The organism is Bradyrhizobium sp. CIAT3101 (genome assembly GCF_029714945.1).
Lineage (GTDB): Bacteria > Pseudomonadota > Alphaproteobacteria > Rhizobiales > Xanthobacteraceae > Bradyrhizobium.
Genome location: NZ_CP121634.1, coordinates 6,406,149 through 6,463,819, shown reverse-complemented (window position 1 = coordinate 6,463,819; position 57,671 = coordinate 6,406,149). Strand labels below are relative to the sequence as shown.

Annotated in this window: 50 protein-coding genes (2 of these 50 cut by a window edge); 30 read left to right on the top strand and 20 right to left on the bottom strand. The window is 64.3% G+C overall.

Annotated features, from left to right (window positions below):
• Positions 1-364: the 3' portion of an ABC transporter ATP-binding protein gene (locus QA645_RS30440; RefSeq protein WP_254130021.1), read on the top strand. It extends 341 nt beyond the left edge of the window; 364 of the gene's 705 nt are visible here — the last part of the coding sequence; the start codon falls outside the window, past its left edge; the stop codon is at positions 362-364.
• Positions 365-541: 177 nt separating this feature from the next.
• On the opposite strand, the gene QA645_RS30435 is transcribed toward QA645_RS30440, so the two are convergent.
• A complete protein-coding gene (locus QA645_RS30435) occupies positions 542-1,228 on the bottom strand; it encodes an aldolase (protein WP_283045029.1) in 687 nt (228 codons plus the stop codon).
• 116 nt (positions 1,229-1,344) lie between these two features.
• On the opposite strand from QA645_RS30435, the gene ltnD reads away from it, so the two are divergent.
• The 6 genes from ltnD to QA645_RS30405 all read left to right on the top strand — a co-directional run bounded on the left by ltnD (position 1,345) and on the right by QA645_RS30405 (position 10,800).
• Entirely contained in the window at positions 1,345-2,262 is a 918-nt protein-coding gene (gene ltnD, locus QA645_RS30430) for an L-threonate dehydrogenase (protein WP_283045028.1), read from the top strand.
• A 12-nt stretch (positions 2,263-2,274) separates the two neighbouring features.
• The gene (gene otnI / locus QA645_RS30425) at positions 2,275-3,057 is read left to right on the top strand and encodes a 2-oxo-tetronate isomerase (RefSeq protein ID WP_283045027.1); all 783 of its coding nucleotides are present in this window, start codon (positions 2,275-2,277) and stop codon (positions 3,055-3,057) included.
• Entirely contained in the window at positions 3,054-4,343 is a 1,290-nt protein-coding gene (otnK, locus tag QA645_RS30420; protein ID WP_283045026.1) for a 3-oxo-tetronate kinase, read from the top strand. The genes otnI and otnK overlap by 4 nt, the downstream gene beginning before the upstream one ends.
• 161 nt (positions 4,344-4,504) lie before the next feature.
• A complete protein-coding gene (locus tag QA645_RS30415) occupies positions 4,505-6,196 on the top strand; it encodes a methyl-accepting chemotaxis protein (protein ID WP_283045025.1) in 1,692 nt (563 codons plus the stop codon).
• 241 nt (positions 6,197-6,437) lie between these two features.
• Positions 6,438-9,617, top strand: coding sequence for an efflux RND transporter permease subunit (locus QA645_RS30410; RefSeq protein ID WP_283045024.1), 3,180 nt, complete (start codon positions 6,438-6,440; stop codon positions 9,615-9,617).
• On the top strand, positions 9,604-10,800 hold the full coding sequence (locus QA645_RS30405; protein WP_254130028.1) for an efflux RND transporter periplasmic adaptor subunit: 1,197 nt from the start codon (positions 9,604-9,606) through the stop codon (positions 10,798-10,800). Before QA645_RS30410 ends, QA645_RS30405 begins: the two co-directional genes overlap by 14 nt.
• A gap of 150 nt (positions 10,801-10,950) precedes the next feature.
• Here QA645_RS30405 and QA645_RS30400 read toward each other — a convergent pair whose 3' ends face one another.
• Together QA645_RS30400 and QA645_RS30395 are read right to left on the bottom strand one after the other, a co-directional pair.
• On the bottom strand, positions 10,951-12,465 hold the full coding sequence (locus QA645_RS30400; RefSeq protein ID WP_283045023.1) for an acetyl-CoA acetyltransferase: 1,515 nt from the start codon (positions 12,463-12,465) through the stop codon (positions 10,951-10,953).
• A gap of 166 nt (positions 12,466-12,631) precedes the next feature.
• Positions 12,632-13,765 carry a nitronate monooxygenase gene (locus QA645_RS30395; protein ID WP_283045022.1) on the bottom strand — a complete coding sequence of 378 codons (1,134 nt, stop codon included), beginning with the start codon at positions 13,763-13,765 and terminating at the stop codon, positions 12,632-12,634.
• 221 nt (positions 13,766-13,986) lie between these two features.
• Here QA645_RS30395 and QA645_RS30390 point away from each other — a divergent pair, with 221 nt between their 5' ends.
• Together QA645_RS30390 and yghU are read left to right on the top strand one after the other, a co-directional pair.
• A complete protein-coding gene (locus tag QA645_RS30390; protein WP_283045021.1) occupies positions 13,987-15,645 on the top strand; it encodes an NAD(P)/FAD-dependent oxidoreductase in 1,659 nt (552 codons plus the stop codon).
• Positions 15,646-15,760: 115 nt separating this feature from the next.
• Positions 15,761-16,633: a glutathione-dependent disulfide-bond oxidoreductase gene (gene yghU / locus QA645_RS30385; protein WP_283045020.1), complete on the top strand. Its 873-nt coding sequence runs from the start codon at positions 15,761-15,763 to the stop codon at positions 16,631-16,633.
• Positions 16,634-16,740: 107 nt separating this feature from the next.
• Here yghU and QA645_RS30380 read toward each other — a convergent pair whose 3' ends face one another.
• From QA645_RS30380 to QA645_RS30365, 4 genes are all read right to left on the bottom strand, one after another.
• Positions 16,741-17,358: a flavin reductase family protein gene (locus QA645_RS30380; RefSeq protein WP_283045019.1), complete on the bottom strand. Its 618-nt coding sequence runs from the start codon at positions 17,356-17,358 to the stop codon at positions 16,741-16,743.
• A 182-nt stretch (positions 17,359-17,540) separates the two neighbouring features.
• Positions 17,541-18,818: an acyl-CoA dehydrogenase family protein gene (locus tag QA645_RS30375; RefSeq protein WP_212482965.1), complete on the bottom strand. Its 1,278-nt coding sequence runs from the start codon at positions 18,816-18,818 to the stop codon at positions 17,541-17,543.
• 312 nt (positions 18,819-19,130) lie between these two features.
• The gene (locus QA645_RS30370) at positions 19,131-19,511 is read right to left on the bottom strand and encodes a VOC family protein (protein ID WP_254130034.1); all 381 of its coding nucleotides are present in this window, start codon (positions 19,509-19,511) and stop codon (positions 19,131-19,133) included.
• A 109-nt stretch (positions 19,512-19,620) separates the two neighbouring features.
• The gene (locus tag QA645_RS30365) at positions 19,621-20,400 is read right to left on the bottom strand and encodes an SDR family oxidoreductase (protein WP_283045018.1); all 780 of its coding nucleotides are present in this window, start codon (positions 20,398-20,400) and stop codon (positions 19,621-19,623) included.
• A 192-nt stretch (positions 20,401-20,592) separates the two neighbouring features.
• On the opposite strand from QA645_RS30365, the gene QA645_RS30360 reads away from it, so the two are divergent.
• Genes QA645_RS30360 through QA645_RS30350 form a run of 3 tightly spaced genes read left to right on the top strand, consistent with a single transcriptional unit; the run spans position 20,593 to position 22,744 of the window.
• Positions 20,593-21,381 carry an enoyl-CoA hydratase/isomerase gene (locus tag QA645_RS30360; RefSeq protein WP_254130037.1) on the top strand — a complete coding sequence of 263 codons (789 nt, stop codon included), beginning with the start codon at positions 20,593-20,595 and terminating at the stop codon, positions 21,379-21,381.
• A complete protein-coding gene (locus QA645_RS30355) occupies positions 21,378-22,364 on the top strand; it encodes a phosphotransferase family protein (protein WP_283045017.1) in 987 nt (328 codons plus the stop codon). Before QA645_RS30360 ends, QA645_RS30355 begins: the two co-directional genes overlap by 4 nt.
• 2 nt (positions 22,365-22,366) lie before the next feature.
• Entirely contained in the window at positions 22,367-22,744 is a 378-nt protein-coding gene (locus QA645_RS30350) for a DUF6285 domain-containing protein (RefSeq protein ID WP_283045016.1), read from the top strand.
• Between the two features lie 195 nt (positions 22,745-22,939).
• Here the strand turns inward: QA645_RS30350 and QA645_RS30345 are convergent, their stop codons facing one another.
• On the bottom strand, positions 22,940-23,719 hold the full coding sequence (locus tag QA645_RS30345; protein WP_283045015.1) for an enoyl-CoA hydratase-related protein: 780 nt from the start codon (positions 23,717-23,719) through the stop codon (positions 22,940-22,942).
• 211 nt (positions 23,720-23,930) lie between these two features.
• On the opposite strand from QA645_RS30345, the gene QA645_RS30340 reads away from it, so the two are divergent.
• Positions 23,931-25,205, top strand: coding sequence for an acyl-CoA dehydrogenase family protein (locus QA645_RS30340; RefSeq protein ID WP_283045014.1), 1,275 nt, complete (start codon positions 23,931-23,933; stop codon positions 25,203-25,205).
• Between the two features lie 144 nt (positions 25,206-25,349).
• Here the strand turns inward: QA645_RS30340 and QA645_RS30335 are convergent, their stop codons facing one another.
• Positions 25,350-26,930 (bottom strand): fatty acid--CoA ligase, encoded by a 1,581-nt coding sequence (locus tag QA645_RS30335; RefSeq protein WP_283045013.1) that lies wholly within the window; start codon positions 26,928-26,930, stop codon positions 25,350-25,352.
• A gap of 260 nt (positions 26,931-27,190) precedes the next feature.
• Entirely contained in the window at positions 27,191-28,063 is an 873-nt protein-coding gene (locus QA645_RS30330; protein ID WP_254130043.1) for an SDR family oxidoreductase, read from the bottom strand.
• Positions 28,064-28,168: 105 nt separating this feature from the next.
• On the opposite strand from QA645_RS30330, the gene QA645_RS30325 reads away from it, so the two are divergent.
• The 6 genes from QA645_RS30325 to ppc all read left to right on the top strand — a co-directional run bounded on the left by QA645_RS30325 (position 28,169) and on the right by ppc (position 36,105).
• Positions 28,169-28,978 carry a crotonase/enoyl-CoA hydratase family protein gene (locus QA645_RS30325; protein ID WP_283045012.1) on the top strand — a complete coding sequence of 270 codons (810 nt, stop codon included), beginning with the start codon at positions 28,169-28,171 and terminating at the stop codon, positions 28,976-28,978.
• A 126-nt stretch (positions 28,979-29,104) separates the two neighbouring features.
• Positions 29,105-30,649 carry an acyl-CoA synthetase gene (locus QA645_RS30320; RefSeq protein ID WP_283045011.1) on the top strand — a complete coding sequence of 515 codons (1,545 nt, stop codon included), beginning with the start codon at positions 29,105-29,107 and terminating at the stop codon, positions 30,647-30,649.
• 122 nt (positions 30,650-30,771) lie between these two features.
• On the top strand, positions 30,772-31,566 hold the full coding sequence (locus QA645_RS30315; protein ID WP_283045010.1) for an enoyl-CoA hydratase-related protein: 795 nt from the start codon (positions 30,772-30,774) through the stop codon (positions 31,564-31,566).
• 87 nt (positions 31,567-31,653) lie between these two features.
• Positions 31,654-32,739, top strand: coding sequence for a rhomboid family intramembrane serine protease (locus QA645_RS30310; protein ID WP_283045009.1), 1,086 nt, complete (start codon positions 31,654-31,656; stop codon positions 32,737-32,739).
• 63 nt (positions 32,740-32,802) lie between these two features.
• Positions 32,803-33,207 (top strand): YccF domain-containing protein, encoded by a 405-nt coding sequence (locus QA645_RS30305; protein ID WP_254130048.1) that lies wholly within the window; start codon positions 32,803-32,805, stop codon positions 33,205-33,207.
• A 108-nt stretch (positions 33,208-33,315) separates the two neighbouring features.
• Entirely contained in the window at positions 33,316-36,105 is a 2,790-nt protein-coding gene (gene ppc, locus QA645_RS30300; RefSeq protein ID WP_283045008.1) for a phosphoenolpyruvate carboxylase, read from the top strand.
• Between the two features lie 59 nt (positions 36,106-36,164).
• Here ppc and QA645_RS30295 read toward each other — a convergent pair whose 3' ends face one another.
• The 4 genes from QA645_RS30295 to QA645_RS30280 form a co-directional block, all read right to left on the bottom strand.
• Complete coding sequence (locus QA645_RS30295; protein ID WP_283045007.1) at positions 36,165-37,283, bottom strand: SMP-30/gluconolactonase/LRE family protein; 1,119 nt, start codon at positions 37,281-37,283, stop codon at positions 36,165-36,167.
• Between the two features lie 116 nt (positions 37,284-37,399).
• On the bottom strand, positions 37,400-38,314 hold the full coding sequence (locus QA645_RS30290) for an SDR family oxidoreductase (RefSeq protein WP_063691128.1): 915 nt from the start codon (positions 38,312-38,314) through the stop codon (positions 37,400-37,402).
• A gap of 172 nt (positions 38,315-38,486) precedes the next feature.
• Positions 38,487-39,626, bottom strand: coding sequence for a thiolase (locus tag QA645_RS30285; RefSeq protein ID WP_283045006.1), 1,140 nt, complete (start codon positions 39,624-39,626; stop codon positions 38,487-38,489).
• 3 nt (positions 39,627-39,629) lie between these two features.
• The gene (locus QA645_RS30280) at positions 39,630-40,043 is read right to left on the bottom strand and encodes an OB-fold domain-containing protein (protein WP_254130052.1); all 414 of its coding nucleotides are present in this window, start codon (positions 40,041-40,043) and stop codon (positions 39,630-39,632) included.
• Positions 40,044-40,234: 191 nt separating this feature from the next.
• Between QA645_RS30280 and QA645_RS30275 the strand changes: the two genes are divergently transcribed.
• The 4 genes from QA645_RS30275 to alkB all read left to right on the top strand — a co-directional run bounded on the left by QA645_RS30275 (position 40,235) and on the right by alkB (position 43,899).
• Positions 40,235-41,584 carry an amidase gene (locus tag QA645_RS30275; RefSeq protein WP_283045005.1) on the top strand — a complete coding sequence of 450 codons (1,350 nt, stop codon included), beginning with the start codon at positions 40,235-40,237 and terminating at the stop codon, positions 41,582-41,584.
• Complete coding sequence (locus tag QA645_RS30270; protein WP_283045004.1) at positions 41,577-42,263, top strand: DUF2848 domain-containing protein; 687 nt, start codon at positions 41,577-41,579, stop codon at positions 42,261-42,263. Before QA645_RS30275 ends, QA645_RS30270 begins: the two co-directional genes overlap by 8 nt.
• A gap of 229 nt (positions 42,264-42,492) precedes the next feature.
• Positions 42,493-43,236, top strand: coding sequence for a 2OG-Fe(II) oxygenase (locus QA645_RS30265; protein ID WP_283045003.1), 744 nt, complete (start codon positions 42,493-42,495; stop codon positions 43,234-43,236).
• Between the two features lie 9 nt (positions 43,237-43,245).
• Positions 43,246-43,899 (top strand): DNA oxidative demethylase AlkB, encoded by a 654-nt coding sequence (gene alkB / locus QA645_RS30260; RefSeq protein WP_283053420.1) that lies wholly within the window; start codon positions 43,246-43,248, stop codon positions 43,897-43,899.
• Between the two features lie 3 nt (positions 43,900-43,902).
• Here alkB and QA645_RS30255 read toward each other — a convergent pair whose 3' ends face one another.
• The 6 genes from QA645_RS30255 to hpaH all read right to left on the bottom strand — a co-directional run bounded on the left by QA645_RS30255 (position 43,903) and on the right by hpaH (position 50,367).
• On the bottom strand, positions 43,903-45,528 hold the full coding sequence (locus QA645_RS30255) for a thiamine pyrophosphate-dependent enzyme (protein ID WP_283045002.1): 1,626 nt from the start codon (positions 45,526-45,528) through the stop codon (positions 43,903-43,905).
• A 25-nt stretch (positions 45,529-45,553) separates the two neighbouring features.
• The gene (locus QA645_RS30250) at positions 45,554-46,423 is read right to left on the bottom strand and encodes a fumarylacetoacetate hydrolase family protein (protein WP_283045001.1); all 870 of its coding nucleotides are present in this window, start codon (positions 46,421-46,423) and stop codon (positions 45,554-45,556) included.
• Between the two features lie 163 nt (positions 46,424-46,586).
• The gene (gene hpaD, locus QA645_RS30245; RefSeq protein ID WP_283045000.1) at positions 46,587-47,570 is read right to left on the bottom strand and encodes a 3,4-dihydroxyphenylacetate 2,3-dioxygenase; all 984 of its coding nucleotides are present in this window, start codon (positions 47,568-47,570) and stop codon (positions 46,587-46,589) included.
• 26 nt (positions 47,571-47,596) lie between these two features.
• Positions 47,597-49,135, bottom strand: a complete 1,539-nt coding sequence (gene hpaE / locus QA645_RS30240; RefSeq protein WP_283044999.1) for a 5-carboxymethyl-2-hydroxymuconate semialdehyde dehydrogenase — start codon at positions 49,133-49,135, stop codon at positions 47,597-47,599.
• Positions 49,128-49,526, bottom strand: coding sequence for a 5-carboxymethyl-2-hydroxymuconate Delta-isomerase (locus QA645_RS30235; protein WP_254130062.1), 399 nt, complete (start codon positions 49,524-49,526; stop codon positions 49,128-49,130). Before QA645_RS30235 ends, hpaE begins: the two co-directional genes overlap by 8 nt.
• A gap of 34 nt (positions 49,527-49,560) precedes the next feature.
• Positions 49,561-50,367, bottom strand: a complete 807-nt coding sequence (gene hpaH / locus QA645_RS30230) for a 2-oxo-hept-4-ene-1,7-dioate hydratase (protein WP_283044998.1) — start codon at positions 50,365-50,367, stop codon at positions 49,561-49,563.
• A gap of 140 nt (positions 50,368-50,507) precedes the next feature.
• On the opposite strand from hpaH, the gene hpaR reads away from it, so the two are divergent.
• The 7 genes from hpaR to QA645_RS30195 all read left to right on the top strand — a co-directional run.
• Positions 50,508-51,026: a homoprotocatechuate degradation operon regulator HpaR gene (hpaR, locus tag QA645_RS30225; protein WP_254196186.1), complete on the top strand. Its 519-nt coding sequence runs from the start codon at positions 50,508-50,510 to the stop codon at positions 51,024-51,026.
• Positions 51,027-51,315: 289 nt separating this feature from the next.
• Entirely contained in the window at positions 51,316-52,461 is a 1,146-nt protein-coding gene (locus tag QA645_RS30220) for an ABC transporter substrate-binding protein (protein WP_254130064.1), read from the top strand.
• Positions 52,462-52,544: 83 nt separating this feature from the next.
• Complete coding sequence (locus tag QA645_RS30215) at positions 52,545-53,417, top strand: branched-chain amino acid ABC transporter permease (protein WP_283044997.1); 873 nt, start codon at positions 52,545-52,547, stop codon at positions 53,415-53,417.
• A complete protein-coding gene (locus QA645_RS30210; protein WP_283044996.1) occupies positions 53,414-55,192 on the top strand; it encodes a branched-chain amino acid ABC transporter ATP-binding protein/permease in 1,779 nt (592 codons plus the stop codon). The genes QA645_RS30215 and QA645_RS30210 overlap by 4 nt, the downstream gene beginning before the upstream one ends.
• Positions 55,192-55,920, top strand: coding sequence for an ABC transporter ATP-binding protein (locus QA645_RS30205; protein ID WP_283044995.1), 729 nt, complete (start codon positions 55,192-55,194; stop codon positions 55,918-55,920). The genes QA645_RS30210 and QA645_RS30205 overlap by 1 nt, the downstream gene beginning before the upstream one ends.
• Before the next feature lie 268 nt (positions 55,921-56,188).
• Positions 56,189-56,965: an aldolase/citrate lyase family protein gene (locus tag QA645_RS30200; RefSeq protein ID WP_254192693.1), complete on the top strand. Its 777-nt coding sequence runs from the start codon at positions 56,189-56,191 to the stop codon at positions 56,963-56,965.
• A 187-nt stretch (positions 56,966-57,152) separates the two neighbouring features.
• On the top strand, positions 57,153-57,671 hold the 5' end (the start) of the coding sequence (locus QA645_RS30195; protein WP_254130069.1) for an altronate dehydratase family protein. Its footprint extends 1,005 nt past the window's final position; 519 of the gene's 1,524 nt are visible here — the first part of the coding sequence; it begins with the start codon at positions 57,153-57,155; its stop codon lies beyond the right edge, outside the window.

Here is a 57,671-nt window from a genome sequence, read left to right as displayed (position 1 = left end):
CGATCTCGTCTTCAAGCTATTCCCGCGCTTGTCCGAGCGCCTCGATCAACGCGCTGAAACGCTGTCCGGCGGCGAGCAGCAGATGCTCGCGATCGGCCGCGCGCTGATGACGCGCCCGCGGCTCTTGATGCTGGACGAGCCCTCGCAGGGCATCATGCCGAAACTGGTCGACGAGATTTTTCAGGCGGTGAAGCTGATCCGCGACTCCGGCATGACCGTGCTGATCGTCGAACAGCGTATGGCCGAATGTCTGGAAATTGCCGACCGCGCCTACATCCTGCAAACCGGTCGCGTGCTGATGCAGGGGCCGGCGGCGGAGATCAGGGGCAATCCGGACGTGCGGAAGGCGTATCTGGGGCTGTAGCGGCGGAGTGTGGGGCTCGCTCGCGCAACACACTCGATGTCATCGCCCGACTTGATCGGGCGATCCAGTACTCCGAGAGCGGTGGTCAATCGAGAGGCCGCGGCGTACTGGATTCCCAGCCTTCGCGGGGAATGACAGTGGTGTGTGGTGCGATACTATCGCCTCCGACGGCACGCACTAATGCTCGTGCCCGTGCTCCGGCAGCGTCACCCCGAACACCTTCACCAGATCCTTCACCTGCTCTGGCGAAAGATAGCGCGGGTTCATCCCGCGCAGCAGCAGATAGAGCTTCGCCGTCTCCTCCAGCTCCTCGGTCGCGAACACCGCCGCTTCGAGCGTGTCCCCGGCGACCACCGGGCCGTGATTGGCGAGCAGCACGGATGAATATTTCCCGGCCAGTCCCTTGATCGCATCCGCAACCGCCGGATCGCCGGGGCGGTAATAGGGCACGAGCGCGGTGGCGCCGCATTTCATCAGATAATAGGCGGTCATCGGCGGCAGCGCGGCGCGCGGGTCGATCTCGGGCAGCATCGAGAGCGCGACCGAATGGGTGGAGTGCAGATGCACGATCGCCCGCGCGCTCCCGCGCGTATCGTAGAGTGCGGTATGCAGCGGAACTTCCTTGGTCGGCGCATCGCCGGACGTGAGCCGGCCCTGCCCATCCAGCCGCGACAGCTTTGCCGGATCAAGGAAGCCGAGCGAGGCGTTGGTCGGCGTCACCAGCCAGCCGCCGCCGTCCAGCCTGACACTGATATTGCCGGAGGAGCCCGGTGTCAGGCCGCGCTCGAACAGGGACCGTCCGAAGCGGCAGATATCCTCACGCAGTCTTGTCTCGTTGCCGGTTTCAGTTCTCATGGCCGTCATGCCCGCTTGTCTCACGCTTTGGCAGCGCGGCCAAGCCGTGTTATTCGAGATCACGAGCCGCCGCAAAGGCGGCCCTCCGGGAAACGTTCGCAAGAATAAGTCGAAGGGTTAGTTGCATGTCCGCCTCCACCTCACAAAATCAGCGCATCGCCGTCATCGGGCTCGGCTCGATGGGGTACGGCATGGCGACCTCGCTGAAACGCGCCGGCCATACGGTGACCGGCTGCGACGTTTCGGCCGATGCGGTCGCGCGGTTTGTGAAGGACGGGGGCGCGGGCGCCACAACGCCGGCCCAGGCGGCTAGGGCTGCGGACATCGTCGTCAGCGTGGTCGTCAACGCCGCGCAGACCGAAGCGATCCTGTTCGGCAAGGACGGCGTCGCCGAGACCCTGCCGAAGGATGCCGTCTTCATCTCCTCCGCGACCATGGATCCCGACGTGGCGCGGCGCCTGGCAAAACAGCTGGAAGCGACCGGCCGGAATTACCTGGATGCGCCCATCTCCGGCGGTGCGCAGCGCGCCGCCGAGGGCGAACTGACGATCCTCGCTTCCGGCAGTCCGGCTGCCTTTGCAAAGGCGCGTCCCGCGCTCGATGCCATGGCGGCAAAGCTCTACGAACTCGGCGATGCCGCGGGGCAGGGCGCCGCGTTCAAGATGATCAACCAGCTGCTGGCCGGCGTGCATATCGCTGCCGCGAGCGAAGCGATGGCGTTCGCCGCCAAGCAGGGGCTCGACATCCGCAAGGTCTACGAGGTGATCACCGCGTCCGCCGGCAATTCCTGGATGTTCGAGAACCGCATGCCGCACGTGCTCGACGGCGACTACACGCCGCGTAGCGCGGTGGAGATCTTCGTCAAGGATCTCGGCATCATCCAGGACATGGCGCGCAGCGCCAGATTCCCGGTTCCGGTTTCCGCCGCAGCCCTCCAGATGTTCCTGATGACATCAGCCGCCGGCATGGGGCGTGACGACGATGCGTCGGTGGCGCGAATGTATGCGCAGGTCACCGGCGTCAAACTTCCCGGCGACAAGTAGAAGAGGATTCCAATGCCCCGTTTCGCCGCCAACCTCTCGATGATGTTCACCGAGGTGCCGTTCCTCGACCGCTTCGATGCCGCCGCCCAGGCCGGCTTCACTGCTGTCGAGTTTCTCTTTCCCTATGAGCATCCGGTCGAAGCGATCGGCGAGCGGCTCAAGCGCAACGGTTTGACACAGGCACTGTTCAACCTGCCGCCGGGCGACTGGAATGCCGGCGAGAAAGGTTTTGCCGCGCTGCCGGCGCGCTTTGCCGATCTCAAGGCGAGCCTGGAGACGGCGCTGCCTTACGCCAAGGCGACCGGCGTCAAGCGGCTGCATCTGATGGCGGGCATCGCCAACCGTGGCGAACGGGTCGCGATCGAGGCCTTCTACAAATCGGTGGCGTGGGCTGCGGAATTCTTCGCGCCGCATGGCATCGACATCGTGCTCGAGCCGATCAATTCCCGCAATGTGCCGGGCTATTTCCTCAATGATTTCGGCTTTGCGCGCGACCTGATCCAGGAGTTGCGGCTTCCCAACCTGAAACTGCAGTTCGACATCTATCATTGCGGGATCATCCATGGCGATGTCACCATGCGGCTGCGCGAGATGATGCCGATCATCGGCCACATCCAGATCGCCAGCATTCCCTCGCGCAATGAGCCCGACGGCGAGGAGCTCAATTATCCGTTCCTGTTCGAAGAGCTCGATCGGCTCGGTTATGCCGGCTTCGTCGGCTGCGAATACAATCCGCGGGGCCAGACCACCGATGGGCTCGCCTGGTTCAAGCCCTATGCGGGAGTGAAGCCGTGACACTTGCAGCGAAGATTTCCCTTGGCTGCATCGCCGACGACTATACCGGCGCCTCCGATCTCGCCAACACGCTGACGCGCGCCGGTTTGCGCACGGTGCAGACCATCGGCGTGCCCGCGGACGATCTGAAGCTACCCGACGTGGACGCGGTCGTGGTGTCGCTGAAGAGCCGCTCGATCGAGGCGGGGCTTGCAGTGTCGCGCTCGCGCGCGGCCGAGACATGGCTGCGTGGTCGCGGCGCGGGCCACGTGCTGTTCAAGATCTGCTCGACCTTCGATTCGACGGATGCAGGCAATATCGGCCCGGTGATGGATGCGCTGCGCGCCGATTGCGGTGCGGCCGTCGTGCTGGTGACGCCGGCTTTCCCCGAGACCGGCCGCACCGTCTACCAGGGCAATCTGTTCGTTGGCGCCGTGCCGCTGAACGAGAGCCCGCTCAAGGACCATCCGCTCAACCCGATGCATGATTCCAACCTGGTCCGCGTGTTGGCGCGCCAGAGCAAGACGCAGATCGGTCTCGTCGATCTCGCGACGCTGTCGCGGGGGGCGGAGGCCGTGCAGGCCAGGCTTGCCGAATCATCGGGCAAGGGCATCGGCGCCGCGATCGTCGACGCGGTGTTCGACCGCGATCTCGAGACCATCGGCCTTGTCGCCGCGGAGCACCGGCTGTCGGTCGGTGCCTCCGGGATCGGCCTCGGGCTCGCCCGTGCGCTGGTATCGACCGGCAAGGTCAAGTCGGCCGCTACCGGCAGCGAGCAGGGCGCCGCCGTTGGTGGGCAGGTGGCGTGCCTCGCGGGAAGCTGCTCGCAGGCCACCCTGCAGCAGATCGCCAACGCCGAACGCGTCATGCCGGTGCTTCGTCTCGACCCCGACCGTATTCTTACGGGCACAAACGAAACGCAGCGCGCGCTGGACTGGGCGAAGGAGCGATTGGCTCAGGGGCCCGTGCTGATTGCATCGAGCGCGACGCCGGCCGACGTCGCTGCGCTCCAGGCGCGGCACGGCCGCGATGCCGCAGGCCATGCGATCGAGCAGACGATGGCCGATATCGCCGAAAGCCTAGTGAAATCAGGCGTGCGGCGACTGATCGTCGCAGGTGGTGAGACATCAGGGGCGGTCGTCGATCGGCTGAAGATTCCCGGATTTCTCGTAGGGGCAGAGATCGCCGCGGGCGTCCCGGTGCTGCGCGCGGTGGGCGCTGCGGCCGGTGACATGCTGCTCGCGTTGAAGTCCGGTAATTTCGGCGGGCCGGAGTTTTTTGCGGACGCGATTAGGCTCATGCGCTGAGCGCAGAGCATTTTTAGTCGCTCATTCACTTCTTTAAGGTTCCGTACTCGTACGGAGTCGTAGTTAACAACTGCTCAGTCGCTTTGTTGTTGGATGTCGGCGCCGCCGCTTTTGGTTGATCCATTCGACGCGCCGCCGCGCCAACGCAAAGAGACCCGATTATGCTCGCCACCATCTCCATCCGCGCCAAGATCATCAGTGTCGTGGCGTTCCTGCTGGTTGCGATGACCGGCATGGGCCTGCTCGCCGTCATGAAGATGCGGTCGATGAATGCCAATACAACGGACATCACCACGAGCTGGCTGCCGAGCGTGCGGGTGCTCGGCGAGATCCGGGCGAGCGTCATCACCTATCGCAACGTGGTCCGCCAGCACATGCTGGCCGAGACCCTGGAAGACAAGCTCGCCAACGAGAAGACCGCCGGCACTGTAATGGAGGCGCTCGGCAAGTCCCGTAAGAGCTACGAGCCGATGATCACCTCCCCGGAGGAGCGGAGGCTGTACAACGAATGGGCCAAGCTCTGGGATGATTACAAGAAGGGTACCGAAGAGGTCTTCGCGCTGTCGCGCAAGGAGGCCGGCAAGATCCCGCATGAAGCCCAGGAGTTGAACACCAAGACGGTCAACAAGATCGGCCTTGCGTCAGATGAGGTGCTGACCAAGGACATCGAGCTCAATACTCAGGGCGGTGATCAGGCTGCAAAGGATGCCGCCGACAGCTACTATTACGCCTTCATGCTGGTCTCGATCATCCTCGGTGCTGCCGTCATCATCGGCATCGGCGTCAGCTTCTACCTGGTCCAGGACGTTTCCGCGGGCATCAATTCGATCATCCAGCCGATGCAGGCGCTGGGCCGCGGCGATCTCTCCGCTGAAGTCCCGCATCGCGGCGAGAAGACCGAGATCGGCTCGATGGCCGACGTGCTCCAGGTCTTCAAGGAGGCTCTGATCGCCAAGAAGGCTGCGGACGAAGCTGCCACGGCCGACGCCGAGGCCAAGATCGAGCGCGGCCGCCGCGTCGACGGCATCACCCGCGACTTCGAAACGATGATCGGCGAGATCGTGCAGACCGTCTCGTCGGCCTCGACCCAGCTCGAAGCTTCCGCCTCGACGCTGACCTCGAGCGCCGACCGCTCGCAGCGGATGGCGACCACCGTTGCCGCCGCCTCGGAAGAAGCATCCACCAATGTCCAGTCGGTGGCTTCCGCCACCGAAGAGATGGCCTCCTCGGTCGGCGAGATCAGCCGCCAGGTGCAGGAATCGGCGCGGATGGCGGGCGACGCCGTCGGCCAGGCCCGTGCCACCACCGACCGCGTCAGCGAGCTCTCCAAGGCTGCGTCCCGCATCGGCGACGTCGTCGAGCTGATCAACACCATCGCCGGCCAGACCAACCTGCTGGCGCTGAACGCGACGATCGAAGCGGCGCGCGCCGGTGAGGCCGGCCGCGGCTTCGCGGTGGTCGCCTCCGAAGTGAAGGCGCTCGCCGAGCAGACCGCCAAGGCGACCGGCGAGATCGGCCAGCAGATCTCCGGCATCCAGGCGGCCACCAACGACTCGGTCGGCGCGATCAAGGAGATCTCCTCGACCATCGAGCGTCTCTCGGAAATCTCCTCGGCGATCGCCGCCGCAGTGGAAGAGCAGGGCGCGGCGACCCAGGAAATCGCCCGCAACGTCCAGCAGGCGGCCCAGGGCACCCAGCAGGTCTCGTCCAACATCACCGACGTGCAGCGCGGAGCCACCGAGACCGGCACCGCCTCCTCGCAGGTGCTCTCTGCCGCACAGATGCTGTCCAACGACTCGGCCCGGTTGAAGACGGAAGTCAGCAAGTTTCTGACCAACGTCCGCGCGGCCTAAGCCTAAAGACGATGTCGTTCTGAAAGCGGCGCCTTTGGGCGCCGCTTTTTTGTGGGTGAGAGCCGTCTCTGTAATCTTCCGGGCGGGGGTTGCATATCTGGAATGCGATTTCGCTAGGCGATAGCAGGGAAGTGACCGCGCGTGACGCGCCGCCATTAGCCATTTCGGCGGTGTTCGGGTAAATCACCCGAGGAACCCGTGGGGCGTGTTCCCTGACCCCCGTTTTGGAATTACCTGACGAATGATTGCTCTGGTTCGTATTGCCCTGAGCCGGCCCTACACGTTTGTCGTGCTGGCGCTCCTGCTTCTGATCATCGGGCCGCTCGCAGCGCTGCGGACGCCGACCGATATCTTTCCGGATATCCGCATCCCCGTGATCGGCGTGGTCTGGCAGTATACCGGCCTGCCGCCCGACCAGATGTCCGGACGCATCACCACGCCATTCCAGCGGGCGCTGACGACGACGGTCAACGATATCGAGCACATCACCGCCAACTCCTATAACGGCTTTGGCATCATCAAGATCTTCTTCCAGCCCAATGTCGACATCCGCACCGCCAATGCGCAGGTCACCGCGATCTCGCAGACGCTGCTGAAGCAGATGCCACCGGGCGCGACGCCGCCCTTGATCCTGAACTACTCCGCCTCGACCGTGCCGATCATCCAGGTGGCGCTGTCGGGCGATGGCCTGACCGAGCAGAACCTCGCCGACATCGGCATCAACAATCTGCGTACCCCGCTGGTCACCGTGCCCGGCGCGGCGATTCCCTATCCCTTTGGCGGCAAGCAGCGCCAGGTCCAGATCGACCTCGACCCGACCGCGCTGCAGGCCCGTGGCCTGTCCGGCCAGGACGTCGCCAATGCGCTTGCGGCCCAGAACCTGATCACGCCGGTCGGCACCCAGAAGATCGGCAGCTTCGAGTACAGCATCCAGCTCAACAACTCGCCGCTCAAGATCGATGAGCTCGGCAATCTGCCGATCAAGACCGTCAACGGCGCCATGGTCTATGTGCGTGACGTCGCCACCGTGCGCGACGGCAATCCGCCGCAGACCAACATCGTCCACGTCGACGGCAACCGTTCGGTGCTGATGATGGTGCTGAAGGCGGGCGCGACCTCGACGCTCGATATCATCGCCGGCATCAAGCAGAAGGTCATTGACGTCAAGGATCAGCTGCCAGACGCGCTCAAGATCGGCTTCATCGGCGACCAGTCGGTGTTCGTGCGCGGCGCGATTCAAGGCGTCGCCTTCGAGGGCGTGATTGCGGCGCTGCTCACCAGCGTCATGATCCTGCTGTTCCTCGGTAGCTGGCGTTCGACCGTCATCATCGCGGTTTCGATCCCGCTGTCCGTGCTCGGCGCCATCGTCATGCTGTCGGCGATCGGCGAAACGCTCAACATCATGACGCTCGGCGGTCTCGCGCTCGCGGTCGGCATTCTCGTCGACGACGCCACGGTGACCATCGAGAACATCAATTACCATCTGGAGCAGGGCAAGCCGGTCGAGCAGTCGATTCTCGACGGCGCCAACCAGATCGTGACGCCGGCCTTCGTCTCGCTGCTCTGTATCTGCATCGTGTTCGTGCCGATGTTCTTCCTCACCGGCGTCGCGCGCTTCCTGTTCGTGCCGATGGCCGAGGCGGTGATGTTCGCGATGATCTGGTCGTTCATCCTGTCGCGCACGCTGGTGCCGACCATGGCGAACTATCTGCTGCAGGCACACGTCCATCACGAGGGCGAGCCGCCGAAGTCGCGCAATCCGCTGGTCTGGTTCCAGCGCGGCTTCGAGGCGCGGTTCGAACGTATTCGCGGTGGTTACCGCGGCCTGCTCGGCGTGGCGCTGGCGCATCGTGCAGTGTTCGTGATCGGATTCCTCTGCGTCGTCGGTGCGTCCTTCGCGCTGGTGCCGTTCCTGGGACGCAATTTCTTCCCTGCTGTCGATGCCGGCAACATCCTGATGCACGTGCGCACCCAGGTCGGCACGCGCGTCGAGGAAGCCGCCAACCAGCTCGCGGATGTGCAGAAGGCGGTGCGCAAGCTCGTTCCCGGCGAGATCGAGACCATGACCGACAACATCGGCATGCCGATCTCCGGCATCAACATGACCTACAACAACACCGGCGTGATCGGTCCGCAGGACGGAGACATCCAGATCAAGCTGAAGGAAGGTCACAAGCCGACCGAAGAGCATGTGAAGGTGCTGCGCGAGCAGCTGCCACGGCTGTTCCCGGGCGTCAGCTTCGCCTTCCTGCCGGCCGACATCGTCAGCCAGATCCTGAATTTCGGCGCGCCGGCGCCGATCGACCTGCAGATCCGCGGCGCCAATCTCGACGCCAACTTTGCCTACGCCAACAAATTGCTCGCCAGGGTCCGCCGGATTCCGGGCATTGCCGATGCACGCATCCAGCAATCGCCGAACCTGCCGACCTTCAACATCGATGTCGATCGCACCCGCGCGCAATATGTCGGCCTGACCGAACGCGACGTGACCAACAGTCTCGTGGTCAATCTCGCCGGCTCCTCACAGGTCGCGCCGACCTACTATCTCAACCCTGACAACGGCGTGTCCTATTCGATCGTGATGCAGACGCCGCAATATCAAATCGACTCGCTCAGCGCGTTGCAGACGCTGCCGATTACCGCCGCTGGCGCCTCGCAATCGCCGATCCTCGGCGGCATCGCCGACATCAAGCGTGCAACCTCGAGCGCGGTGGTGTCGCAGTACGACATTCAAAACCTCGTGCAGATCTTTGCCACGACGTCGGGCCGCGATCTCGGCGCGGTCGCGACCGACATCCGCCAGGCCATTGCCGACACCGCCAAGGAGGTGCCGAAGGGCTCCTCCGTGGCATTGCTTGGTCAGGTGCAGACCATGAACAGCGCCTTCACCGGTCTTCTGTTCGGCCTGCTCGGCGCCGTCGTGCTGATCTACTTCCTGATCGTCGTGAACTTCCAGTCCTGGTCCGATCCGTTCGTGATCATCACAGCGCTGCCGGCCGCGCTCGCCGGCATCGTCTGGATGCTGTTCACGACCCAGACCACGCTGTCCGTACCGGCCCTGACCGGCGCCATCATGTGCATGGGCGTGGCCACGGCGAACAGCGTGCTGGTCATCTCCTTCGCCCGCGAACGCTATGAGGAACTCGGCGACCCCATCGCGGCCGCGCTGGAAGCCGGCTTCGTCCGGTTCCGCCCGGTGCTGATGACCGCGCTCGCCATGATCATTGGCATGGCGCCGATGGCCTTGGGGCTGGGCGAGGGTGGCGAGCAGAATGCGCCACTTGGCCGCGCCGTGATCGGCGGGCTGATTTTCGCAACTTTCGCCACGCTGATGTTTGTTCCCGTGGTGTTCAGTATGGTACACAAGAAACAAGGCGCCAAAGCCGCCGCCCCATTGGAGACTCCGCATGTCGCCCACTGAACCCCGCTCCCCGGTGTCGCACCGGAAACTGGGCATTTTCAGCGTGGTGGCGCTGATTGCGGCTGGCCTCGTGGTCGGCACCGGCATTCGGGCCCGCGAGGACCAGAGCTCCAAGCTGAAGGAATGGACCGACGACCAGGCCGTTCCGAGCGTTGCGGTGACCTTGCCCAACGCCAAGGCGCTCAATTCCACCATCGACCTGCCGGGCCGGCTCGAGGCCTATTACCGCGCGCCGATCTTCGCGCGCGTGTCCGGCTATCTCAAAAGCTGGAGCGCCGACATCGGCGCCCGCGTCAAGGCCGGCCAGGTGATCGCCGAGATCGAGGCGCCCGACCTCGACCAGCAACTCTTGCAGGCCCGCGCCGACCTCGCCAGCCAGCAGGCCAGCGCAAGGCTGTCGGAAGCAACCCTGAACCGGCGCAAGACGCTGGTCGCCTCCAACTTCGTCTCGGCGCAGGAGATCGACGAGCGCACCGCCGATCTCTCCAACAAGAACGCCGCGGTCCATTCCGGCCAGGCCAATGTCGAGCGGCTCGAGGCGCTTGCCGGCTACAAGAAGATCACCGTGCCGTTCGACGGCGTGGTCACGGCACGCGACACCGACGTCGGTGCGCTGATCAACGCGGGCGGCGGTTCGGGACCGGCGATGTTCGTGGTCTCCGACATCACCAAGCTGCGTGTCTATGTCAGCGTTCCCCAGAACTACGTGCCGGCGATCAAGATCGGCGCCAAGGCCACCATCTCGCTGCCGGAATATCCGAACCGAACCTTCCAGGCCACGGTGGAGGCCTCCTCGCAGGCTGTCGACGTCGCCTCGGGCACCACGCGCATGCAGCTCGGCCTGGACAATTCGAGCGGAGAATTGATGCCCGGCGGCTATGCCAGCGTGAAGCTGAGCCTCCAGCGCGATTCCGCGCCGCTCAGCATTCCCGCCAGCGCGCTGATCTTCAACGGCAGCGGCCTGCGCGTCGCGACCGTCGGTGCGGACGACAAGGTGCAGTTCAAGACCGTGACCATCGCCCGCGATCTCGGCAAGGAGATCGAGCTTGCCTCGGGGATTGCGCCCGACGACCGCGTCATCACCGCTCCGCCGGATGGTTTGTCCGACGGGGACCAGGTGCGTGTGGTTGGCGCCGGCGGCAAGCCGGCAACCGCGTCGGAGAAGCAGGCACCGAAGAGCTAGGGCAGTCTCGTGCCCCGGACGCAGCGCAGCACGAAGTGGTGCGCTGCTGAGCCGGGGCCCATATCTCCTCACTGTACCGTGTGGCTTTCTGGGTCCCGGCTCTGCGGAGCGGCATTGCATGCCGCACCGCGTCCGGGACACGAGAGCGAGCTAGGCCACGCGCCACTCCGGCACGCCATCCACCGTCATCGCGATCTCGCCAAGCGATCCCACCGGCGTGCGATCCATGTTGAGCAGATGCGCCAGCGTCGCACCGTCGCTAGCCGGAATCCGCGCCAGCGTGCGCCGGTCATCTACCGTGCGCAACATCACCACGCCGTGCTCGGCATCGCCGCCACGGCCGTAGAGCACCGTAAAGCTCTCGACCTTCCCCCTGCCTGAAGCCTCGTTGACGAACTCCGGCACCGCGCGCTTGTTGCGGTCGGCCTCGCCCTGCACGCTGGTCTCCTGCGCCAGTGCATCCCGCGGCGGCGTCTTTGAGACGACCAGCGCGTGATGCTTGGTGACGAAGCCGCCCTGGCCGTAGAGCAGGCCGAGCCTGTGGCCGCCGCGCAGCCGCCGCGCCATCGCGCAGGCCGCGTGCGTCATGTAGGTGTTGAGCGGCGCGCCGAAGAAGGTGAGGCCACCGTTCACCGTGGGCTGCACATCGGCGGAAAGACCCAGCGTCCGCCGCGCCATCTTCGGCACGCAGGGGAAGCAGCTATAGAGCTCGATCGCGTCGAACTTCCGGCCGTCGCCGCCGGCGATGTCCATCACGGCCTTCAGCACCGCATTCTGTGGATGGCTCTCGTAGAACTGGTCGCGCACGAGATAGTCAGGCGGCTCCTCTGCCGAGGCGCCGCCGAGCGGATAGACCAGCTTGTCCTCGGCAATCCCGGCCGCGCGTGCCTTGGCAAGGCTGGTCAGCAACAGCGCGCCGCCCATGTTGACGCTGGGGTTGGCGACCATGAGCTTGTTGTAGGGCCACGCAATCAGCCGGTTGTCCGTGGTCGGCGTCGTGATCTCGTCCGGCGCATAGCGCCGCTTCAGCCAGGAATTGGGATTTTGCGCGGCGGCCTCCGAATAGCGCGACCACAACGTGCCGGATTCTTGCATCGCCTCGCGCGGCGTCTGGCCCCAATGCGCGGAGGAAGCCGCTTCATAGAACGGATAGACCGTGACCGGCCGGAACACGCCGAGCTTCACGGCAAGCGGCTTCTGGAATGACGCGCCGCGCTTCGGCTCCGGGGCATCGTGGGCGAACGGCGTCCATGGCAGCTTGGCGCCCGCGCGCTCGGCCTTGGTCGCCGTCGATTGCGCCTCCGCGCCGCAGACCGCGGCGACGGTGCATTCGCCCCGCGCGATGCGCTTTGCGGCTTCATGAATGAAGCGGATCGGGCTCTCGCCGCCGACAGGGCCGTAATGGCAATGCGCTGGCGTAACGCCGAGCCGTTGCGCCAGCAGCTTTTCGGGGTCGTGATAGCGCCAGCTCAGGAAGTTGACCACGTCGAGCGACTGCACCTCGCCGAGCAGCTTCGCGCCGGCATCGGCTTCCGCGCGCAGCAAGGCCTGTTCGAGCAGATCGAGCGGCTCGAGGCCCTCGGCGATCTCCTTGGGACGGTCGACGATCTCGCCGATGCCGACGATGACGGGGATGCGGTCTTCGGGGGTGGAGGTCTTGGTCATTTCTTCTTGTTCACGTTTCAGATTTTTGGCACGCCGTCGTCCTTCGAGGGCCGCCGAAGAGGCGGCCACCTCAGGATGACGGCTACGGGGACAGCGTCATCCTGAGGTGCGAGCCGAGCGGCGCATCGCGCCGCTTGGCGAGCCTCGAAGGATGGGCCACAAGCATCTACTCCGCCACCAGCGCATTCATGTGCTCGACGGCTTCGGCAAACTCTTCCTTGAACTCCTGCACCACGGCGCCGGCCGATTTCACGCTGTCGATCAGGCCGACGCCCTGGCCGACGAAATAGCTGACGAGATCGCGCGCCTTGGCATTGCCTGCGGCCGCCGCGCGGTCGATCGAGTTGAAGGCATCGCGGCTGATGATGCTTTGCAGCGGCATCGGCAGGGCACCGGGGCTCTCCGGCGCGCGGTCCCAGGCATCGGTCCAGACCGAACGGAGCTGTCGTGCCGGCTTTCCGGTGCGGCCCTTCGAGCGGATGGCGTCACGCGACGATGCCGCGATCATCTTCTCGCGAAAGATCTCGGAAGTCTCGGACTCGACTGTGGCCAGCCACACCGAGCCGGTCCATGCACCGGCGGCGCCCATCGCCATGCACGCCGCCATCTGCCGGCCCGTCATGATGCCGCCGGCCGCCAGCACCGGCACGTCGCGGATCGGCTTGATCGCCTTGATCACCTCCGGCACCAGCACCAGGGTCGAGACCTCGCCGCAATGGCCGCCGGCCTCGGTGCCCTGGACCACGAGGATGTCGACACCGGCCGCGACCTGGCGCAACGCGTGCTCCTTGGCACCGACGAGGGCTGCCACCGGCACGTTGTGCTTCCTGCCCATCTCGATCATCGCCTTCGGCGGCACGCCCAGCGCGTTCGCGATCAGCCGGATCGGATGATTGAACGAGACCTTCAGCAACTCCATCGCGGTCTCGGCGTCGAACGGTTGCGGCTGGTTGTCGGCAACATCAGTTGTCGTCAGCTCGATATCGTACTTCTTCAGGAGATCGCTGGTGTATCTGCGGTGCTCCCGCGGCACGCGCGCTTCCAGGCTCTTCCAGGTGACGTCCTTCTCGCCCGCGGTCGAGATGTTTTCGGGGATCAGCACGTCGATGCCGTAGGGCTTGCCGTCGACGTGGTCGTCGATCCATTTCAGCTCGCGTTCGAGCGTGTCAGGCGTGTGCACGGTGGCGCCGAGCACGCCAAAGCCGCCGGCGCGGCTGACGGCCGCAACGACGTCGCGGCAATGGCTGAAGGCGAGCAGCGGGAACTCGATACCCAGCATGTCGCAGATCGGCGATTTCATGGTTCTCTCCCGGCGGCCTTCGACGACGCTAGCCCATCGTCATTTGCGATGCCATGCCGGATTCCCGCGCGCATCTTGCGTGCAGGCGTTACGTCGTGCGGTGAGCCATTCCGTCGTGCAAAATAAGCGGGAGAGGGGCCATCGACCAGCCTCTTGCGCTTTCGCCGATGTCAGAGAATGCTGACTCACAACAACTGAAAACAATCAGGGAGCGCCAACCGATGTCGCCAACGCAAGCGAGCCAGGCTCAAGCCGCCGAGGCCTATGATGTGGTCGTCGTCGGCGCGGGCTTTGCCGGCATGTACATGCTGCATCGTCTGCGCGGGCTCGGTTTCTCGGCGCGCGTCTACGAGCAGGGCGGCGGTGTCGGCGGCACCTGGTACTGGAATCGCTACCCCGGCGCGCGCTGCGACGTCGAGAGCATGCAATATTCCTACTCGTTCTCGGAAGAGCTCCAGCAGGAATGGGACTGGAGCGAGCACTACGCGCCGCAAGCGGAGATCCTGAAATACGCCAACCACGTCGCCGACCGTTTCGATCTGCGCCGTGACATTCAGTTCGACACGCGTGTCGAGCGCGCCGTGTTCGACGAACGCGCGAACAGATGGTCGGTCACGATATCCGACGGCAGGACAGTTCGGGCGCAATTCGTCGTGCTCGCCACCGGCTGCCTCTCGAATGCGCGCAGGCCCGACATCAACGGCCTCGAAAATTTCAAGGGCCCCGTCTACCACACCGGAAACTGGCCGCATGAAGACGTCGACTTCACCGGCTTGCGCGTCGGCCTGATCGGCACAGGATCGTCGGGCATCCAATCGACACCCGTCATCGCCGAGCAGGCGAAACATCTCACCGTATTCCAGCGCACGGCGAATTTTTCGATTCCCGCCCGCAATGCCGCGCTGACGGACGGGGAACGCGATGCGGTCCGCAACAAATATCCGGAGATCCGCCGCTTCGCTCGCGAGGTCGCGCGCAATGGCATCTATGCCGAGCAGCCTGATCGCGGTGCGCTCGACGACAGCGACGAGATCAGGAACGGAAAGTACGCCTCGCGTTGGGACCGTGGCGGACTGACCTTCATGTACGTCTACAACAATCTCGGTCTCGACCGGGCGGCCAACGACACGGCCGCCGACTTCGTCCGCGGCAAGATCGCCGAGATCGTGAAGGATCCCGAGACCGCAAAGCTGCTCCAGCCGAACAGCCATCCGATCGGCACAAAACGTATCTGCATCGACACCGATTATTTCGCGACGTTCAACCGGCCGAACGTCTCGCTGGTCGACATCAAGTCCAATCCGATCGAGGAGATCACGGCGAGCGCGGTGCGTGTCGCCGGCAAGGACCACGAGGTCGACGCGCTGGTGATGGCAACGGGCTTCGACGCCATGACTGGATCGGTGGCGAAGATCGACATATCCGGCCGCGACGGGCAGACTCTGAACCAGAAATGGGCTGAGGGTCCGAAGACCTATCTCGGCCTGATGAGCGCAGGTTTTCCGAACCTGTTCATCATCACCGGTCCCGGTAGCCCGTCGGTGCTGTCGAACATGATCGTGTCGATCGAGCAGCATGTCGACTGGATCGCCGATGGCCTCGTCCATCTGCGCAAGCAAGGCCTCGCCACGATGGAAGCGGGCAGGGACGCCGAGGAAAAGTGGGTGGCCCATGTCAACGAAGTCGCCCATGGCACGCTCTATCCGCAGGCCAATTCCTGGTACATGGGCGCCAACATCCCCGGCAAGCCGCGCATCTTCATGCCCTATATCGGTGGCGTCGGCGTTTACCGGCGGATCTGCAACGAGGTCGCGGCCAAGGGGTATGAGGGGTTTGTGCTGGAGGCGGGGCTGCAGCCTCGCCGGGCGGTGACGGGCTAGGGCGGATGCATGGCGCTGGCCTCAGGCCCGCGCAAAACGCAGAGCCGGCGGGGCTTGCCATCCGCCATCCGCGGGCTAATTAATGCACGCGCATCTTTCTGCCGGAGCCCTTCGCATGACCGACGCCCCTTACGTGCCGCCCAAAGTCTGGACCTGGAACAAGGAGAATGGCGGTCAGTTCGCCAGCATCAACCGGCCGATCGCAGGCCCCACCCACGACAAGGAACTGCCGGTCGGCAAGCATCCCTTCCAGCTCTATTCGCTGGCGACGCCGAACGGGGTGAAGGTTACCGTGATGCTGGAGGAACTCCTGGCGCTCGGTTACAAGGGCGCCGAATACGACGCCTGGCTGATCAAGATCGGCAATGGCGACCAGTTCGGCAGCGGCTTTGTCGACATCAATCCGAACTCCAAGATTCCGGCGCTGATGGACCGCTCCGGCCCCGAGCCGATCCGGATCTTCGAATCCGCCTCGATCCTGTTCTACCTCGCCGAAAAGTTCGGCGCCTTCCTGCCGAAGGAGATCAAGGCCCGCACCGAGGCGATGTCCTGGCTGTTCTGGCAGATGGGCAGCGCGCCTTATCTCGGCGGCGGTTTCGGCCATTTCTACGCCTACGCGCCGTTCAAGATCGAATACGCCATCGATCGCTTCGCGATGGAGGTCAAGCGCCAGCTCGACGTGCTCGACCGGCGCCTTGCCGACAACGAATATCTCGCAGGCAAGGAGTACACCATCGCCGATATGGCCGTGTGGCCCTGGTACGGCGCGCTCGCCAAGGGGCTGGTCTACGGCGCCGGCGAGTTCCTGTCGGTGCAGGACTACAAGAACGTGCAGCGCTGGACCGACCAGATCGCGCAACGCCCCGCCGTAAAGCGTGGCCGCATGGTCAATCGCGTCTCCGGCGATCCCGCCAGCCAGCTGCACGAGCGCCACGATGCGTCGGACTTCGAGACCAAGACGCAGGACAAGGTTGAGGCGGCGACGTAAGTCTTGTAGGGCGGATTAGCCCGCGGCTGCGCGAAGCGCAGTCCGCTGGCGTAATCCGCCATCCTCGTCCCGCAAACGTTCGGCGGATTACGCTTCGCTAATCCGCCCTACGCTTTCTGCACGCCCTCCGCCGCCGGAAACACCACGCGGTCATCCGTGCGACAGTAACGATCTGCGAACATGCGGCCGATCGGGTGATAGCGGTCCATGTGCACCCGCATCGCCTTGTCGTCCCACAACTCGTCGCGAATGTGGAAGTGGATGCCTTCGCCCATGATCAGCCGACGATCGTCGTTGACGTCGATCATCTTCCACAGCTTGCACTCCATCGCCCAGGGCGTGTCGGCGAGCCGCGGCACGGCGATCCTGGTCGAGGGCGCGAGCTTCAGCCCGAGATAATCGGGCTCGCCGATGTCAGGCGGAAAGTCGCCGCTGCTCTCATGCATGGCCCTCGCCAGCGGCTCGTCCGCGAGATTGACCACGAACTCGCCGGTCCGCTGGATGTTGAGGAAAGTGTCCTTGTCCTGACCGTTGGGCTTGCGGTTCGCCGCGAACATGCAGAGTGGCGGATCTTCGCAAAAAGCATTGAAGAAGCTGAACGGCGCGGCATTGACCACGCCGCTGGGCCCCACTGACGTCACCCATGCGATCGGTCGCGGCAGGATGAAGGACGTCAGCACCTTGTAGCGCTCGCGTGGCGTCAGGTCGCTGGCGGCGTAGTCCATGGTGGCTCCAGGGGAAGGGGAGGCTTGCTTTCTTCACCTCGCCCCGCTTGCGGGGAGAGGTCGAATTCGATCGAAGATCGAATTCGGGTGAGGGGGTACAGTTCTCACGGCGCTCTCACGTGTGGAGAGAGGCCCCTCACCCCAACCCTCTCCCCGTAAGAACGGGGAGAGGGAGAGGACCTTTACGCCATGCTCAGCTCGTGGCGTCCCACCACCATCCAGTGCACCTCGTCCGGACCATCGGCAAAGCGCAAATGGCGGACGTCCTGGTACATCTCCGCAAGCGGGGTCCAGTGCGAGATGCCGGTGGCGCCGTGCATCTGGATCGACTGGTCGATGATCTTGCAGGCGCGCTCAGGCACCATGGCCTTCACCATGGAGACCCAGACGCGAGCCTCCTTGTTGCCGAGCACGTCCATGGCCTTCGCGGCCTTCAGCACCATCAGCCTCATCGCTTCGATCTCGCAACGGGCCTGCGCGATGATCTGCATGTTGCCGCCGAGATGGGCGATCTTCTTGCCGAAGGCTTCGCGGGTGAGGCCACGCTGCACCATCAGGTCGAGCGCCTTCTCGGCCTTGCCGATGGTGCGCATGCAGTGATGGATGCGGCCGGGTCCGAGGCGGAGCTGCGAGATCTCGAAGCCGCGGCCTTCACCGAGCAGCATGTTCTCCTTCGGCACGCGGACATTGTTGAAGCGCATGTGCATGTGACCGCGCGGTGCGTGGTCCTGGCCGAACACGTACATCGGCCCCAGCACCTCGACGCCGGGCGTGTCGCGCGGCACCAGGATCTGCGACTGCTGCTTGCTCGGCGCGGCATCCGGATTGGTCTTCACCATCACGATGAGGATCTTGCAGCGGGGATCGCCGACGCCGGAGATGTAATACTTCTCGCCGTTGATCACCCACTCGTCGCCGACGAGCTTGGCCGTGGTCGAAATGTTCTTGGCATCGGAGGAGGCGACGTTCGGCTCGGTCATGACATAGGCCGAACGGATCTCGCCGTTCATCAGCGGCTTCAGCCACTTCTCCTTCTGCTCCTTGGTGCCGACGCGTTCCAGCACCTCCATGTTGCCGGTGTCGGGCGCCGAGCAGTTCATGGTCTCCGAGGCCAGCGGGCTCTTGCCGAGCTCGGAGGCGATATAGGCATAGTCGAGGTTCTTCAGGCCCTGGCCGGTCTCGTCATCGGGCAGGAAGAAGTTCCAGAGACCTTCCTTCTTGGCCTTGTTCTTTGCGACCTCGAGCACCTCGAGCTGCTTCGGGGTGAAGCTCCAGCGATCCTGCTTGCCTTCGCCGGCCTTGGCGAATTCGATCGACATCGGTTCGACGGTGTCGCGAATGAATTTCCTGACGTGATCGTACAGCGGACGGACCTGGTCCGACATGCGTAGGTCGTTCAGCTCGTCGCCGGGATTGAGCGTGTAGTTGGTGGTGCGGGGAATGTAGGTGTGCTTCGTCATTGTTCCTCCCGGGGTCACTGAGATCGCGTTGGGCCGGAGAATAGTCGCAGCGCGCGCAAAGTGCGAGCGCGCATTTTCTCACGCAAGCCATGCCATGCGATGGAATTTCGCAAGGGCGTTTGAAATGTTGTTTGAATGGGGAGAGCGCGGTCTCTCGCGGACGTCGTCCCGGACAAGCGAAGCGCAGATCAGGGACCCATAACCACAGGGAGGAGTTTGGCGAAGATGCGTGGTTGTCAGCTCGCGTTACGACTGCTCCCCGGGGGTATGGGTCCCCGCTTTCGCGGGGACGACACCGACTATGCGGCTAGCTCAGTTCGGCATCCGGTGCATTGCACAGATCTTGTTGCCGTCGAGGTCGCGCAAATAGGCGAGATAGAGCTTGTTTCCCGCGCCCTCGCGGATGCCGGGCGGATTTTCGATCGGCGTTCCGCCGGCGGCGACGCCGGCGGCGTGCCACTTGTCGACCTGCTCAGGCGAGTTGGCGGCAAAGCCGATGGTGCCGCCGTTCGCACAGGTCGCCGGCTCGCCATTGATCGGCTTCGACACCGAGAACACCCCCGTCTTGGTGAAATAGAAAATGCGATGGCCGTCGACCTTGGCCGGGCGCACCTCGAGCGTGCTGAGCAGGCTGTCGTAGAAGCTCTTGGCCTTGTCGAGGTCGTTGGTGCCGATCATGATGTGTGAGAACATTTGCCTTCCCCTCAGAGTTTGTCGCCCGGATGGAGCGCAGCGAAATCCGGGTCTTGTTTACTTCTTGGCAGTCCCGGATCGCGCTGCGCTCCATCCGGGCTATGAAAAATCAAAATGCCGTATAGCCGCCGTCGATCACGAACGTATCGGCGGTGTGATACGACGACGCCTTGCTCATCAGATACACGGCGATGCCGCCGAAATCGGATGCCTCGCCGAAGCGGCGCATCGGAATGCGCGGCATCACGTTGGCAACGAACTTTTCGTTGGCCATGATTCCGGCGGTCATGTCGCTCTTGATCCAGCCGGGCAGGATCGCGTTCGCGGTGACGCCGTGGCGGGCGAGCTCGACACCGAGCGCGCGCACCAGCGCGTTGATCGCGGCCTTCGTCGCCGCATAATGCTCGTTGCGCGCAGTGCCGAAGATCGAGGCGAGGCTCGAGGTCGCGACCAGCCGGCCGAAGGGATCGCCGGCATTGGCGCGCTCGGTCATGTGTTTTGCGGCGGCCTGGAAGGCGTGGAACACACCATCGAGATTGGTCGCAAACATCGTGCGCCATTCCTCCTCGGTGCGCTCGATGAAGGACCTTCGGCCGCCGCCGCCGATGCCGGCATTGGCGAAGCAGCCGTCGACCCGGCCGAAGGTGTCGAGCGTCGCTTTCATCGCGGCGTTGACCGAAGCCGGATCGGTGACGTCGCAGACGTGGCTGTCGACCTTGCCGGAGAGACCCGCCATGCTCGCGGCAGCGGCCTTGTTCTTGTCAGCATTGCGGCCCCAGATCGAGACGTTGCAGCCCTGGCCCGCAAGGGCCTGCGCGATGCCGAGCCCGATACCGCCATTGCCGCCGGTGATCACGGCGACGCGGCCGGTGAGGTCGAAGAGGTTCATGGCGCGTTTCCTGTTTTTGGCGAGGCTTCTTGGTATGACGCGCGTCAGCCGGTGCGCGCAAGATCATGCGATATGACGGTGGGGTATGCTTTCGTCACCATGGACAAGACCGCGCCAAAAATCAAATATGCGCCGCGGCAAAACTAATTCCGGTCTGCGAAACTGACGCAGGCGGCAACTGACGAGGAAACGATGCAGTTCAAACACGTCACGCTCGAATTCGATGGTTCGGTCGCGATCCTCAGGCTCGACCATCAGGAGGTGATGAACGCGGTCTCCATGGACATGCTGGGCGGGCTCTCCGATGCGCTCGACGCGATCGAGGAGAAAAAGGACGAGGTGCGCTGCGTCGTACTGACCGGCGCGGGCCGCGCGTTCTGCACCGGTGCCAACCTCCAGGGCCGTAACAATCAGTCGAAGAAGACCAAGGCCGGCCTGACGCTCGAGACCGGCTTTCATCCCTTCCTGCGCCGTATCCGCAACCTGCACTGTCCGATCGTGACTGCGGTCAACGGCCCCGCCGCCGGCGCCGGCATGAGCTTCGCGCTGCTCGGCGACATGATTTTGTGCGCGCGTTCCTCCTACTTCCTTCAGGCGTTCCGGCGCATCGGTCTGGTGCCGGATTGCGGTTCGACCTGGCTGCTGCCGCGCCTGATCGGCAAGGCGCGTTCGGTCGAATTGTCGCTGATGGGCGAGCGACTGCCGGCCGAGAAGGCGCTGGAATGGGGCCTCGTCAACCGTGTCTATGACGACGGCGTGCTGATGGAGGAGGCGATGAAGCTGGCGCGCGACCTCGCGAGCGGGCCCACGGTCGCACTGTCGTTGATCCGCAAGCTCTATTGGGACAGCCCGGAAAATTCCTTCGAGGACCAGCTCAATCTCGAATTCCAGTGCCAGCTGCGCGCCGGCGATACGCAGGATTTCCGCGAGGGCGTCGGCGCGTTCCTGGAGAAGCGGCCCGCGCAGTTCAAAGGCAAATGATCGAGGCGGAGCTTTCCCGCAGCGTCCAGCGCTGGTGTCCCGGTGCGACCGGTGTCACGGGCGCTGCAAAGCTGTCCGGTGGCGCCAGTCAGGAAACCTGGCGCTTCGACATCACGCACCCCGACGGGCCGATCGGCGCGATCCTGCGCCGTTCGCCGAAAGGCTATGGTGCGGCGCCGACGCGCGCGGCGGGGCTCGCGGCCGAAGCGCAGCTGATGCAGCTCGCGTTCGAGGCCGGCGTGCCGTCACCGCGCGTGATGCATGTGCTGACGCCGGACGAAGATCTCGGTACCGGCTTCATCATGCAGCGGGTCGAGGGCGAGACCATCGCTCGCAAAATTCTTCGCGACGACGAATTCGCCGCGGCGCGACCACTGCTTGCGCGGCAGATCGGCGGCGTGCTTGCGGGCCTGCACAGGCTGCCGCAGGACAAATTGCCCGAGCTGCGCAGTCGTAATGCGACCCAGGAGATCTCCGAGTTCGATCGCGACTATCGCAGCCTGAACTGGCCAAAGCCGGTGTTCGAGCTGGCGCTGCGCTGGCTGCGCGATCACGATCCGGGCCCGTCCACCGAAATCACGCTGGTGCATGGCGATTTCCGCAACGGCAACCTCATCATCGGTGCCGATGGCGTGCGCGCCGTACTCGACTGGGAGCTCGCCCATCTCGGTGATCCCATGGAGGATCTCGGCTGGGTCTGCGTCAACTCCTGGCGCTTTGGCGAGATCGACAAGCCGGTCGGCGGTTTTGGCTCACGCGAGGAGCTGTTTGCGGGTTACGAGGCGGCGGGTCGCAAGGTCGATCCGTCGCGCGTCAAGTTCTGGGAAGTGATGGGGACGCTGCGCTGGGGCATCATGTGCGGCGGCATGATGCAGCGGTTTCGCGAGGGACCGGACCATTCGATGGAGCGCGCCATGATCGGCCGCCGTGCCTCGGAGACCGAGATTGATCTGCTGCGGCTGCTCGCGCCGCGGGGAGGTTAGACATGCAGGACGAACCGACACCGATCGAGCTGACCAAGGCGGTCGCCGATTTCCTCCGCAACGACATCACACCGCTGATTTCCGGCCACCAGGCTTTCAAGCTGCGCGTGGCGATCAATATCCTCGATCTCGTGACGAGGCAGTTGACCCGGGAGGAGGGGAGCGACGCGAAGGAAGTGGAGCGGCTGCGCGCGCTGCTCGGCGTCGATGGCTCCGTGACCGAGCTCAACCGTGCGCTGGCCGAGCGGATCGCCAAGGGCGAGGTGGATCTGGCCACGCCGGGGTTGGCGGAGCATCTTTGGCAGACCACCATGGATAAGCTGGCCGTCGATCAGCCGAGTTACGCCTCGTACAAGCGGGAGTTGGGGCGCAATCCGTAGGATGGGTAGAGCGCAGCGAAACCCATCATCTAACACCCCGCCCCGGCATCGATGGGTTTCGCTGCGCTCTACCCATCCTACATCCGCTCTCTCCCCGTCATTGCGAGGAGCGGAGCGACGAAGCAATCCAGACTGCTTTCGCGGAGGTACTCTGGATTGCTTTGCTATGCTCGCAATGACGGCGGTGAGACCGCGCTACTTCCCCACCCATTTCGGCGGCCGCTTCTCGGAAAACGCCTTCGGGCCCTCGATGTAATCCTGCGACGCCACCATCGCCTTCACGGCCGGATACTCGCGCTGCTCCTCGATCGCCTGCTCGAGCGACACGGCAAGGCCCTTCCGGATGGTCTGCTTGGACGCCCGGATCGACATCGGCGAGTTCTTGGTGATCATCTCCGCCCAGCGCAGCGCGCCCGACAGAGCCTCGCCTTGTGGCACCACCTCATTGACGAAGCCGAGATCAAGGCCCTCCTTGGCGCTGACGTGACGCGCGGTGAGGATCATGCCCATGGCGCGCTTCAGACCGATCTGCCGCGGCAGACGGTGCAGGCCGCCGGCAAGGGCGGCGAGGCCGACGCGCGGCTCGGGCAGGGCGAAGGTCGCGTTCTCGGAGGCGATGATGAGGTCGCAGGCGAGCGCGATCTCGAAGCCGCCGCCCATGGCGACGCCGTTGACCGCGGCGATGATCGGTTTGTCGCAGTCGAAGCGCGAGGTCAGGCCGGCGAAGCCGCCCTTGTCCCAGCCGCGCTTGCCACCGGCGGCCTGCCACTTCAGATCGTTGCCGGCGCAGAACGCCTTGTCGCCGGCGCCGGTGACGACCGCGACCCATTGCTCTGGGTCCGCGGCGAAATCGTCAAACACCTTGTTGAGCTCGAAATGCGCGTCGATGTGCAGCGCGTTGTAGACCTCGGGCCGCGACAGCGTGACGATCGTGATCGGTCCCTTGCGTTCCACTTTCGAAAATTTCAGCTCCATCGCGCGCTCCCGCATTTTCTCCTAGGGAATATTGGCGTCATACTACCGCGCGTCGGCGCCGGAGCACCATCGAATTGCGCTGGTGCGCCTTGCGCCGCTCACACGCCTCGCCTTGCTTGACTTGGAGACGCTCTTCTCACCTTAATCGTGCGAAGCAAAAACGCGTCTAGCGCCTTAACGCAAAACGATAAAATCAATCCGGGAGAGAACCGTGGATTTCTCATTGCCTGCCGATCTCGTCGCCTATCTCGGAGAGCTCGATCGTTTCATCGAACGCGAGATCAAGCCGCTCGAACAAGCCGACGACAACATCCGTTTCTTCGACCATCGTCGCGAATGGGCGCGCACCGATTTCGAGAATGGCGGGCTGCCGCGCCACGAATGGGAAGCGCTGCTGCGCAAGGCCAAGGATCTCGCCGATGCCGCCGGCCATTTGCGCTTTCCGGTGTCGAAGCAATATGGCGGCAAGGACGGCTCCAACCTCTGGATGGCGGTGATCCGCGAGCATTTTGCCGCGAAGGGCCTCGGCCTGCACAACGACCTCCAGAACGAGCACTCGATCGTCGGCAATTTTCCCGTCGTCACCATGCTCGACCGCTACGGCCGCGACGACCAGAAGGCAATGATCGACGGTTCGATCAGGGGCAAGTACCGCATCACCTTCGGCTTGACCGAGCCGCATCACGGCTCGGACGCGACCCACATGGAGACGCGCGCGGTGCCGGCTGTCAGAGACAACGTCAAGGGCTGGATCATCAACGGCGAGAAGATGTGGACGACCGGCATGCACGTCGCCACGCATTGCGCGCTGTTCGCGCGCACGTCTGGCAACGACGGCGATGCCCGCGGCATCACCTGCTTCCTCGTTCCTGCGAAGAGCCATGGCGTCAAGATCGAGGAATACATGTGGACCTTCAACATGCCGACCGATCATCCTCGCGTCAGCTTCACGGATGTGTTCGTGCCTGAGGATGCGCAGTTCGGCGAGGTCGGCCGCGGCCTGTCGCTGGCGCAATGCTTTGTGCATCAGAACCGCATCCGCCAGGCGGCGAGCTCGCTCGGCGCTGCCGTCTACTGCATCAACGAGAGCGTGAAATACGCGCGTGAGCGAAAGCCGTTCGGCAAGGCGCTCGCCGAGAACCAGGCGATCCAGTTCCCGCTGGTCGAACTCGCAACGCAAGCCGAGATGCTGCGCTTGCTGATCCGCAAGACCGCCTGGGAGATGGATCAGCTCAACGAGGAGCAGATCGAGCGCACGCTCTCCGACCGCGTCTCGATGTGCAATTACTGGGCAAACCGCCTCTGCTGCGAATCCGCCGATCGCGCCATGCAGGTCCACGGCGGCATGGGCTACTCACGCCACAAGCCGTTCGAGCACATCTACCGCCACCACCGCCGCTATCGCATCACCGAGGGCAGCGAGGAGATCCAGATGCGCAAGGTGGCGGGGTTCTTGTTCGGGTATATGGGGCCGGGGAAGCATTAGCCCCATGTCGTCCTGGCGAAAGCCAGGACCCATTACCCCAAGGAGAAGTTTTGGGCAGGCACGCAACTGCCAGCCTTCGCCAATCTCAATTCGGTGGTAATGGGTCCTGGATCTGCGCTTCGCTTGTCCAGGACGACAAGGCGATCAATTCACCCGTCGATCCTTCCCAGCCCAGTACGGCTCGCGCAGCTGCCGCCGCAAAATCTTGCCTGACGGATTCCTCGGTAGCGCCGGCAGGAACTCCACGCTCTTCGGCGTCTTGAATCCGGCGATGCGTTCGCGGGTGAAGTTGATGATGTCGGTGGCGGTCGCCTCCTTGCCGGGCTTCATCACCACCACGGCTTTCACGGCCTCGCCCCATTTGTCGTCGGGCACGCCGATCACGGCGGCCTCGGCGACGTCTGGATGATCGCACAGCGCGCTCTCGACCTCAGCCGGGTAGATGTTCTCGCCGCCGGAGATGATCATGTCCTTGATGCGGTCGTGGATGTAGAGATAACCGTCCTCGTCCATGTAGCCGGCATCACCCGTGCGCAGCCAGCCGTCGCCGCGCAGCGTCGCCGCGGTCGCTTCCGGCAGATTCCAGTAGCCCGCCATGTTGGAGCCCGAGCGCGTCGCGATCTCGCCGACCTGACGCGGCGGCAGCGGCTTGCCGTCGGCATCGAGGATCGCGATCTCGACGCCCGGCAGCGCTTTGCCGGCGGAGCGCATCCGCTCGAGCCCCTCGACGTGGTCCTCCGGCGGCAGTGCGACGATGGTGCCTGTGGTTTCCGTCATGCCGTACATCTGCACGAAGCCGCATTTGAAGACCTCGATGCATTCCTTCAGCAGCGCAGCCGGGATCGGGGAGGCGCCGTACAGCATGTATTTCAATCGTGAAAAGTCGACCGTCTTCGCGCGCGGCTGCCGCACCACGAACTGCATCGCCGCAGGCACCATGAACAGCTTTGTGATGCCGGACTGCTCGAAGAAATCCAGCACCTTGGTCGGATCGAATTCGCGCGCGATGACGCCGCGGGCGCCGTGATAGAGCCCCATCACGCCCCAGCCGGAGCCGCCGATGTGGAAGATCGGCATGGCGACCAGCGACACGTCGGAGGTCGACCACCTGTTCCATTCAGGCTTGTCCTCGGCATTGCCGGTTTGCACGAGGTTGAGGAAATTCGCGTGGCTCAGCATCGCGCCCTTCGGCTTGCCAGTGGTGCCTGACGTGTAGAGCTGGATCGCGATGTCTTTCGTATCGATCGGTACCTTGGGATCGTCACCGCTCTGCGCATCACGCCACGCGGTAAAATCCTGCCATTCCGGCGCGCCGCCTTCCGTGGTGATGACCGTGCGCACGCCCGGCAGCTGGTCCTTGATCTGGGACACCAGCGTGATGAACTCCGGCCCCACGAACAGCACCGGCGCCTTGCAATCTGCGACGATGAAGGCGACCTCGGGGCCCGCGAGCCGCCAATTCACCGGCGCCATCACCGCACCGGCCTTCATCGCGCCCATCAGCAGTTCGAAATAGAGATCGCTGTTCTTGCCGAGATAGGCGATGCGGTCGCCCTTCTTGACGCCCATTGCGATCAGCGCATTCGCGACCTTGTTGGTCTTGACATTGAACTCGGCAAAGCTGGTGACGCGGCCCTCGAACTCGTAGGCGGTGGCGTTGCCGCGGCTCGTCGCGCGCTCGCGCACCATGTCGGCGAGATTCGCCAATGGCTGTGTGGTGGACATGTCTCTCCCGTAGGTGCTTTGTTTTTATGCCGCGGAGTGTGGCGTCATCCGCGGGTGAAGACAAGACGGGAGAGGGAGTACGCAGCTCCCTCACCGTCGTCCCGGCGAAGGCCGGGACCCATAACCACTAAACGCAATTTGGCGAAGACAGGTCATGACCAATCTTCGCCAGATTCAATTCGGTGGCTATGGGTCCCGGCCTTCGCCGGGACGACGGCGGAGTGTGGAGCGCCCTCGCGCTTGTTATTACGGAGAGACGATCACCCCCGCTTTGCCCGGTCCTTCTCGTTCTGCGCCATGATGCTTTCGCGCGCGGTCTTCCAGTCGTCGTCGCTCCAGTCGCGGAGCTGGTAGAAATTGCCGCCCATCGCGAGCGCCTGTGCGCCGTCCATGGCGATGGTCTCGCCCGTGATCCAGTCGCAGCCGCCGGAGATCAGGAACACCGCGAGGTTCTGCAGCTCCTCCATGGTGCCGACGCGGCCCATCGGGTTCATTGCCTTGGTGCGTGCGCCGGCTTCGTCGCCCGGCTTGATGCGCTTGCTCATGCCTTCGGTCGGGATCTCGCCCGGTGCGATGGTGTTGAGGCGGATGCCGTGCCGGCCCCATTCGGTCGCGAGCGACATCGTCATGGCGTGGATCGCCGACTTGCTCATCGCCGACGGCACCACGTAAGGCGAGCCGTTGCGCACCCAGGTCACGGTGATCGAGACGACGTTGCCCGGCTGCTTGAGGGCGATCCAGCGCTTGCCGACCGCATGGGTCACGTAGAACGTGCCGTGCATGACGATGTTGGCGACGGCATCGAAGCCGCGCGGCGAGAGCTCTTCGCTGCGCGAGATGAAATTGCCGGCGGCGTTGTTGATGAGATCGGTCAGCGGCGCATCGCGAAAGATGGTCTCGATCATCTCGTCAACCGCGAGCGCATTGCGGATGTCGACGCCGTGGCTGGTGACGCGGCCGCCATACTCACCCATCAACTCGGTGGCGGTCTCGTCGCAGACGATCTTGCGCCGGCCGCAGATGTGCACTTCGGCGCCGAGCTGAAGAAAGCGCGCTGCCATCGATTTGCCGAGGCCCGTGCCGCCGCCGGTCACGAGAATGCGCCGTCCAGCCAGAAGATTTTCCTTGAACATGGCTGTTTCTCCCGTACGGATTGTCAGTTAATTGGTCGATTGACTAAATCCGGCCGTCAGCTTTCTGTAAAGCGGCACCGAACAAGAACAGGGGAGAATTCATCCATGGAAGAGCGCGTCTCGATCTCGATCTCGGAGGGCGTCGCCGACGTGCGCCTGGTGCGCGCAGACAAGATGAATGCGCTCGATCAGGCCATGTTCGAGGCTCTTGTTGCGGCAACCGAGCGGCTTTCGAAGGAGAAAGGCGTGCGCGTCGTCGTGCTATCCGGTGAAGGACGCGCCTTCTGCGCCGGTCTCGACATGGGGCGTTTTGCCGCCATGAAGGAGGGCGGTGGCAACGGAATTCCGGGCGGCGAAAATCGCGACCTCACCAAGCGCACGCATGGTCAGGCGAACTTCCCGCAACAAGCGGTTTGGGGATGGCGCCAGCTCCCGGTTCCCGTGATCGCGGCCGTGCATGGCGTTGCGTTCGGCGGCGGCTTCCAGCTTTCGCTCGGCGCCGACATGCGCTTTCTCTCGCCCGATGCGCGGATGTCGGTGATGGAGATCAAATGGGGTCTGGTGCCCGATATGGCCGGCACGCCGATCCTCGCCTCGCTCGTGCGCGACGATATCCTGCGCGATCTCACTTACACCGGCCGCATCTTCTCCGCGCAGGAGGCGATGACGTATGGCCTTGCCACACGCATTTGCGATGACCCGCGCGCTGCAGCGCTCGAGGTCGCGCGCGAGATCGCCGGCAAGAGCCCCGATGCGATCCGCGCGGCGAAGCGGCTGCTCAATAATCTCTCGGTCGATCCCGGCCCTGCGCTGCTGGCTGAGTCCGTCGAGCAGCAGAAGCTTATCGGCAGCGCGAACCAGACCGAAGCCGTGCGCTCCAATCTGGAGAAGCGTGCAGCGAAGTATGCGGACTAGCACGGTCCTCATCCCGAGGAGCCGCGAAGCGGCGTCTCGAGGGATGGGCCACGGGCTCTCATGGTGAGACGGCGCTTTGCGCCTCCTCACCATGAGGGTCAACTCCAACCAAAAAGAAAAATAGAAATGAGCGAAACGTCCAACTTCCTCGGCATCGTCTCCGGCGATCGCCGCCGCGCCCATGCCGAAGTTGCAAGCCGAGCCGACCGCATCGCGGCCGGCCTCGCTGGGATCGGCGTCAAGCAGGGCGATTGCGTCTGCATGCTGATGCGCAACGATATCGCTTTCCTGGAGGCGGCCTACGCCGCGATGCGGCTTGGCGCCTACGGCGTGCCGATCAACTGGCACTTCAAGCCGGAGGAGATCAACTACATCCTTGGCGATACCGGCTCGTCCGTGCTGATCGGACATGCCGACATGCTCCACGCTTTGCGCGATGCGATTCCCGCAGATGTCACCGTGCTTAGCGTGCCGACGCCGCCGGAGATACTGAAGAACTACAAGATCGATCCCGACCATTTGTCGACGCCGGACTTCGCGATCGATTTCGAGTCCTGGCTCGCGCAATACCAGCCCTATGATGGCGCGGTCGTGCCCCAGCCGATGAACATGATCTACACGTCGGGTACCACGGGCCATCCCAAGGGCGTACGGCGCAAAGCGCCGACGGCAGATCAGCAGGCCGCCGGTGAGCGCATGCGCGCGATGATCTATGGCCTGAGGCCCGGCGCTCGCGCCATCCTGCCGGGACCGCTCTATCATTCCGCGCCGAACTCGTTCGGCATCCGTGCGGGCAAGCTCGGCGGCGCGTTGGTGCTGATGCCGCGCTTCGAGCCGGAGGAGTTTCTGCAGCTGATCGAGCGCTTTGAGATCGACACCATCTTCATGGTGCCGACCATGTTCATCCGCCTGATGAAGCTGCCTGAGGCGGTGCGCAAGAAATACGACGTCTCGTCCTTGCGCCACATCATCCACGCGGCTGCGCCATGCCCGGCCGACGTCAAGCGCGCCATGATCGAATGGTGGGGGCCGGTGATCTACGAATTCTACGGCTCGACCGAATCCAGCGCTGTCACGTTCGCGACCTCCGAGGATGCACTGAAGAAACCCGGCACGGTCGGCAAGATATCGCCCGGCGCCGAGCTGCGCTTCATCGGCGATGACGGCCGCGTGCTCGGCGTCGGCGAGATCGGCGAGATCTATTCGCGCATGCGCGAGATGGCGGATTTCACCTACCACAACAAGCCGGAAAAGCGCGCCGAGATCGACCGCGACGGTTTCATCACTTCGGGCGATGTCGGCTATATCGACGAGGACGGCTACGTCTTCATCTGCGACCGCAAGCGCGACATGGTGATCTCCGGCGGCGTCAACATCTATCCGGCCGAGATCGAATCAGTGCTGCATGCCGTGCCCGGCGTGCATGATTGCGCCGTGTTCGGCATCCCCGACGCCGAGTTCGGCGAGGCACTGATGGCCGTGGTGGAGCCGCAGCCCGGCATCACGCTCGATGCGGCCGATGTGCGTGCAAGGCTGAAGACATCGCTCGCCGATTACAAGGTGCCGAAGCATATCGAGATCCGCAGCGGTCTGCCGCGCGAAGATTCTGGAAAAATCTTCAAGCGCCGCCTGCGCGATCCCTATTGGGAGCAGGCGGGGCGGAAGATTTAAGTGCCGTAGGGTGGGCAAAGCGAAGCGTGCCCACGTAAATTCGCTTACGGAGACAAATCGTGGGCACGGCGCAAGTGCGCCTTTGCCCACCCTACGAGACAACGGATGAGGAAACATTTGTCATGACCGACGCCGCGAAAGAAGTCCTCTACGAGGTCGCCGACCACATCGCCACGATCACGCTGAACGCGCCGGAGCGCATGAACACGATCTCCGGGCCGATGCTGAACGACCTCGCGCGGCTGCTGACCGAGGCCAATGAGGACAAGAACGTTCGCGTTGTGATCCTCACCGGCAAGGGCAGGGCATTCTGCGCCGGTCTCGATCTGCGCAGGGAGCGCGACGGCAACGGCCTCAGCGCCGCGTCCTCGCCGACCACGATCAACCTGCGCAACACGCCGCCGACCGTGCTCCAGTCCATGGACAAGCCGACCATCTGCGCCGTCAACGGCGGCGCGGCCGGCTATGGCATGGATACGGCGCTCGGCTGCGACATCCGCATCATGGCGGAGTCCTCAAAGCTCGCCGCCGCCTTCGTCAAGCGCGGCGTGGTACCGGAATCCGGCGGCACCTGGCTGCTGCCGCGCATGCTCGGATGGGCCAAGGCCTCCGAGCTGATCTTTACCGGCCGCACGCTCAGCGCGCGCGAATGCCTGGACTGGGGCCTCGCCAACGAGGTCGTGCCGGACGCCGATCTGATGAACCGCGCCTCCGCCATCGCCCGCGAAATCGCCGCCAACGCGCCGCTGGCGGTCCAGGCCTCCAAGCGCATGATGCGGATGGGCCTCAACGAGAACTTCCACGACCATGTCCATCACGTCTATCTCCAGCTGCTGCCGCTGTTCAAAACCCAGGACATGGCCGAGGGCATGAAGGCCTTCATGGAGAAACGCGAACCGAAGTTCGAAGGACGGTAGGCGAGGCGGGATTGTACACGCTGGAGTAGCATTCGCTGATCGGCTCGGCTAGGTTGGCGCTGCCACGCCAACCGCCTGCGATCGCCGATGCCTTCATACCGCGCCAGCTTCTTCGAAGTCCCCCACGCCGCCGTCTACGCGCTGATGACCGTGACGGTCCTGGCATCAGGGTTTTGCTTGATCCAGGCCGGCGGTCCGGCGGCGCCCGCCGAGTTGCTGTATCGCTACGGCGGCATGTATGCGGGCGCGATCGCGCGGCATGAGTACTGGCGCCTGCTCGCCTATGGCTTCCTGCACGTCAATTTCGTCCACCTCACCATGAACATGTTGTGCCTCGTGCTGTGGGGCGGGCATCTCGAGCGGCGGGTGGGGCCGGCCTATTTCCTCGTCATCTATCTCTGCGCGATGGTGTTCGGCGCCGTCATTGGCAACGGCATCCATTCCACGCCCTATTTGACGGTCGGCGCGTCCGGCGCCACGTCGGGCATTTTGGGCGCGCTGCTCTGCCTGTGGATCCTCGGCAAGCTCGACGTCAGGTTCGACTTCTTCGCCATCAACATCGGATTGAACATCGCGTTTGCACTCGGCAATTCGCGGATCGACTGGGGCGTCCATCTCGGTGGCTTTGCGGCCGGGTTGATCGCCTGCGCATTGCTGGACCTGATCGAAAAGGTGAATCCTTACGCGCTTCGCTGCAAGTTTCCCGAAGCCGTGAAGGTCAATCTCACCCTGTTGGCCTGTGTCGCGGCCGTGTGGGCCTGGAGCGATCAGGCCCGGGCCATCGCCGCCGGAATTTCCGGATGGGGCCTTGCCGTCGTCGTCTTGGTCGGATGCTGTGCCATCGTGAAGCTGGTTGATCTCGCCCTCTCCATGAAGAAGGGTCTTGCGATCGTCGTGATCGCCCTTGCCGGGGCGAACGCCGTCACCATCCTGCTTTGCGGTTTGGCTTTGGCATCGTCTTGCAGTCCGCGCTGGCCAACCGGGTCGGTTCCGCTTGATAATCTCCTTGTCATGGTCTGTCCCAATCCTGTTCTCATCGCGGGGCTGGCTGCGATCGGCGCCGCCGCGGTGACGCTGTGGCTCTGCGCGAAGGACATTTCGCGCGGAATCGAGGATGTTGGATTTGTCGCCACATCGCTGCGTGCCGAACGCAACCGGCGTCATGGACTATGACCGCCGAGGTCGTGCTATAAGAGGGCTCACTGACCGCCGGATGATCCCAAGGTTCTTGAATTCATGTCCCCAGTTTCCATTCTGCTCAATCTGATCTGGATTCTCATCGGCGGCGCCTGGATGGCATTCGGCTGGCTGGTGGCCTCGGTCATCATGGCCATCACCATCATCGGCCTGCCCTGGGCGCGGGCGGCCTTCAACATCGCCATTTACACGCTGCTGCCGTTCGGCTCGCGCGCGGTCAATCGCGACGAGGTCACCGGCATGAGCGATATCGGCACCGGCGCCCTCGGGGTGATCGGCAACATTATCTGGCTCGTGCTGGCCGGCTGGTGGCTGGCGCTCGGCCACCTCCTGACGGCCGTGCTCTTTGCGATCACCATCATCGGCCTTCCCTTCGCCTGGGCCCATCTGAAGCTCGCCGGCATCGCACTCTGGCCGATCGGCAAGGTGATCGTGCCGGCCTAGCTCCGCCCTCTATGTGCGCCGCCCCCAACTTCATCTTGCGCTGCGGCAAAAAACTTGCACACTCGGCCGGCCGGGGAGCCATTGGGAGCTCTACAAGGGGAGCGAGCCATGTCCCTCCAATCAGTACCATCCGACGCCGCCGATATTCGCCCGAACCGCCCTGAGGACGTCCAGGCGCTGGAGGCGGATGCGCGGCTGCGCGACGATATCCGCCTGCTCGGACGCATCCTGGGCGACACCGTGCGCGACCAGGAGGGCGCGGATGTGTTCGACCTGGTCGAGCGCATCCGGCAGACCTCGATCCGGTTCCACCGCGACGAGGACCGGCTCGCCCGCCGCGAGCTCGAGCAGATCCTCGACAGCATGTCGACCTCGGAGACGGTGCGGATCGTTCGCGCCTTCAGCTATTTCTCCCACCTCGCCAACATCGCCGAGGACCAGAACAACATCCGCCAGATGCGCGCCGGCAAGAACGGCGGCTCCGGCGTGCTGGCGGAGACGCTCGCCAAGGCCAAGGGCGCGGGGATCGGCACCGACACGCTGCGCAGCTTCTTCAAGAGCGCGCAGGTCAGCCCGGTGCTGACCGCGCATCCGACCGAAGTCCGCCGCAAGAGCACCATGGATCGCGAGATGGAGGTCGCCGCGCTGCTCGACCGCCGCGAGCGGGTTGCCTTGACCGAAGACGAGGCCGCCGCCAGCGACGAGCAGTTGCGCCGCGAGGTGCTGACGCTGTGGCAGACCAATCTGCTCCGCCGCACCAAGCTCACCGTGCTCGACGAGGTCGCCAACGGCCTGTCGTTCTACGACTACACGTTCCTTCGTGAAGTGCCGCGGCTGGTCAACACGCTGGAGGACCGGCTGGAGGAGGGTGGCGAGCAGGCCGCCAGCGAGCTCGCCTCGTTCCTGCGTATGGGCAGCTGGATCGGCGGTGACCGCGACGGCAATCCATTCGTGACCGCCGACGTGATGCGCGGCACGCTGCGGCTGCAATCGAGCCGGGTGATGCAGTTCTATCTGAACGAGCTGCACGTGCTCGGCTCCGAGCTGTCGATCGCAGCGCATCTCGCCGACGTCTCCGGGGAGCTGCGCACGCTGGCGGAGCGTTCGCCCGACACCTCGCCGCACCGGAGCGGTGAGCCCTATCGCCTCGCGGTCTCCGGCATCTATGCGCGCCTGACGGCCACGGCCGAAAAGCTCGAGGTCGAGATCACCCGACGTCCCGTCGGCAAGGGCGCTCCTTACGACAGCGTCAAGGAGCTGCAGGCCGATCTCGACGTGCTGCACCGCTCGCTGATCTCCAACAACGCCCGCGTTATTGCCCGTGGCCGGCTGCGGCTGCTCCGGCGCGCGGTAGACTGCTTCGGCTTCCATCTGGCGCGGCTCGATATCCGCCAGAACTCGGCGGTGCATGAGCGTACCATCGCGGAGCTCATGGATGCCGCGAACCCCGGCATGTCCTATCTCGCGCTCGGCGAGGACGCGCGCATCTCGCTCCTCACCAATGAGTTGCGCTCGACGCGCGCGCTGGTTTCGCCGTTCGTCAAGTACAGCGACGAGACCATGGGCGAGCTCAACGTCTTCCATGCCGCGGCGGAAGCGCATGCGAAGTTCGGCTCGGATGCCATTCCTCAATGCATCATCTCGATGTGCAAGGGCATGTCCGACATGCTCGAGGTCGCGGTGCTGTTGAAGGAGGTCGGCCTGGTCCATCCCTCCGGGCGCAGCGCCATCAACATCGTGCCGCTGTTCGAGACCATCGAGGATCTGCAGGCATCATCAGGCATCATGGATCGCATGCTGTCGCTGCACGATTACCGCCGGCTCGTCGACAGCCGCGGCAGCGTCCAGGAGGTCATGCTCGGCTATTCCGACTCGAACAAGGATGGCGGCTTCGTCACCTCGGGCTGGGAGCTCTATAAGGCCGAGATCGGCCTCGTCGACGTATTCGAGCGCCATGGCGTGCGCCTGCGCCTGTTCCACGGTCGCGGCGGCTCCGTCGGCCGTGGCGGCGGACCGAGCTACGACGCCATCGTCGCGCAGCCGGGCGGGGCCGTGAACGGCCAGATCCGCATCACCGAGCAGGGCGAGATCATCTCATCGAAATATTCCAACGCGGAGGTCGGGCGCAACAATCTCGAGATCCTGGCGGCGGCAACGCTGGATGCCAGCCTGTTGCAGCCGAGCCAGAGCGCGCCCCGCCGCGAATATCTCACTGCGATGGATGAGCTTTCGAATCTCGCCTTCAAGGCCTATCGCGGCCTCGTCTACGAGACCGACGGCTTCGTCGAATATTTCTGGTCCTCGACCGTGATCAACGAGATCGCGACCTTGAACATCGGCAGCCGTCCGGCCTCGCGCAAGAAGACCCGCGCGATCGAGGATCTTCGCGCGATTCCCTGGGTGTTCTCCTGGGCGCAGTGCCGCCTGATGCTGCCGGGCTGGTACGGCTTTGGCAGCGCGGTCGAGCAATGGATCGCCGAGCATCCGGATAAGGGCATGCCGTTCCTGAAAGAGCTCTACAAGGAATGGCCGTTCTTCCGCATGCTGCTGTCGAACATGGACATGGTGCTGGCGAAAAGCTCGATCGCGATTGCCTCGCGCTATGCCGAGCTGGTGCCGGACGAAGCCCTGCGCGAAAAGATTTTTGGCCGCATCCGCCGCGAATGGCATTCCTGCATCGAGACCCTGCTCGACATCATGGGCCAGGACCGGCTGCTGCAAGGCAATCCGCTGCTGGAGCGCTCCGTGCGTCATCGCTTCCCCTATCTCGATCCGCTCAACCACGTTCAGGTCGAGCTCCTGAGGGAGCATCGCGCGCAGAACCCGGACGAGCAGGTGCTGCGCGGGATTCAGCTGACGATCAACGGCATCTCGGCGGGCTTGAGGAATACCGGCTAGATGCGAATGGCGAATAGCGAATGGATTCCACTCGCTATTCGCCACTCACTATTCGCTTCTCAACAGAAATGCGCCCCCTGCGTCTCCACATAGACCGAATACAGCGACTGGCTCGCGGTCATGAACAGGCGGTTGCGTTTCTTGCCGCCGAAACAGAGATTGGCGCAGGTCTCCGGCAACATGATCTGGCCGATGCGCGCGCCGTCGGTCGACGCGAACACCTGCACGCCGTCATAACCCGGACCGACCCAACCGGCGCCGACCCAGATGTTGCCTTCGGTATCGACGCGCAGTCCGTCAGGGAAGCCGGACTTGCCGTCGAGCTTCATGTCGATCAGCCGCTTCGGGTTCGATAGTTTCTGACCGTCGAGGTCGTAGGACCACACCACGTTTTCCGCCTGCGGATAATGCGTGATCCCGGTGTCGCAGACATAGACCTTCTTGTAGTCGTGGGAGAAGGCGATGCCGTTCGGCTTGAACGGCTCGTCCGCGACCTTGGTCAACTGGCCGGACTGCGCGTCGAGGCGATAGACCGCTTCCTTCTGATAGGGTTGCAGCGAGCCGGTATTGGCGAGCTTGCCTTCGTAGATGCTGATCGCGCCGTAGCCGGGATCGGTGAACCAGATCGACTTGTCGTTGGGGTGCACGACCATGTCGTTCGGGCCGTTGAGCGGCTTGCCGTTGGCCTGCTCGGCCAGCGAGGTGACCGAGCCGTCGTGCTCGTAGCGGACGAGGCGTGTGCGCTCGGCGGTGACCTGGCGTCCCTCGGTGTCGAATGAATTGCCGTTGCCTTCGTTCGAGGGCTTGTGGAACTGCTCGGAGATATGGCCGTCGTCGTCGAGGTAGCGAAGCTGCCGGTTGGCGGGAATGTCGCTCCAGACGAGGTATTGTCCCTGCGCATTCCACGCAGGTCCTTCCGCCCACAGGCAGCCGGTATAGAGCCGCTTGATCGAGGTGTTGCCCACCTTGGCCTTGAAGCGCTTCGGATCGATGGCGACGATGTCGGGGTCAGGATAGCGCTGCGGCTCGGCATTGGCGCCGTAGTCGCGGGCGTCGGCCTTGGAGGCGAGCACAGTGGACGCGGCGAGCACCGCCGCGCCTCTTAAAATCTCGCGGCGGCCGAGGCCGCCGGGTTCCGTTGCAGAGGTGTCGTTGGGGTTGGTCAGTATTCTTGTCATGGTTTCCTCCCAAAGTTGTGTTGGGAGGTCACCATTCGCCCGCATTCAGGCATAATGCAGGGCGATCTCTGGACAAGACAACCAGAGATCGCGGCGCAGGAATGCCAAAAATATGGCTAGACAGGATCCCACGGGAAGATGTCGGCGGAGCGGTCGAGCTTGTAGAACGAGCCCTTTAGCGCCGGCATGCCATGTTCCGCAATCGACTGCGGCGTCCAGCCTTCGCTGCGATGCACGGAGCGCAGCGGACGGTTTTGGCTGAACAGGAACAGCTCGTTCATGCGCGCACCAAAAATCTGACCGCTGACGTCCTTGGCAGCGTCGGAGAGCAGATACGCGCAGATCGGGGCGATCTTCTCCGGGCCCATCTGCTTGATCTTCTCGACACGCGCCTTCTCGGCTTCGGTCTCGGTCGGGATGGTGCCGATCATGCGGGTCCAGGCGAACGGCGAGACGCAATTCGAGCGGACGTTGAAGCGGCCCATGTCGAGAGCGATCGACTTGGACAGGCCGATGATGCCGAGCTTGGCGGCGGCGTAGTTGGCCTGGCCGAAATTGCCGATCAGGCCCGAGGTCGAGGTGAAGTGCACGAAGGAGCCGGACTCCTGCTCGCGGAAGATGCGCGCGGCCGCGTGGCTGACATAGAACGAGCCCATCAGATGGACCTTGATGACGGCCTCGAACGCTTCCACGCTCATCTTGTGGAAGATCATGTCGCGCAAGATGCCGGCATTGTTGACGACGCCGTCGAGCCGGCCGAAATGATCGGTCGCGGTCTTCACGATCTTGCTCGCCGGGACGGCTTCCGCCACCGACTCGAAGTTGGGGACGGCGATGCCGCCGCGCTTCTTGATCTCCTCGACTACCTCCTCGGCGGGCGTCGCGCTCGAACCGGCGCCGTCGGCGGCTCCGCCGGGATCGTTGACGACGACCTTGGCGCCCTCGGCCGCGCAGAGCAGCGCGATCTCGCGCCCGATGCCCCGGCCCGCGCCGGTGACGATGATGACTTTGTCCTGCAGTGATTTGCTCATGTGGGTTCTCCTGTTCTTTCTTACCTCGCCCCGCTTGCGGGGAGAGGTCGGATCGCATCACTAGATGCGATCCGGGTGAGGGGGACTCTCCGCGAGTCCAACTGCGGGGAGGCAGCCCCTCACCCCAACCCTCTCCCCGTAAGAACGGGGAGAGGGAGAGGCGAGCAGCGCGTTACCTCTCGTTCGTAAACACGATCGTGCCGCTGGCGGCGAACATGCCGCCGACGCCGTGGCACACTGAAATCTTCGCATTCGGCACCTGGGCCGGCGCGATGCCGCGCATCTGGCGCACGCTCTCCTGGAGCGCGTACATGCCGTACATGCCCGAATGCATGTAGCTCAAGCCGCCGCCATTGGTGTTGAGCGGAAGCTTGCCGCCGGGGCGCGTGTTGCCGTCGGCGATGAATTTGCCCGTTTCCTCATGCGGCATGAAGCCGAGATCGCCGAGGCCGAACAGCGGCAGATGCGCGAAGGCGTCGTAGATCATGAGATGATCGACGTCCTTGTGGGCGATGCCGGCCTCCTTGAACGCCAGCGGTCCCGCCGTCTTGAATGCCCGCGAGGAGTTGAACGTTTCCATCTGGCTGACCATCGGTGTCTCGACGCTCTCGCCGGTGCCCATGATGTAAACCGGCTTGCGCGGAAAGTCCTTGGCGCGGTCGGCCGAGGTCAGGATCAATGCGCCGCCGCCGTCGGTGACAAGGCAGCACTGCAAGAGCCGGAACGGATAGGCGATCATGCGCGAGTTGAGCACGTCGGCGACCGTGATCGGGTCTTTCATCATCGCCCGCGGATTCTTCGCCGCCCATTCGCGCTGTACCACCGCGACCGAGGCGAGCTGCTCATGCGTGATGCCGTAGGTCTTCATGAAACGCAGCACGGGGATCGGGAACATGCTCGGCGGGCCGTAGACGCCGTAGGGCGCTTCGAACTGGCCGTTGAGGCTGTCCGCCGGCGTCGAGCGCGGCTGCTTGCCGATCATCGACTTGCCGCTCTCGGCATGCGTGATGAGCACGGTCTTGCACAGCCCGGCCTCGATCGCCGCCGCGGCGTGGCGGACATGCAGCATGAACGAGCAGCCACCGACGGAGGTGCCGTCGACCCAGGTCGGCTTGATGCCGAGATAGTGACAGACCTGCTGCGGTGTCTCGACCGCGGTGGCAAAGCCGTCGATATCCGAGAGTTTCAACCCGGCATCCGCAATGGCATTGAGCGCCGCGTCCGCGTGAAGCTGGAGCTGCGACATGTTGGGGACGACCCCGAGCTCGGTGGTCTCGGCCGCGCCGACGACGGCAACCTGGTTCTTGCGCATGGTTTACCCCTTCGCCGGACGGAACACGGGGAGGGTGATCTTGTCGTCGAGCACCTCGAACGCGACCTCGAGCTTCATGTCGAGTTCGAGCGCCTCCGGTGTCTGCGGGCAGTCGATGATGTTGCTCATCATCCGCGGTCCCTCGGCAAGTTCGACCACCGCAATCGCATAAGGCGGCGTGAAACCGGGCGCGGCGGGGCGGTGGTTGATCACGTAGCTGTAGAGAAAGCCCTTGCCGCTCGCCTTGAACACGGAGACCTTGCGCGAGGCGCAGGACGGGCAGAATGGGCGCGGCGGGAAGTAGACATGCGCGCAGGCATCGCAACGTTGCAGGCGCAGTTCGCCGGCTTTCGCGCCGTCCCAGAAATGCTGGGTCTCCGGCGTCGGTTTCGGTCGCGCGCGCTGCGGTTCGGCCATCTCGGAACGCCCTCCCAAAGGCAAGTCTTGAATAGGCAGGCTTGACGCCCGCCTGTTTCGATCTTGATGCGACAATCGGCTATCGTGCGTCAACGGTCCAGCAGGCAGCATGCATGCCATCATGCGCACAATGCTTGTGTCGAACTGAGCCGGCGCTATAGATTGCGCGCGCAATATTCCGTGAGACAGACATGCCCGATTTTCCGACACTGGCGAAGCTCGCCGACGACCTCGAAAGCGGCCGCACCACCTCCCGAAAACTGGTCGAGGCGTGCATCGCCAGGATCGCCGATCCCTCAGGCGAGGGGCAGCGCACCTTCATCCATGTCGACAAGGACGCCGCGCTTGCGACGGCGGATGCGATGGACGGCTTGCGCAAGGCCAAGGCGGAGCCGTCGCGCTATGCCGGTATCCCCATCTCGATCAAGGATCTGTTCGACATCAAGGGCCAGGTGACGCGCGCCGGCTCCCGTGCGCTCGACGACTCCCCGCCGGCCGAGCATGATGCGGCGACGGTGGCGCGGCTGCGCAAGGCCGGCTTCGTGGTGATCGGGCGGACCAACATGACCGAGTTCGCCTATTCCGGCATCGGCATCAATCCGCACTACGGGACACCCAAGGGCGCCTGGAACCGTGCCGAGGGCCACGTGCCCGGCGGCTCGTCCTCGGGCGCCGCGGTCTCGGTGCTCGACGGCATGGCGCATGGCGCGCTCGGCACCGACACCGGCGGCTCCTGCCGCATTCCGGCGGCCTATAACGGCATCGTCGGTTACAAGCCGACGCAGCGCCGAGTGCCGCTGGATGGCTCGGTGCCGCTGTCGTTCTCGCTCGACAGCATCGGTCCCTTGGCGCGATCGGTCAGCTGCTGTGCCATTCTCGACGCCGTGCTCGCGAACGAGGCGATCGTTCCGCTGAAGCCGCGGTCCGTGAAGGGCATGCGGCTCGCAGTGCCGACCACGATCGCGTTGGACGATCTCGACGCAGCCGTATCCGAGACGTTCGAGCGCGCGCTGAAATCGCTGGCCGATCACGGCGCCATCATCGAGCGGATCGAGATGGCCGAGTTCCACGACATCGGCCCGATGAATGCCAAGGGCGGCTTTGCCGCGTCCGAAAGCTACGCCTGGCATCGCTATCTCATCACGTCCAAGGGCGACGTCTACGATCCCCGTGTGTCCGTCCGCATCATGCGCGGCGAGGCGCAGAGCGCGGCCGACTACATCGACCTCCTCAACGAGCGCCGCTCGCTGATCGCCCGCGTCAATGCGCGGATCGCGCCCTATGACGCCCTGGTGCTGCCGACCACCGCCAACACGCCGCCGAAGATCGCGGATCTCGCCGACGACAAGGCGTTCACCGCGCAAAACCTGCGCGCGTTGCGCAATTGCACCCTGATCAACATGATCGACGGCTGCGCCATCTCGCTGCCGGCGCATCGCGAAGGCGATGTCCCCGTCGGCCTGATGCTTGCAGGGGCGGGCGGATCCGATCGTCGTATCTTTGAACTTGCTGCCGGCATGGAGGCCGTCATTCGTGTTTGACCTGACTTTCACCGTCGATGCCCAGGACGCCACCACGCCGCTGACGCTGGCGATCGACCAGATGGTCATCGCCGGCTGGACCGGCCGTGATCCCGTCGCGCGCGACAAGCACATCAAAGAGCTGCAAGAGATGGGCATCGCCCCGCCGGCCTCGACGCCGATCTACTATCGCGGCGCGGCGCGGCGGCTGACCCAGGAAGACAGCATCGAATGCTGCGGTGGCGATTCGAGCGGCGAGGTCGAGTTCGTGCTGATCGGCTGGCAGGGCCGCATCTTCGTCGGCTGCGGCTCCGACCACACCGACCGCAAGGTCGAGGCCTATAGCGTCACCGTGTCCAAGCAGATGTGCGACAAGCCAATCGCCTCCACGCTGTGGGAGCTCGAGGACGTCATCGGCCATTGGGACAGGATGATCCTGCGCTCCTGGGCCACCGTCAAGGGCGAGCGCGTGCTCTACCAGGAGGGCACGCTGGACGCGATGCTGCCGGTCGCCGAGCTGATCGCGCGCGGCTTCGAAGGCGCAAAATTCCCCGACGGCTGCGCCATGTTCGGCGGTACCTTCGCCGCCAAGGGCGGCATCCGCCCCGCCGACCGCTTCGACTTCGAGCTCGAGGACCCCGTGCTGAAGCGGACGATCAAGCATGGATATGATGTGGTAACGCTGCCGGTGCGGGGCTAGCTCCCTTCACACCTCGCTCCACAAGGGACGGTCTCGTAGGGTGGGCAAAGGCGCGTTAGCGCCGTGCCCACGTCATCGGTATCGTGGGCACGCTTCCGCCTTCGCTCTTCGAGCTACGGCGGACAAATCGCTTTGCCCACCCTACGAGATCTCTCCTCCGTCCTTGCTGAGGAGACGGTCATCGGAAATCGGGTGGCGGGGTGAACGTCGGATTGCGAAGGTGATTGCCATGACAATGACCGCTCGAAAATCAGCCCCATCCGCCGCCGACCCCGCCGCCCATGTCGACACCCTCGACTGGCCCCAAATCTCCGCCGAACTCGACTCCCAGGGTTGCGCCGTCCTGAAAGGCCTGCTGACGCCGGACCAATGCCGGGCCGTCGCCGCGCTCTATCCTGACGACGCGCACTTCCGCAGCCGCATCGTGATGGGCCGCCACGGCTTTGGCCGCGGCGAGTACAAATATTTCGCCTACCCGCTGCCCGATCTGATCGCGCAGCTGCGTCCGGCGCTTTATGCCCATCTGCAGGGCGTTGCTAACAGCTGGAACGAGGCGATGGGGATCGACATCCGCTATCCCGCCGCCCATGCGGCTTTCCTCGAGCGCTGCCACGAGGCGGGGCAGGCGCGGCCGACGCCCTTGCTGCTGCAATATGAGGCCGGCGATTTCAATTGCCTGCATCAGGATCTCTATGGCGAGCACGTGTTCCCGCTCCAGGTCGCGATCCTGCTGTCCGAGCCCGGTCGCGATTTCAGCGGCGGCGAGTTCGTGCTGACGGAACAACGCCCGCGCATGCAGTCCCGCGCCGAGGTGGTGCCGTTGGCGCAGGGCGATGCGGTGGCCTTTGCCGTGCATCACCGCCCGGTGCAGGGGACACGCGGCACGTACCGCGTTAACCTGCGCCATGGCGTCAGCCGGATTCGCTCCGGACAGCGCCACACCGTCGGTGTGATCTTTCATGATGCCAAATGAGTGGAACGATTGACGGGTGATCTGTTCGACACTGTCGCTGAAGCACAGCCATCGCGCGAAAAAATCGCCGACGGCGCCGTGCTGCTGCGCGGATTCGTCCAGCCGATCGAGCGCGAGTTGATCGAAGCCGTGCGCGCCATCGTGGTGCAGTCGCCGTTCCGTCGCATGACCACGCCCGGCGGCCATCTGATGTCGGTCGCCATGACCAATTGCGGCGAGCGCGGTTGGATCACCGATCACACCGGCTATCGCTATGATCCCATCGATCCCAAGACCGAGGCGCCGTGGCCCGCAATGCCGCCGGTGCTCCGCGATCTCGCCCGCGGCGCCGCGGAGCAGGGCGGCTTCCAAGACTTTGCGCCCGATGCGTGCCTCGTCAACCGCTACGAGCCCGGCACGCGGCTGTCGCTGCATCAGGACAAGGACGAGCTGGATTATTCGGCGCCCATCGTCTCGGTCTCGCTCGGACTACCCGCGATCTTCCTGTTCGGCGGCCTGGCGCGCGCCGACAAGCCGCGCCGCTTCCGGCTGGTCCATGGCGACGTCGTGGTCTGGGGCGGCCCGTCAAGGCTGGCCTATCACGGCGTCGCGCCGCTTGCGGAAGGCGAACACGCGCTGCTCGGGCGGAAACGGATCAATCTGACCTTCCGCCGGACGCGTTGACGTTTACGGCTTCGGCGGATGAATGAACGCCCACGGGCTCACTTCCGAATCCCGGGTCACCTCGACCGAGATCAGATACGGGCCACCATGGCCAAGCGCCTTCTCCATCGCCGCCTTGAACTGGTCCGGTGCGGTGACGCGCGCGGACGCGACGCCGAAGGATTCCGCGAGCTTGACGAAATCCGGATTGACGAGATCGGAGGCCACCACGCGGCCGTCGAACCGTTCGCGCTGGTCGCGGCGGACATTGCCGTAGGCGTTGTTGTTGAACACCAGTGTCACGACGCCGATGTTGAACTGCACGGCGGTGGCAAGCTCCTGCACGCCGAACATGAAGCCGCCGTCGCCGGTGATCGCCACCACGGGCTTGTCAGGGTTGGCGACCTTGGCGCCGAGCGCGGTCGGGAAGCCGGAGCCGAGCGTGCCCTGATAGCCCGAGGTGATGAAGGTGCGCGGCTCGTAGATCGGAAAGCCGTACCAGGAGGCGAAGCCGAACTGCGACAGCTCGTCGGTCACGATCGCATTCGCCGGCAGCACCTCGCGCAAGATTTCGAGATACGCCATCTGCGGCTGGATGCGCTGGATGTCCTGTTGTGCGGTCGCGGTGGCCTCCCGGATCGCGGCGCGGCGGCCGGCGGTCTTGCTGTAGCCTGCCTTGCTGACGGCAGCAGCGAGATCCGCGGTCGCAGCCTTCGCATCGGCGACGATGGCGGTGTCGGAGATGAAGCGCCGCATCTCGACGGGATCGATGTCGATGCGGATGCTCTTCAATCCGTCCGGGCGATAGGGCCAGCGCGACATGGTCGGCAGCTCCAGTCGCGTGCCGATGCCGATCATCAGATCGGTCTTCGCCCATAGCTTGTAGGCGGCGGCCATGGTCAGGCCGAGCTCATGCGCGTTGGAGACGATGCCGCGGCCGCTGCGGAAGGCGACCACAGGCGCATCGATCATCTCGGCGAGCTCGAGAATCTCCTCGCGTGCGTCGATTGCGCCGCTGCCGACGAAGATCATCGGCGCCTTGCTGGTCCTGATCAGTGCTGCGGCCTGCTTGATCATGTCGGGATCGGGCTGCGGCGCCGGCAGCGGCTCCAGCACCTGCGCGGCAGCCGTGTCGGCGCGCTGGGTAAAGATGTCCCAGGGCATTTCAACGGAGGCGGGGCCGCGCCGTCCCGATGTCATCTCCTGGAAAGCACGCGCCACGGTCGTCGGCGCATTGCCGGGATGTTCGATGCGATCGGCCCATTTCACATAGGTGCGCAAGGTCGCAAGCTGGTCCGGCATCTCATGCAGATGGCCGCGGCCCTTGCCGAGAAACTGCGTCGGCACCTGGCCCGTCACGCACAGCACCGGCTCGTTGCAGCCATAGGCGGTGAGCAGCGCCGCGCTGGCGTTGAGGACGCCTGGGCCGGGCACCACGCTGAACACGCCGGGCCTGCCGCTCGCGCGCGCATAGCCGAACGCCATGTAGCCACAGGCCTGCTCATGCCGCGCGCCGATCACCTTGAGCTGGGCCTGGTGGAAGGCGTCGAACAGGCCATAGACCTGCGCGCCGGGAAGGCCGAACACGGTATCGACGCCATGGGCGACGAGCCCGCTTACGATTGCTTCGCCGCCGGTGAGGGTGGTCATTGCATCATTCCATTCGAGTTGTTGGTCAGGCTTCGTCGACGACGCCGTTGCGTAAGGATCCGATGCCCTCGGCCGCGACCTCGATGACGTCGCCGGGCTTCAGGTATCGCGGTGGATCGAACCGCGCGCCGGCGCCGGTCGGCGTGCCCGTGACAATGATATCGCCGGGGACCAGCGTCGCGAAGGTCGAGATATAGCTGATGAGGTAGCGGAACGGGAACATCAGACGGCTGGTGCGGTCGTCTTGCCGCAGCTCGCCGTTGACATGCGTGGTGAGACGAATGTCGGCAATTTGTGCTTCCCGGGTGTAGGGCACGAGCCACGGTCCGAGGCTGCCGCTGGAATCGAAATTCTTGCCCTGCGTGACGTTGAACTTGGCGTGGCGCAGCCAGTCACGCACCGAGCCTTCGTTGCAGAGCGTCAGCGCGGCAATGTGGTCGAGTGCAGCGCTCTCCTTGATGTGCCGCCCGGGCTTGCCGATCACCAGCACGATCTCGCCTTCGTAGTCGAGCTGCGCGGATGCGCGCGGGCGCACCAGCGGCGTGTCGTGGCCGACGAAGGAGCGCTGGCTCCGCATGAACATGCTCGGATATTTCGGCGCCTCCTGGCCGTCCTTGTACTCGGCATTGCGGTCGGGATAGTTGACGCCGATGCAGATGATCTTCTCCGGCGCGGGCACCGGCGGCAGCCATGTGATCTCGCCGAGCGCGTGAATCGGCGTGCGGCCCGCGGCCTCCTCGGCGAGGCTCACGAGCTTGCCGGCTGCGATGACCTCACGCAACGTCGGATAGTCCTTTGCGTAGCGCGCAGAGAGATCGACGATGCCGCCCTCCAGGACAGCGCCGTAGCGGGTTTCACCCTTGACGGAATAGGTGGCGAGGCGAGGGAGTTTCATTGGTAGTCTCTCTTGTCGTCCCGGCGAAAGCCGGGACCCATACCGCGTGATCTATCGATTGTGTTCGCTAGGTGTACCGGACCACGAGTCATCGCCAAACTCCACCCTGTGGTTATGGGTCCCGGCTTTCGCCGGGACGACGGGCTGAGAGTTCATCGCCACATTAATCCGCCACCAGCACGTCGGCCACGAACTTCGGCTCACGCACGGCCTGCCCTGAGAACGGCGAGCCCTGCTCGAACCAGGAGCGCGGCGCGGGCGCGCCCCATAATGTCTGGCGGCGCGGATCGCGCAGCGACCAGCGCAGCGGCTCGTGGTCGTGATCGCCCGTAAAATAGTCGCTGGTGTAGAGCTCCAGCCGATGGCCGTCGGGGTCGCGCACATAGAGGAAGAACGCGTTCGAGATGCCGTGGCGGCCGGGGCCGCGCTCGATATTCTTCACGAAGCCCGCGGAGGCCATGACGTCGCAGAGATGGATGATGTTCATCGCCGTCGGCGTCCAGTAGGCGAAGTGGTGAAGGCGAGGGCCCTTGCCGTTGGTAATCGCGAAATCGTGGACATTGCCCTTGCGATGCATCCAGGCGGCCGCGATGCGCCCCTGCGGACCGTCCTCCTCGGCGTATTCGGTGAGACGGAAGCCGAGCCGCGCGTAGAAGTCGACGGTGTCCTGCACTTCGGCGGCGAAGACGTTGAAATGATCGAGCCGCTGCGGATGGCAACCCTTGTAGAGATCGAAACGGCGCAAGAGATGCGGCCGCCGGTCCATCGACGCATAGAGCTCGATCTGGAAGCCGAAGGGATCGGTGAATTGCAGCGTGCGCCCCTGGAACGGCTGATCGGCGAAGGCGTAGGCGAGGCCGATCTCGGACAGGAACTTGGCGGCCTTGTCGAGATCGCCGTCATTGCCGACCTTGAAGCCAAGCCTGTTACAGGCGGGCACGGCGGCTTTGCGCAGCACCAGCGAGTGATGCTGATGCTCTTCGGCGGCGCGCAGGTAAACAACCTTGTCGTCGGCGTCCTCGACATGCAGGCCGACAACGGTCTCGTAGAACGCGCGGCTCAGCTTCAGATCGGTCACGTCGAGTACGACGTGGCTGGAGCGGATGATGTTGAACGGCGGCTCGAAGATGTGTTGCGGTACGGGCATTGCGTTTCCCCTCGGAACGACGAACGTCAAATTCCCAGTTTCTGAATCTTGTGAGTGCCCCGCGCCAGCGAGACGTGCTTGGTTTCCATGTAGAAGTCGAACGAGTAATCGCCGCCGTCGCGGCCGATGCCCGAGGCCTTCATGCCGCCGAACGGCGTCGGCAGATGGCGGACGTTTTCCGAGTTCAGCCAGATCATGCCGGCCTCCAGCGCGTCCGCAACGCGCAGCGCACGGCCGACATCGTTGGTCCAGACATAGCCGGTCAGGCCATAGCGGATGTCGTTGGCGATCTCGATCGCGTCCGCCTCGTCCTTGAAGGGCAGCACGGTGAGGAAGGGACCGAACACCTCTTCCTGCGCCACCCGCATCTTGCCGCTGGCGCCGGTCACCAGCGTCGGCTCGACATAATGTCCGCCGCCCGGGCCGTCATAGGCCTTGCCGCCGACCGCGATGGTCGCGCCGTCCTGGCGTGCGACGTCGAAGTACGAGCAGACCTTTGCCAGATGCCGCTCGTGGATCAGCGGCCCGATCTCGGTGGCGGGATCGAGGGGGTGGCCGACCCTGAGCGCTTTGACGCGCGCGGTCAGCTTTTCGATGAACTTGTCCGCGATGTTTTGCTGGATCAGCAGGCGGCTCGAGGACGTGCAGCGCTCGCCATTGAGCGAGTAGATCATGAACACGACCGCATCGAGCGCGCGGTCGAGGTCGGCGTCGTCGAACACGATCACGGGGTTCTTGCCGCCGAGCTCGAAATGCACGCGCTTCAGCGTCGGTGCGCCCTGAACCATGATCGCCGATCCCGTCGCGCTTTCGCCGACGAAACCGATCGCCTTGATTGCGGGATGCTCGGTCAGCGCCTTGCCGGCCTCTTCGCCGAAGCCATGGACGGTGTTGAGCACGCCGTCGGGCACGCCGGCTTCCTTGACCAGCCGGGCCAGAATGGACGCCGTCACCGGCGACCACTCGGCCGGCTTGTGCACGACGGTGCAGCCCGCCGCCAGCGCAGGCGCGATCTTCCAGGTCGAGAGCATGAACGGCGTGTTCCACGGCGTGATCACGCCGACGGGGCCGATCGGCACGCGCGTCGAGATGTTCCAGTGCTCATCGCTCGGCGTGTTGAGGCCGTCGCGCGCCTCGGCGCATTTGTCGGCGAAGAAGCGGAAGTTCTCGGCGGCACGGATCGCGGCCTTGGCCATGAAGCGATAGGCCTGGCCGGTGTCGATGCATTCGAGCACGGCGATGTCTTCGGCATTGTCCTCGATCGCATCGGCAACGCGATGCAATAGCTTCTTCCGCATCGCGGGACCCATGTCGCGCCAGGACTTGAAGGCGAGCGCCGCGGCGGTCGCGGCGGCGTCGATGTCCTCGGCATTGCCGCGCGCGACGCTTGCGAGCGTGGCGCCATCGACCGGCGACTTCGTCTCAAACCTCTCGCCCGAGATCGAGGGCACGATCTTGCCGTCGATCATGTGGCCGATGCCGTCGGCGCCGAGCTTCTTCAGCAGCGGCGCGACGCGCTCGCGGTTGGCCTGGAAGACGTCGGCTTTTGGTGTGGGCTTATCCATGGGCGGCCACCACTTTCAATGCGTCGTGGATGTTGTTGCGCTTCCAGCTGGTGTCCTTGTCATTGATCTGCATGTCGAACGACAAAGCGAACTTGCTGGCGGCGAAGACGGGATCGAGATGTTTTGAAAGCGCCTGGAAAACGTGCTCGCCGGCCTTTTGGCGTGTGGCGAGGTCGCGGCCTTCGCCGATGCGCAGCAGCATGTCGAGGAAGCCGTAATCGTGCTTGTTATCCGCGACTGCGTAGTGCTCGCAGCGGATGGCGCGGACGCGGATGCCGCCGAGCGGGAAGATGCCGGTTTCGACCGCGGCCTTGCGCACCACCTCGCAGACGGCGCCGATGTCGAGACGGCTGTCGAGATTGGCCGAATATTCGATCGTGAAATGCGGCATGGCGGTTTCACTCCCTGTGTATTCTTGTTGCTTTCTAGGCGAAGTAGCAGCTGACCGAGCCGTAGGCGCCATAATCGGCTTGAATTGTGTCGCCCTTGCGGGTCTCGATCGGACGGATGAAGGAGCCGGCGAGCACGACCTGGCCGGGCTCCAGCGCGAGCCCCAGCGGCGCGATCTTGTTCGCGAGCCACGCAACCGCGGTCGCCGGATGATTGAGCACGCCGGCGGCAAGGCCGGTCTCTTCGAGCTGGCCGTTCTTGAAGCAAAGCGCGCCGATCCAGCGCAGGTCCGCGTCGAGCGGGCGGATCGGCCGGCCGCCGAGCACAATGCCTGCATTCGCTGCATTGTCGGCGATGGTGTCGTAGATTTTTCGCGTGGCCTTGGTCCTGGGATCGACGCGCTCGATCCGCGTGTCCAGAATCTCCAGCGCCGGCACGACGAAGTCGGTGGCGTTGAGCACGTCGAACATCGTGCAGTCGGGGCCTTCGAGCCGCTTGCTCATGACGAAGGCAAGCTCGGCCTCGACGCGCGTCGCGATGAAGCGCTCGGTCGGGACGATCCCGCCATCGGCGAAGAACATGTCGTCGAGCAGCACGCCGGAATCCGGCTCGTCGATGTTGAGCGCGCTCTGCATCGCCTTCGAGGTCAGGCCGATCTTGTGGCCTTTGACGAGGCGTCCTTCGCCGATCTTGATGTCGACCCACGCCTTCTGAATCGCGTAGGCATGGGCGATGGTGATGTCGGGGAAATCCTGCGAGAGCTGCCGGATCTGCACACGGGTCTTCTCCGCCTGGTGCAGACGGTTCGCGCAAGCAAGGATATCGTCGTTGGAAAGCGCCATTGGTGATCGACCAAATTTGTGGTGCCCGGAAATACTTAACATGTTAAGTGAATGCGTCAAACAGAATCTGGGCTTGCTGCACTGCAAACGTTTTGCGGTCTGAAGGGGCGGCTTTGAAAGGGCGACGTTGAAAGGTCATGATGGCGAAGAGACCGGCTGATCCTACCAACGGAAGTGCGACTGCCGCGCGCCAGGTGCCGATGCGCGACTTCTCGCGCTCGTTGCCGATGTCGCTGCTGCGGGCACGCGAGGCGGTGATGCGGCAATTTCGCCCATCGCTGCGCGAGCATGGCCTGACCGAGCAGCAATGGCGCATCCTGCGCGCGCTGGCGTCGATCGAGGCCGCCGAGGTCACGGAACTCGCGCGCACCGCATTTCTCCTCGGGCCGAGCCTGTCGCGCATCCTGCGCGATCTCGAGGCGCGCCATTTGATCGAGCGCAAGACGGCGAAGACGGACCAGCGCCGCAGCATGGTCTCGATTTCGAAAGAGGGCGTGAAGCTGATGGCCTCCGTCGCGCCGTCGTCGGAAGCGATCTATGCCGAGATCACGCAGCGCTTCGGCGCGCGCAAGCTCGCCGAGTTGCAGGAGATGCTCGGCGAGTTGGAATCGTGCCTCGCTTCCGCGGATGCGCGTGACGAGATCACGGACGATGCGTGACGGCAAATTTGCATGATGACGTTCCCGTCACGCATGACTGTCATCATTGCATAACGCGTGGGCAGTGCTCGCGACGCGAATTGCGTGAAAAGCCTGGAAAAAGCAGCTGAGAATAGATCGCCGCCGCAGGTGTTAATCACCATCGGGGCGTGAACTCTCCGTACTTAGTCGATGGCGTCTCAATATCAATTTACTCACGCCGGTAGAATCCGTAAGTAGCATCCGGCTCTGTATTCAGAAGCCAAACAAAGAAGGGCCGACAAGGATGCCCGGCCCCAGGGAGGAATGTATGAGACTGACGAGACGCGACTTCGCTGCCGGAATTGCTGCCGGCATTGCCGCGCCATACCTCATCAAGAGCGCAAATGCGCAGGGCGCCACCATCAAGATCGGCATGTGCGCGCCCGTCACCGGTCCGGCCGCTGAATCAGGCGGGTACGCCATCAAGGGGGCCAAGCTCGCGCTCGAGGCCGTCAACAAGGCCGGCGGTATCCTGGGAAAGCAGGGCGAGCTGATCGTCGAGGACGACCAGACCACCAACCCCGGCATCGTGCTCGCGTTCTCAAAACTCGCCGCGCAGTCCGACATCGTCGGCTTCCTCGGCTCGATCCGTTCGACCCAGGTGCATGCGATGGCGCCCGACGTCATCAAGCTCGGCAAGCCCGTGATGATCGGCGGCACCGATCCGAATCTTACCCATATGGGCAATCAGTGGCTGTTCCGCTGCCGTCCCAATGACAGCTATTCCGGCCGCGTCATCGCAGAATACGGCGTCAACACGCTCGGCAAGAAAAAGTGGGCCGTGCTGCACTCGACCGACGCCTTCGGCACGGCCGGCGGCAAGGCGCTGACGGCCGCGCTGGAAAAGCTCGGGGCCCCCTCGGTGCTCGATCAGGGCTACGCCAACCAGAGCCAGGACTTCACGCCGGTCGTGCTCGCGATCAAGCAATCGGGCGCCGAGATTCTCGGTTCCTACTTCACCTTCGAGAACGACCTCGGCATCTTCGCCCGCCAGCTCCGTCAACTCGGCGTGAATATCCCGTGGGTCGGCTCGCCCTCGATCGTCAACATCACCGCGCTGAAGCTGGCCGGTCCCGCGCTCTACAACACCTATGGCGTGGCCGACTATGCCGAGGATTCCAGCGAGGGCTCGAAGGCGTTCGGCAAGATCTACCGCGACGCGGTCAAGGTCGCGCCGGACAACCAGAGCTCCTGGACGTTCGATGCGGTCAACGTCTTGGCTGCCGCGATCAACAAGGCCGGATCGACTGATCCCGGCAAGATCCGCGAAGCCATCCTGGCGACCAAAAAGTTCGCCGGCGCCGAAGGCGAATACAATTTCGACCAGAACGGCGATGGTCTCCACGGCTACAACATCGTGAAGAACGACAAGGGCAATATCGTCTTCGACAAGCACATCGAGTTCAACGACTGACGTTCTCGCGACCTCCCCGATTCCGGTCGGGGAGGTCGATACGTCATTCGGTGGACTACTCTGACCTCCAACAGAAGCTTGTCATGGATCTCGCCCTCCAATTGCTCTTTACCGGCATCGGTATCGGCGCCGTCTACGCGCTGGTCGCGCTCGGCTTCGTGCTGATCTTCCGTGCCACCAATGTGGTGAATTTCGCCCAGGGCGAATTCTCCATGGTCGCGGCCTATCTGATGGTCGTCGCGGTCGAAGCCGGTCTGCCCTATTGGGCGGCCTTCATCGTCGCGCTGCTCGGCATGGCGCTGCTCGGTGTCGTCTTCAATCTCGGCGTCTATTATCCGCTGCGCCACCGCACCTATCTGCCCGTGATCATCGCCACCATCGGCGCCTCGATCCTGCTGGCGAATTCCGTGCTCGCGATCTACGGTCCGCAGCCGCAGGTGCTGCAGGGCTGGTTCGACACGCCCGGCATCCAGCTCGGCCCGGTCTATCTCGACAGCCAGTATCTGCTGATCATCGGCGTCACGATCTGCCTCGTGATCTTCAACTTCTGGTTCTTCGAGAAGACGCTGCTCGGCAAGAAGCTGCAGGCGACCTCGCAGGACAAGGAGATGGCCTCGCTGCTCGGCATTTCCGTCTCGACCATGATCATGATCACCTTCATCTATTCGGCGGTGCTCGGTGGTCTCGCCGGCATCCTGGTCGCGCCCGTGTTGTTCGTCTCGATCCAGATGGGTTCGACCATCGGGCTGAAGGCATTTGCTGCCACGATTATTGGTGGGTTCGGCGACGTCGCCGGTGCCATCATCGGCGGGCTCGCGCTCGGCGTGATCGAGACCTTTGGCGCGGCCTATGTCTCGGTGCCGTACAAGGACGGCTTCGCCTTCCTGGTGCTGATCGCTTTCCTGATCTTCCGGCCGCAGGGCATCTTCGGCGAACGCGTGGCGGAAAAAGCATGAGCGCCCCCAGCGACAACATGCCGATTCCGGCGCCCGCCATCCACTCGAAGCCGCTGCTGCTCCGGCACCTGCCGTATTTCATCGGCGCGGCGATCCTGGTCGCACTCGCCGCGACCATGCGCTTCGACGGATACGTCCACAACATCCTGCTGCAGGCCACGACATTCGCGATCGCGGTGTTCGGCCTCTCTGTCGTGCTCGGCCTGTGCGGCCAGATCAACCTGGCGCAGGCCGCGTTCTTCGGTCTCGGCGCTTACGCGGTCGGCATCGGCACGACGGACCTTCATGTCAGCTTCTGGCTCTGTCTCGTTGGCGGCTGCCTGATCTCGCTGCTCGCCGGCGCCTTCCTCGGCATGTCGACCTTGCGGCTCGGCGGCCATTACCTCGCCATGGTGACGATCTCGTTCCAGCAGATCGTCACCCTGGTCATGATCAACGCGATCTGGCTGACGCATGGACCCGACGGCGTCCCCAACATCAAGCGTCCGGAGCTGTTCCAGTCGTCGCAGAGCTATCTTGCCTTCTGCGTCGCGATGCTCGCGATCGTCGGCTATCTGGTCTGGCATCTCGCCGATACCAAGCTCGGCCGCGCCATGCGCGCGGTGCGCGACAACGAGCTGGCGGCCGGCGTCAACGGCATCGACGTCTTCCGCACCAAGATCTACGCCTTTGCGCTCTGTGCACTGCTCGGCGGTCTCGCGGGTGGATTGTTCGCCGGCGGCTTTGCCTATGTCAGCCCCGATCAGTTCTCGTTCGCGGAATCGATCGTGTTCCTGACCATGTCGCTGCTCGGCGGCGTGGCCTCGCCGATCGGCTCTGCGATCGGTACGGGCCTGCTGATCCTGATCCCGGAATGGCTGCGCTTCCTCAAGAGCGTGCCGGGCCTGTACCTCGCCATCTACGGCCTGTTCGTGATCCTGATCATCCGCTTCATGCCCGACGGCATCTGGGGCTTTGTCGCCGACGCCTTCACGCGCTGGCGTGCCAAGATCAAGGCCACGCCGGCGGCGGCGGCCCTCCAGCTGAAGCCGGCCAGCGTCGGCGGCGACATCGTGCTGGAAGTCACTGGTCTGTCGAAGCACTTCGGTGGCCTCAAGGCCGTCGACGGCGTCGATATCGCCGTGAAGCGCGGTGGCGTGCATGCGCTGATCGGGCCGAACGGCTCCGGCAAGACCACGACGCTCAACGTGCTCTCGGGTCTCTACGTGGCGACCGCAGGCAAGATCGTGCTCGACGGCACCGACATCACCCACATGCCGCCGCATCAGCGCACGGCATCGGGTCTCGGCCGCACTTTCCAGAACATCCGCTTGTTCCGTTCGATGACGGCGCTGGAGAATGTCGAGATCGGCGCGGAACAGCCCGGCAACACCATGGTCGGGAAGGGCGACGACGCGTTGACCGAACGCGCGATGGAGGCGCTCACCTTCGTCGGCCTCGGCAACCGCGCCAACGAGCTGATCTCGAGCTTCTCCTACGGCCATCAGCGCCTGATCGAGATCGCGCGCGCACTGGCGTCGAATCCGACGCTGCTGCTGCTCGATGAGCCCGCGGCCGGTCTGAACTCGACCGAGAAGCTCGAGCTGCACGAGCTGCTCAAGCGCATCGCAGCGCAAGGGCTCACCATCCTGATCATCGATCACGACATGACGCTGGTCTCGGAAGCCGCCCAGCACATCACCGTGCTCAACTTCGGACGCCGCATCGCGGATGGCGAATCCATGGCCGTGCTGCGTCATCCCGACGTCGTCTCCGCCTATCTCGGGAGCGAATGATGCCGTTGCTCGAAATCCGCAACCTCGTGGTGCGTTACGGCGAGATCGAAGCGCTGCGCGGCGTGACCTGCGCCGTGGAGCAGGGCCAGGTGGTGACGCTGCTGGGCGCCAACGGCGCCGGCAAGTCGACGACCCTGCGCGCCATCTCCGGCCTTGCAAAACCGACCTCCGGCGACATCGTGTTCGACGGCAAGTCGATTGCGGGCCTCGGCCCGGAAGCGATCGTCCGCATGGGCATCAGCCACGTGCCGGAGGGACGCCGCGTCTTTCCGGGTCTGACGGTGAAGGAGAACATCATGCTCGGCGCGTCCAATCGCCGGGCCGCGACCTCCGAGATCTCGCGCGAGGCGGATGCGATGTTCGATCTGTTCCCGGATATCCGCAAGTTCAGCAACGCACTCGGCTGGACGCTGTCCGGCGGCCAGTTGCAGATGGTGGCGGTTGCGCGCGGGCTGATGGCCAAGCCGCGGCTGTTGCTGCTGGACGAGCCCTCGCTTGGGCTGGCGCCCGTCATCGTGCAGGCCGTGTTCAAGATCATCTCCGAGATCCGGCGCAATACGACCGTGCTGCTGGTCGAGCAGAACGCGCGCATGGGCCTGTCGGTGGCCGATTACGGCTATGTGCTGGAGACCGGCCGTATCGTGCTCGGCGGCAAGCCCGACGAACTCTGGGGCAACGAGGCGATCCGCGCGGCCTATCTCGGCGGGCATGCCAAGGCGAGCGCCTAGACCGAGGGTTCCGTTCCGGGACACGACCCGGGCGGCTTCCCCTTGCGGGATGACACCCGGGCGGCGATAGTGGCGCCGCCCGCGAGGCCCGCCCCAGTAGGCGAGCGCATAGGTCTTGCGTCATTGCGAGCGTAGCGCGGCGACCCGGTTCGCGGTAACAGCGAGGGGGTGCTGTCGCAGCGCCCGGCGTGGTGACGGCGGTGCAAACAACGCCGTCCAAAAACACGGTCCAAAAAACACGGTCCAAACAACGAAGAAGGAAGGCAACGTGGCGAACAAGGTCAAGGAAATCTGGAAGTCGGGCAAGGCCGTGGTCAACGCGTGGCTCGCTATTCCCTCCGGCTTCTCGGCTGAGATGATCGCGCAATGCGGCTTCGACAGCGTCACCGTCGACATGCAGCACGGCGTGCAGGATTACCTCTCGATGGTGCAGTGCTTCCAGGCCATGGACAAGCATCCGGTCACCCCGATGGTCCGCGTGCCCTGGAACGAGCCCGGCATCATCGGCAAGGTGCTCGACGGCGGCGCCTATGGCGTGATCTGCCCGATGGTCAACACGCCCCAGGAAGCCAAGAACCTCGTTTCCTATTCGAAATATCCGCCGAAGGGCGTCCGCTCCAACGGTCCGATCCGCGCCGGCATGTACGGCACCGCGGGCTCCTATCAGAAGACGGCCAACGACGACATCGTGCTGCTGCCGATGATGGAGACCAAGACCGCGGTCGAGAACATGGAAGCGATCCTCGACGTCGAAGGCCTCAATGGCGTCTATATCGGGCCGTCCGATCTCGGCTTCTCCTACGGCCTCGAGCCGAAGCTCGACCGTACCGAACCGGAGATTCTCGCGATCTACGACAAGATCATCAAGGAATGCGACAAGCGCGGGCTGTTCCCGGGCATCCACTGCAGCGGCGCTGAGGGTGCCACGCGCGCCATCAACATGGGCTTCAAGCTGGTGACCCTCTCGAACGAGGTCGGCATGATGACCACCTACGCCAAGATGCAGGTCAACGCGACCCGCAAGGATTCGGGCGGCAAGGCCTGATCGCTCTCTCTCTCTCTCTTCCCTCTCCCCGTTCTTACGGGGAGAGGGTTAGGGTGAGGGGCCTCTCTCAACACGTACCAGTCTAACGATCGAGCGCGCGGCTTGCCCCTCACCCGGATCGCTGTGCGATCCGACCTCTCCCCGTAAGAACGGGGAGAGGTGAAGTAAGAGACCCAAGGAGACTCCCATGACCATCAGCCCCGTCATCCGCCTGCATCCCGCTGATGGCGTGCTGATCGCGCGCGCGAGCCTGCCGCCGGGGACCGTGGTCGCCGACGGCGTCACCACCGTCGAGCGCATTCCCTCCGGCCACAAGGTCGCGATCAAGCCGATCGCGGTGGGCGAGCCTGTGATCCGCTACGGCCAGATCATCGGCTTTGCCACCCAAGCCATCGCGCCGGGCCAGCACGTGCACGTCCAGAACATCGGCATGGGCGATTTCGCCAAGGACTACGCCTATTGCGCCGACGTCAAGCCGACGCCGAACTTCGACCTGCCGGCGACCTTCGAGGGCATCCGCCGCCCGGACGGCCGCGTCGCCACGCGCAACTATATCGGCATCCTCACCTCGGTGAATTGCAGCGCCCATGTCGCGGGTCTCGTTGCCGACGTCTTCAAGAAGAATCCCTTTACCGGCGACAACCCGCTGGCCGAATTCCCCAATGTCGATGGCGTCGTCGCGCTGACCCACAAGACCGGCTGCGGC

Coding starts and splice junctions, on each gene's coding strand:
- hpaD (WP_283045000.1), bottom strand. CDS start 47,570: ATGCCCGTACCGCAACACATCTTCGAGCCGCCGTTCAACATCATCCGC.
- QA645_RS30325 (WP_283045012.1), top strand. CDS start 28,169: ATGGAAGAGCGCGTCTCGATCTCGATCTCGGAGGGCGTCGCCGACGTG.
- QA645_RS30415 (WP_283045025.1), top strand. CDS start 4,505: ATGCTCGCCACCATCTCCATCCGCGCCAAGATCATCAGTGTCGTGGCG.
- QA645_RS30290 (WP_063691128.1), bottom strand. CDS start 38,314: ATGAGCAAATCACTGCAGGACAAAGTCATCATCGTCACCGGCGCGGGC.
- hpaE (WP_283044999.1), bottom strand. CDS start 49,135: ATGGATAAGCCCACACCAAAAGCCGACGTCTTCCAGGCCAACCGCGAG.
- QA645_RS30335 (WP_283045013.1), bottom strand. CDS start 26,930: ATGTCCACCACACAGCCATTGGCGAATCTCGCCGACATGGTGCGCGAG.
- hpaH (WP_283044998.1), bottom strand. CDS start 50,367: ATGGCGCTTTCCAACGACGATATCCTTGCTTGCGCGAACCGTCTGCAC.
- QA645_RS30355 (WP_283045017.1), top strand. CDS start 21,378: ATGATCGAGGCGGAGCTTTCCCGCAGCGTCCAGCGCTGGTGTCCCGGT.
- ppc (WP_283045008.1), top strand. CDS start 33,316: ATGTCCCTCCAATCAGTACCATCCGACGCCGCCGATATTCGCCCGAAC.
- QA645_RS30215 (WP_283044997.1), top strand. CDS start 52,545: ATGGATCTCGCCCTCCAATTGCTCTTTACCGGCATCGGTATCGGCGCC.
- QA645_RS30320 (WP_283045011.1), top strand. CDS start 29,105: ATGAGCGAAACGTCCAACTTCCTCGGCATCGTCTCCGGCGATCGCCGC.
- QA645_RS30305 (WP_254130048.1), top strand. CDS start 32,803: ATGTCCCCAGTTTCCATTCTGCTCAATCTGATCTGGATTCTCATCGGC.
- QA645_RS30350 (WP_283045016.1), top strand. CDS start 22,367: ATGCAGGACGAACCGACACCGATCGAGCTGACCAAGGCGGTCGCCGAT.
- QA645_RS30380 (WP_283045019.1), bottom strand. CDS start 17,358: ATGGACTACGCCGCCAGCGACCTGACGCCACGCGAGCGCTACAAGGTG.
- QA645_RS30210 (WP_283044996.1), top strand. CDS start 53,414: ATGAGCGCCCCCAGCGACAACATGCCGATTCCGGCGCCCGCCATCCAC.
- QA645_RS30275 (WP_283045005.1), top strand. CDS start 40,235: ATGCCCGATTTTCCGACACTGGCGAAGCTCGCCGACGACCTCGAAAGC.
- hpaR (WP_254196186.1), top strand. CDS start 50,508: ATGGCGAAGAGACCGGCTGATCCTACCAACGGAAGTGCGACTGCCGCG.
- QA645_RS30205 (WP_283044995.1), top strand. CDS start 55,192: ATGCCGTTGCTCGAAATCCGCAACCTCGTGGTGCGTTACGGCGAGATC.
- QA645_RS30285 (WP_283045006.1), bottom strand. CDS start 39,626: ATGCGCAAGAACCAGGTTGCCGTCGTCGGCGCGGCCGAGACCACCGAG.
- ltnD (WP_283045028.1), top strand. CDS start 1,345: ATGTCCGCCTCCACCTCACAAAATCAGCGCATCGCCGTCATCGGGCTC.
- QA645_RS30375 (WP_212482965.1), bottom strand. CDS start 18,818: ATGACGAAGCACACCTACATTCCCCGCACCACCAACTACACGCTCAAT.
- QA645_RS30400 (WP_283045023.1), bottom strand. CDS start 12,465: ATGACCAAGACCTCCACCCCCGAAGACCGCATCCCCGTCATCGTCGGC.
- otnI (WP_283045027.1), top strand. CDS start 2,275: ATGCCCCGTTTCGCCGCCAACCTCTCGATGATGTTCACCGAGGTGCCG.
- QA645_RS30345 (WP_283045015.1), bottom strand. CDS start 23,719: ATGGAGCTGAAATTTTCGAAAGTGGAACGCAAGGGACCGATCACGATC.
- QA645_RS30295 (WP_283045007.1), bottom strand. CDS start 37,283: ATGACAAGAATACTGACCAACCCCAACGACACCTCTGCAACGGAACCC.
- QA645_RS30220 (WP_254130064.1), top strand. CDS start 51,316: ATGAGACTGACGAGACGCGACTTCGCTGCCGGAATTGCTGCCGGCATT.
- QA645_RS30390 (WP_283045021.1), top strand. CDS start 13,987: ATGTCGCCAACGCAAGCGAGCCAGGCTCAAGCCGCCGAGGCCTATGAT.
- QA645_RS30330 (WP_254130043.1), bottom strand. CDS start 28,063: ATGTTCAAGGAAAATCTTCTGGCTGGACGGCGCATTCTCGTGACCGGC.
- QA645_RS30250 (WP_283045001.1), bottom strand. CDS start 46,423: ATGAAACTCCCTCGCCTCGCCACCTATTCCGTCAAGGGTGAAACCCGC.
- QA645_RS30255 (WP_283045002.1), bottom strand. CDS start 45,528: ATGACCACCCTCACCGGCGGCGAAGCAATCGTAAGCGGGCTCGTCGCC.
- QA645_RS30365 (WP_283045018.1), bottom strand. CDS start 20,400: ATGAACCTCTTCGACCTCACCGGCCGCGTCGCCGTGATCACCGGCGGC.
- QA645_RS30280 (WP_254130052.1), bottom strand. CDS start 40,043: ATGGCCGAACCGCAGCGCGCGCGACCGAAACCGACGCCGGAGACCCAG.
- QA645_RS30265 (WP_283045003.1), top strand. CDS start 42,493: ATGACAATGACCGCTCGAAAATCAGCCCCATCCGCCGCCGACCCCGCC.
- QA645_RS30435 (WP_283045029.1), bottom strand. CDS start 1,228: ATGACGGCCATGAGAACTGAAACCGGCAACGAGACAAGACTGCGTGAG.
- QA645_RS30315 (WP_283045010.1), top strand. CDS start 30,772: ATGACCGACGCCGCGAAAGAAGTCCTCTACGAGGTCGCCGACCACATC.
- yghU (WP_283045020.1), top strand. CDS start 15,761: ATGACCGACGCCCCTTACGTGCCGCCCAAAGTCTGGACCTGGAACAAG.
- QA645_RS30405 (WP_254130028.1), top strand. CDS start 9,604: ATGTCGCCCACTGAACCCCGCTCCCCGGTGTCGCACCGGAAACTGGGC.
- QA645_RS30310 (WP_283045009.1), top strand. CDS start 31,654: ATGCCTTCATACCGCGCCAGCTTCTTCGAAGTCCCCCACGCCGCCGTC.
- QA645_RS30370 (WP_254130034.1), bottom strand. CDS start 19,511: ATGTTCTCACACATCATGATCGGCACCAACGACCTCGACAAGGCCAAG.
- QA645_RS30395 (WP_283045022.1), bottom strand. CDS start 13,765: ATGAAATCGCCGATCTGCGACATGCTGGGTATCGAGTTCCCGCTGCTC.
- QA645_RS30410 (WP_283045024.1), top strand. CDS start 6,438: ATGATTGCTCTGGTTCGTATTGCCCTGAGCCGGCCCTACACGTTTGTC.
- QA645_RS30360 (WP_254130037.1), top strand. CDS start 20,593: ATGCAGTTCAAACACGTCACGCTCGAATTCGATGGTTCGGTCGCGATC.
- QA645_RS30235 (WP_254130062.1), bottom strand. CDS start 49,526: ATGCCGCATTTCACGATCGAATATTCGGCCAATCTCGACAGCCGTCTC.